The organism is Streptomyces sp. NPDC026301, assembly GCF_055567935.1.
On the sequence record NZ_JBVHPN010000009.1, the window covers coordinates 114,310 to 170,552 of the forward strand.

Below are 56,243 nucleotides of genomic sequence, written 5' to 3' on the forward strand. Positions count from 1 at the left end.
CTGCACCTCCCCGAGGTCGCCGATCTGGTCGCCGTCTGCGAGGTCCTCCAGGACCCCACCGCCAACGCCGCCCTGGTCCGCCTCCTGATCGGGCCGCGCTGGCGCGTCGGCCCCCGGGACCTCGCCCTGCTCGGCCGCCTGGCCCGTACGCTCGTGCACCACGAAGGGCCCTCCGACGACCCCGAGCGGCGCCTCGTCGAAGCCGTCGAGGGCACCGACCCCGCCGAGGTGATCTCCCTCGCCGACGCGCTGGACACGTTCCTCGGGACGGACGGCGCTTCTCACGAGGGCGACGGGCCGGGAGCCGGGCTGCCCTTCTCGGCCGACGCCAGGGTCCGCTTCGCCCACCTCGCCGCCGAACTGCGCGACCTGCGCCGCTCCCTCGGCGACCCCCTGATGGACGTCCTGCACCGCGTCCTGGCCACTACGGGGCTCGACGTCGAGCTGTCCGCCTCGCCGCACGCCTTGGCCGCCCGCCGCCGCGAGACCCTGAGCTCCTTCCTCGACGTCGCCGCCGGCTTCGCGGCCCTGGACGGCGAGGCCACGCTGCTCGCCTTCCTCGGCTTCCTCCGCACGGCCGTGCAGCACGAAAAGGGCCTGGACAGCTCCCTCCCGGGCGGCGAGAACACCGTCAAGGTCCTGACCGCGCACAAGTCCAAGGGCCTGGAGTGGGACGTGGTCGCGGTCCCCGGGCTGGTCGACAAGCAGTTCCCCAGCAGCCGGTCCCGCGAGTCCTGGACCAGCCAGGCCAAGGTGCTGCCGCACGGCCTGCGCGGCGACGCCGACACCCTGCCCGACGTGCAGCAGTGGGACAGCCGCGGCATGAAGGCGTTCAAGGAGGCGATGAAGGACCACCAGTCCACCGAAGAGCTGCGCCTCGGGTACGTCACGTTCACCCGCCCCCGCTCCCTGCTGCTCGGCTCCGGCCACTGGTGGGGCCCCGACCAGAAGAAGCCGCGCGGCCCGTCGGACTTCCTGGAAGCGCTGCGCGCGCACTGCGAGGCGGGCCACGGCGAGGTCGAGGAGTGGGCCGATCCCCCCGAGGAGGACGCGGAGAACCCGGCCCTCGTGGCGGCTGCCGACGACGGCACGGGGGAGTGGCCACTCCCGCTGGACCCGAAGGCGATGGCCCGGCGCCGGGGAGCGGCGGAAGCGGTACTGGAGCGCCTGCGGCACCTCGAAGCGGGCGCCCCCGCCGACGCCGCCTCCGAAGGAATCGGGGCCCCCGAGGCCGAGGTCCCCGCGCCCGCGCCCGACCCCGCGCACCCGGGCTCTCCCGAGTACTCCGGTGGAGCCGCCCCCACCGTCCCCGCGGCCCGGGACGGCGACGCGGCCGACGCGGCGACCACGCTCGTCCCCGAGGAGCGGCGGGCGATCGCTTCCTGGGACCGGGACCTCGACGCGCTGGCGGGCGAGCTGCGCAGGTCCAGGGCGCGCGTCCAGGACGTGCCGCTGCCGGTCTCGCTCAGCGCCTCGCAGCTGATGCGGCTGGCCGCCGACCCGGACGGCTTCGCGCGGGAGCTGGCCCGCCCGATGCCGCGCCCCCCGCAGCCCGCCGCGCGCCGCGGCACCCGCTTCCACGCCTGGGTCGAGTCCCGCTTCGAGGAGCTGACGCTGCCGATGCTCGGCCCCGAGGAGCTGCCCGGCGCGGCCGACGACGAGCCGTACGAGGACGGCATCGCCGACGAGCGGGACCTCGCCGTCCTCAAGGAGGCGTTCGCGCGCACCCCGTATGCGCGGCGCACCCCGCACCGAGTGGAGGCGCCGGTCCAGCTCACCCTCGCGGGCCGGCTCATCCGCGGCCGCATCGACGCCGTTTACCGCCAGGACCCCGATCCGGAGGCGGCGGACGGCTATGCAGGCCCCACCTACGAGATCGTCGACTGGAAGACCGGCCGCGGCCAGGACGCCGACCCGCTCCAGCTGGCCCTGTACCGCCTCGGGTGGGCCGAGCAGCGCGGCGTTCCGCTGTCCGCCGTGCGCGCCGCCTTCGTGTACGTACGCAGCGGTGAGGTCGTGCGCCCCGACCGCCTCCCGGGCCGCCGCGAGCTGGAACGCATCCTGCTCGGCGAGGCGCCGGACGGCGCGGCGGAGGCGTACGACGGCGACCGGGCGTCCCCAGCCGGTCACGGAGGTGAGACCGACGACCGTGCGACCCACACGGGCCGATAGGCTCAGGGGTATGAGCAGCACCCCGGACAGCGCTGTCCGCACGTACATCAGCAGCCGACGTGACGCCTTCCTCGACGACCTCGGCGCCTGGCTGCGCATCCCCTCCGTGTCGGCCGACCCCAGCCACGCCCCCGATGTACGCCGCAGCGCCGAATGGCTCGCCGCGAAGCTCACCGAGACCGGCTTCCCGACCGCCGAGGTCTGGGAGACCGAGGGCCTGCCCGCGGTGTTCGCCGAGTGGCCGTCCGGCGACCCGGAGGCCCCGACCGTGCTGGTCTACGGCCACCACGACGTGCAGCCCGCCGCCCGTGAGGACGGCTGGCACACGGAGCCCTTCGAGCCGCACACCGCCGACGGCAAGCTGTACGCGCGCGGTGCCGCCGACGACAAGGGCCAGGTGTTCTTCCACACCCTCGGGGTGCGGGCGCACCTCGAAGCGACCGGCCGCACCGCCCCCGCCGTCAACCTCAAGCTGCTCATCGAGGGCGAGGAGGAGTCCGGCTCGCCGAACTTCCCCGCGCTGATCACGAAGCACGCGCACCGCCTCGCGTGCGACGCGGTGATCGTCTCCGACACCGGCATGTGGGCGAAGGACACCCCGACGGTGTGCACGGGGATGCGCGGCCTCACCGACTGCCAGATCGACCTGTACGGCCCCGACCAGGACATCCACTCCGGTTCCTTCGGGGGCGCCGTGCCGAACCCGGCGACCGAGGCGGCCCGGCTGGCCGCCGCGCTGCACGACGCGGACCGCAGGGTCGCGATCCCCGGCTTCTACGACGGCGTGATCGAGCTCACGGAGCGGGAGCGGGAGCTCTTCGCCGAGCTGCCCTTCGACGAGGACGCGTGGCTGCGCACGGCGCACTCGCACGCGGCCCTCGGCGAGGCGGGCTACTCGGTACTGGAGCGCATCTGGGCCCGCCCCACCGCCGAGGTCAACGGCATCGGCGGCGGCTACCAAGGCCCCGGCGGCAAGACCATCGTCCCGTCCTCCGCCCAGCTGAAGCTGTCGTTCCGGCTGGTCGTGGGCCAGGACGCGGACGCCGTCCAGAAGGCCGTGCGTGCCTGGGTCGCCGAGCGGCTGCCGGCCGGCATCCGGCACGACATCACCTTCTGGGGCGCCACCCGGCCCTGTCTGACCCCACTGGACCACCCCGCCCTGCAGTCGGTCGCCCGCGCGATGGGCCGGGCCTTCGGACAGCAGGTCCGCTTCACCCGGGAGGGCGGCTCGGGGCCCGCCGCCGACCTCCAGGACGCGCTCGGCGCCCCGGTGCTCTTCCTGGGCATCTCCGTCCCGTCCGACGGCTGGCACGCGCCCAACGAGAAGGTCGAGCTGGACCTGCTCATGAAGGGCGTCGAGACCGCGGCGTATCTGTGGGGCGACCTGGCGGAGAACTGGCGCCCGGCATGACCCGTTCTCCGCGGTCGGGCCCCTCGTAGTGCCGCCGCCCCATATCCGTACGCAGCCCGCACCTCTCGCATAGGGGGAGTTGGAAACACCAGTGACCACCCGGATCGATCACGACGCACACCGGCCCATCACCTTCAGCGCCGACAGTGGCATCGACCGCAGCGCGCATCACCGACTCGACGAGGCATGGCTCGCCGCGGCGTGGAGCCACCCGACGACGCGCGTCTTCGTGGTCTCGGGCGGCCAGGCGCTGGTGGACGACACCCCGGACGGCCGCACCGAACTGGTCATGACGCCCTCCTTCGAGGCGCCGATGACCGAGACCCACCGTTACTACCTGGGCCAGGACGAGGACGGCGTCCGGTACTTCGCGCTGCAGAAGGACTCGCTGCCGGGGCGCATGGACCAGTCCGCGCGCCCGGCCGGGCTGCGCGAGGCCGGCCTGCTGCTGTCCGAGCGCGACGCCGGGCTGCTCGTGCACGCCGTCGCCCTGGAGAACTGGCAGCGGCTGCACCGCTTCTGCTCGCGCTGCGGCGAGCGCACGGTCATCGCGGCCGCCGGCCACATCCGCCGCTGCCAGGCCTGCGGGGCCGAGCACTACCCGCGTACCGACCCGGCCGTGATCATGCTCGTGACCGACGAGGAGGACCGCGCGCTGCTCGGCCGCCAGGTGCACTGGCCCGAGGGCCGGTTCTCCACGCTCGCCGGCTTCGTCGAGCCCGGCGAGTCCATCGAGCAGTCGGTGCGGCGCGAGGTCTACGAAGAGGCCGGCGTGGTCGTCGGGGACGTCGAGTACGTCGCCAGCCAGCCCTGGCCCTTCCCCTCCAGCCTGATGCTCGGCTTCATGGCCCGCGCCACCTCGCCCGAGATCCAGGTGGACGGCGAGGAGATCGAGGAGGCCCGCTGGTTCTCCCGCGAGGACCTGCGCGAGGCGTTCGAATCGGGCGAGGTGCTGCCGCCGTACGGCATCTCCATCGCGGCCCGCCTGATCGAGCTCTGGTACGGCAAGCCGCTGCCGAAGCCGTAGCGGCCGCGGACATGCGTGAGGGCCGGAACCGTCGGGTTCCGGCCCTCACGTGTCCGGCCTCACAGCATGCGCGCCGCGCGAGCGTCAGGCGGCGAGCTTCTCCTTGATCCACGCGAGCGGCGGGTTGCCCATGGCGTGCTGCTCGCCGCCGCTCTCGGGAACCACGACGACCGTCGGCACGAGCTGGTTGCCGCCGTTCACGGTCTCCACGTACTTCGCCGACTCCGGGTCGTGCTCGATGTTGACCTCGGTGTACGCGATGCCCTCGCGGTCCATCTGGCCCTTGAGCCGACGGCAGTAACCGCACCACGTGGTGCTGTACATCGTGACAGTGCCCGCCATGAGTCCCGTACTCCTTTGTGCTGGTCAGCTGTGCGCTGCTGGGGACCGCGGCATCTGCCGCGGCCGGAACGGTTCAACGCGCGACCACTCCCGGCCATTCCCGGCCGCCTACGGGGCGCGCGTATTCGTATGACCGCCGAGCCCGGCTGTGGACAACATTCTCGGCTGCCGCCGTGGACCTGGCAGCATGGCGGGGTGACAGCAGCAACGGATCCCACCCTCTTCCCGCAGGCACCGCAGGCGACGAACTTCCCCGTCGCCCCGGCGGACGCCGACGCGGTGCTGGAAGGGCTCGACCCCGAGCAGCGCGAGGTCGCCACCGCGCTGCACGGCCCCGTCTGCGTGCTGGCCGGTGCGGGCACGGGCAAGACCCGCGCGATCACCCACCGCATCGCCTACGGCGTCCGCGCGGGCATCCTCCAGCCGAGCACCGTCCTGGCCGTCACGTTCACCGCGCGTGCGGCGGGCGAGATGCGCGGCCGGCTGCGCCAGCTCGGCGCCGGCGGCGTCCAGGCCCGTACGTTCCACTCCGCCGCGCTGCGCCAGCTCCAGTACTTCTGGCCCAAGGCCGTCGGCGGCGAGGTCCCCCGGCTGCTGGACCGCAAGGTCCAGCTGGTCGCCGAGGCCGGGGCCCGCTCCGGCATCCGCCTGGACCGCACGGAGCTGCGCGACGTCACGGGCGAGATCGAGTGGTCCAAGGTCACCCAGACCGTGCCGGCCGACTATCCCGCCGCCGTGGCCAAGACGACCCGCGAGGCCCCCCGCGACCCCGCCGAGATCGCCCAGATCTACCGCACCTACGAGGACCTCAAGCGGGACCGCGGCGTCATCGACTTCGAGGACGTGCTGCTGCTCACGGTCGGCGTGCTTCAGGAGCGCCCGGACATCGCCGAGCAGGTCCGCGCCCAGTACCAGCACTTCGTCGTCGACGAGTATCAGGACGTGAGCCCGCTCCAGCAGCGCCTCCTGGAGCTGTGGCTCGGCGACCGCGACAGTCTCTGCGTGGTCGGCGACGCCAGCCAGACGATCTACAGCTTCACCGGCGCCACCCCCGATCACCTGCTGAACTTCCGCACCCGCCACCCCGGCGCGACCGTCGTGAAGCTGGTCCGCGACTATCGCTCCAGCCCCCAGATCGTCCACCTCGCCAACGGCCTCCTCGCCCAGGCCCGCGGCCGCGCCGCCGAGCACCGCCTGGAGCTGATCTCCCAGCGCGAGGCGGGCCCGGAGCCGGTGCACACCGAGTACGGCGACGAGCCCGCCGAGGCGGAGGGCACCGCCCGCCGCATCAGGGACCTCATCGCCTCCGGCGTGCCCGCGGGCGAAATAGCCGTCCTGTTCCGCATCAACGCCCAGTCCGAGGTGTACGAACAGGCGCTGGCCGACGCGGGCGTGCCGTACCAGCTGCGCGGGGCCGAGCGGTTCTTCGAGCGTCCGGAGGTCCGCGAGGCCGGGCACAAGCTGCGCGCCGCCGCCCGCTTCGGTGGGAACGACGCCCTGCTGGACGACGCCATGGACCTGCCCTCCGAGGTCCGGGCCGTGCTCAGCGAGATGGGCTGGGGCGACCGGCCGCCGGCCGGCTCCGGCGCCGTGCGGGACCGCTGGGAGTCGCTGGCCGCCCTGGTCCGGCTCGCCGAGGACTTCGCGCGGGCCCGCTCCGGGGCCACCCTCGCCGACCTGGTCGCCGAGCTCGACGAGCGGGCCAATGCCCAGCACGCCCCGACCGTCGACGGTGTGACGCTCGCCTCGCTGCACGCCGCCAAGGGCCTGGAGTGGGATGCGGTCTTCCTGGTCGGCCTCACCGACGGCATGCTCCCGATCACGTACGCCAAGACGGACGAGCAGCAGGAGGAGGAGCGCCGCCTGCTGTACGTCGGCATCACGCGCGCCCGGCGCCACCTGAGCCTCTCGTGGGCTCTCTCGCGGTCTCCCGGCGGCCGGGCCCACCGGAGTCCCAGCCGGTTCCTGAAAGGGCTGCGACCGGGCTCCGGGGCCGCCGGACAGCGGTCGCCCGGTGGCGCCGGCGGTATCGAGCGCGGCGCCGGCGGAGCGGCCGGCCGCGGCGAGGAGCGGGACGCGGTCCCCCGCAAGCGCCGCGGGCCGATCCGCTGCCGGGTGTGCGGCCGGGTGCTCAGCGACGGCGGCGAGATGAAGCTGATGCGCTGCGAGGACTGCCCCTCCGACCTCGACGAGGGGCTGTACGAGCGGCTGCGGGACTGGCGCGCGGCGCAGGCCGAGGCGTTGGGGCAGCCGGCATTCTGCGTCTTCACCGACAAGACACTCATGGCGATAGCCGAGGCGGTTCCGGGAACCGAACAGGAGCTGGCGAGCATCCCTGGAGTAGTAAGGCGCAAGCTCGGCAGATTCGGCGCCGACGTCCTGGCCCTGTGCGCGGGAGAGGAACTCCCCGGTGGAGAACTCGCGACGGACCGGGCCGGAGGTGACGAGGACGCTACGGAATGAAGGCTTCCGGGGAACGGTTCCTGCGACGCGGAAAAGTCGTCGGAAAAATAGTTTGCGCGCGCGGAGCGCATCCCCATAGCCTTCGGAAGCACGGAGACAACGGGCCTTCCGAGAACCGTTGGATTCGTGCTGTACTGAACAACCCGGACCGGTTCGCATCGGTCCCCGAAGACGCCGAAAGGAGGCGAGACCAGTGATCAGCTTCATCGAGACCCAGAAAATGACCGATCTCTCGGTCGCCGCCACCTGCCCGCTCGGCTCTTCGCTCCATGGCACCGGTCTGTCCGGAGCCGGCCTGTCCGGTTCCGTCCGTCCGTCCGGCGTCGAGGCAGCGCGTCCCGCGACCCTCGCGATTCTTCCGATTCGCGAGCGCAGCGAGCGACCGACCAAGGCACCTGAGGTAGCAGCAGCGGCAAACGGGCACGCCTTTGCCTTTGCGGCGGCCAATGGTGCCGAATCCCGGACTCAGTACGCCACGACTCAGTACGCCACGCAGCAGCAGAACATGTGGGCCTTCCGCGGGCTCGAACCCTGGAGTGATCCAGCCTGATCGGCGAGATCAGGTCGGCACCTTCCAGGGCCGCGGAACCCACACCGGGATCCGCGGCCCTTTTGTTTGTCCTTCTGCAGCCGGCAGAGGGCGCTACACGACAGCCCAGCCACCAGCCGGGCCGAACAGACGAGGAACACACCACCGTGCAACTCCAGACGCACACCCCGTCCGTCGCCACCGACCTGATTCCCCCGCCCGACTCCCAGGAGAACTCCTTGCTGCCCCTCACCGAGCTCGACGACGAGATCGACCGCCTCGGCGCCGCCGTCCCGTGCCGCACCTACGACCCGGAGGTCTTCTTCGCCGAGTCGCCGGCCGACGTCGAGTACGCCAAGTCGCTGTGTCAGACCTGCCCCGTACGCGAGGCATGCCTGGCCGGTGCCAAGGACCGCCGCGAGCCCTGGGGGGTCTGGGGCGGTGAGCTCTTCGTCCAGGGGGTCGTCGTCGCCCGGAAGCGCCCGCGTGGCCGTCCGCGCAAGAACCCGGTCGCGGCATGAACACCACAGGCACAGGCACAGGAACGATCGACCGTCCCGCCACCAGGGACCCCCAGAAGCAGGACCCCACGATGAACCCGTCCTTCACCGACACCCCCGCCCCCGCGAACTCCGGCGCGAACGAGCGTCGTCAGAACAGGACCCGTGAAATGCAACTCATCCCAGAAGCCCTGGCGAGGGCCCATATCCATCAGCGCTTGCGCGAGGCCGAGACCGAACGCAGAGCTCTCCGGCTCGCCACGGCCCGGCGCATGCAGCGCCGCGCCGAACGCGTCTCCCTCCGCGCCCGCCGCGCCCTGGCCATGGCCGTCATGCAGTGACACCCGCCCCTCACCTGCCCACCCCGTAGCGCGCCCCACGCCCCTCCCGGGCAGTGCGGCGCGCTACGCGCTGTGGGAGGAAGGGACAGGGGGTAGAGGTAGGGCCAGAGATAAGAGATAGGGGCAGAGGCAGGGAGTGCTTGGTACTTGGTACTTGGCAGATCAGCGGCTCGGGGGGGCCGTACGTCGCGACCTCTGGATCGGATAGTGCGCCGCGACTCCTGGACCGGGTCGGACCGGATCGGATCTGATCGCGCCTTGCGATATCTCGATCAGATCGTGCGCCGTCGTGGTGGAACGTGCACCCGGTGCGTGGACCGTGCGCCGGGGCGGCTGGGCCGTGCGCCGGGATGCCGGAGTCGTGCTCCGACACGCACCGCCTTACTGGTGCGTTGTGCACGTATTGTCGGCCTTGGTGGAGATATCGTCGGGCAGTGGACCATGAGACGCATGAACGGGCGGAGTTGACCGACGAAACCGACCGGACCGACCGGTCCTCCCGGACGGGCGGGCCCGTCGGGGCGGGCGAGGGCATGGTGTGTGCCCGGTGTGGCGCGGTGGCCGATGGTACGCCCGCGACCTGGACCTGTTCCGTCGAGAACGGCACCCGCCGCTACTTCTGCGAAACCTGCGCCCGCACCCATCTCCGCGCCATCGAATCCCGCCTGGACTCGGCCTGGTGGTGATCACCCATGCCCGCCGTCGAGGCCGTCAGCGGGCATCAAACGGGGGAGAAGCGTAACGGAAGTCCGTGGCCGTTTCCCCGCGTCCCAGCACCACCCGGGCGCTCACCCCGCCCTCTGCCTCGCCGATCCCCGTCTCGCCGATCCCCGCCACGCCGAGATCGGCGAGCGTCATCCGCGCCGTGATCGTCATGCAGGTGGCGAGCGCGGCCTCCAGGAGTTCGTGCGGCCGCATGCCTGCCGAACCGCCCACGTCCGCCTTGCAGGTGTCCGCGACACCCTCGTTCTTCCCGGCCCGGTAAGCCACTTGGTAGGGAATCGCCGGCATCCGCGCCTCGACAGCCATCCGTTTCCCCTGCCCTTCCCTGTCCCGCTTCTCGCCCGCCTCTTTTCGCGGAGGCTAGCGACGGCCACCACATGCCGAGAAGAGCGGTCCGCATGGTGGTCGCAGCGGTGTCGCTGTGGTCGCGGCAAAGGCAATGGTTGCGGCGAAGACGAGGTGGCGGTTGCGGCGAAGGCGGTCCGGGATCGGGTCAGGCGGAGGTTTCTTCCGCGTCCTCCTCGTCCGCGGTCGTATCGCTCCGGGAACCCCTGCCGGCGCCGGCGTCCGTCTCCATGTCGGAGCAGGTGTCGCGAGTGGACTGGGTGGGGAACGGAGCGGGCTCGGGCGTGGTCACGGGCGCAACGAAGCCCGGTAGCCACGTGGTGAGTTCGTCGCGGAGCCGGACCGTCGCGCCCAGCTGGCACAGCACGCCGATCGTGCTCAGCGTCACGCGGTGTATCAGGAGATACGCCGGCGGCAGGTTCAGCTGCTTGCCCAGCTGGTGGGCGGGGGAACGGGGATCCGCGATGCGGGTGGCCTGGGTGCGCATCCAGCCCCGGGTGAAGGTGAACTCCTCGGCCTGCGCCGGCTCGATGATCGGCAGGAGGTAGTCCATGACGGCGTCCGGCTCCAGGTCGACGGAGTCCTTGACGAATCCCTCCTCGCACAGCAACTCGTAAACCGCATCCGCCCGGCCGTCCAGCGTCATCCGCAGCGACGTGCCGATCGTGGGCGGCAGCCCGTCCGGCAGCCGGTCGACCGTGCCGAAGTCCAGTACCCCCAGCCGCCATTCCTCCGGCAGCCCGTCGGGCGCGTCCCCGGTCAGCAGGCGGAAGTTGCCCGGGTGCGGGTCGGCGTGCAGCAGGCCCGTACGCGCGGTGCCGGAGAAGAGGAAGCGGGCCAGCAGTTGTCCGGCGCGGTCCCGCTCCTCCGGGCTGCCGCCCGAGATCACTTCGGAGAGCGGTACTCCGTCCATCCATTCCGTGACCAGCACCTGGTCGCCCTGGTGGACGACGGCCGGCACCACGACGTCCGGATCGTCGGCGAACTCCGCGGCGTACGTGCGCTGAGCCGCTGCCTCCAGGCCGTAGTCCAGCTCCTCCGAGACCCGGTCGCGCAGCTCGGTGATCAGCGGTTTGACGTCCATCCCGGGGATGAGCGGGCCCAGCAGACGGGCGAACCGCCCCAGTTGGGCGAGGTCGGAGAGCAGTGCCTCGCCCGCCCCGGGGTACTGCACCTTCACCGCGACCTCGCGGCCGTCGTGCCACACCGCCCGGTGCACCTGCCCGATCGACGCCGCGGCCGACGGCTTGTCGTCGAACTCCGCGAACAGCTCCCGCCAGTCCTCGCCCAGCCGCTGGGCGAGCACCGCGTGGACGGTGGCGGAGGGCAGCGGCGGCGCCGCCTCCTGCAACTTGGTCAGCGCGGCGCGGTAAGGCCCGGCGATCTCCTCCGGCAGCGCCGACTCGAAGACGGACAGCGCCTGCCCGAACTTCATGGCCCCGCCCTTGAGCTGGCCCAGCGTCGCGAACAGTTGCTCGGCCGTGCGCTGCTGGAGCTCCGTGGCGATCATCTCCGCCGGCCGCCCGCCGATGCGCTTGCCCAATCCGAGTGCGGTGCGTCCGGCGAAGCCCAGGGGGAGGGCGGCGAGCTTGGCGGTACGGACGACGGCCTTGCGCGGCAGATCAGACATGTGCACGTCCTCCCAAGGTCCCGACTCGGCCGGGAGCGTTGTTCCCACAGGTCAGGTGAGTCAGAGCGGTCGGATCGGTCAGAGCGGACGGATCAGTTGGCACGACCGGTTCGGTGGGAGTGGCCGGTCGAGTATCAGCAAGATCGATGACATCGGTGATGCCGGTGAAGCCGATGGAGTCGGAGCGGCGTTCGGTGGAGTCCGAGCGTTCGGTGGAGTCGGAACGGTCGGCGGGGTGGGTGGAGGCGGCCGGGACGGCGCGGTCGGCGTCCGCGGGATCGGTGACCGCTGGGTGAGGTTGTGCCGGCATGCGCCCCTCCAACTCGCGCTGGCCCCGGGTGGGGTTACTCCGTCATTGTGGCGTGTCGGGGACGAGGATCCGAGGCGGCTGCCGTGGCAGGGGAGCGCGCCGCGCCACAAGGGCACTCGGGATGAGCCTCGATCTGATCGATGTCCCAGCTCATACAAGGGAGCGCAAGCTCCGTCCGTGCGCCCGTACAGGGTGGCAGATGCCCGTCGAGGAACGTCAGGACCTGTGTCGCGGCGAGTCCCGCCACGGTCGTGGCCAGCGCCGCGTCGCACGCGGGCACAACCGGCGCGGCGCGGCCCGAACGCCACTGGGCCAGCAGCCGGGGCCAGGCCGGCTCGGCGTCCGTCCGGCGCAGCTCCCAGCAGCCGGCGCAGGCCGAGTCGCCGGGGAGCACCAGCGGCCCCACCACTGCCGTGGCCTCGATCACGCCCGCGTACAGATGGGGCATGCCGGTGGCGAGGTAGGACTCGGCGAGCCGGGGATCGGGGGCGTAGGCGGCCAGGCCGTCCCGTGGGGCGAGCACCGTCAGGGCGAGGGGCGCCTCATCAGGCGGGGCGGACGCGCCATCGGCGGGCCGGGCGGATCGGCCCGTTCGCCCTGTGCGTGGGCCGGTTCGTCGTGTCCATGGAGAGGAGGCGCTGACCAGGCGGCGGGCGGACACGTCCCGCCGCTCGCCGACACGGTCGGCGGGGAATCCGGCGGGCAGTACGTCCCAGGGCTCGACCCGGCCGCCGTCCTGCACGTCCACCTGCCCGACGCCCGCAGCGGAGAGCAGCGCCGCGATCGACGCGCCCACCCGGCCCGTGCCGCGCACCCGTACCCGTGCGGAGTGGCGCGCCCACAGCCGTTCGTCCGCGCCCGCCGAGTCGCGATGGCGTACCGACAGGGCGGCAAGGTCGGGGCGCAGCCGGTCGAAGGCGGGGAGGTCGGCCTGGAGCGCTTCGGTCGCCGGTGTGCCGCGGGCGGGCGTCTCCAGCAGCCCGGCGGCGTCCAGGCGGCCGACGATTTCGCGGGCATGACCCGGCGGCAGCTGCAGCGCCTTGGCCTCGCGCTCCAGTTGCTCCACGCTGCGGGTGCCGTCGATCAGGCTCAGCAGACTGCCGGTCGCGCTGTCCAGCGGGCCCACCACCACGGCGTGGGCCGGGGCGACGCCGAAGCGCACGGTGGCCCTGTCCCGCCAGCCGCGCCGCAGAGCCGGCTTGAGCATCGGGTGCGGGGAAGGGAGAGGAGAAGGGAGAGGAGTCGAGGGGCTGGGGGAGAGAGGGGCAGGGCGGGGGCGGGAGGCGGATTTCGGCGATTCGGGTGCTGAGGGCGGTGTGGGTGGTGAGATGGTCGGGTGTGGGTGCGGCATGTCGTCCCCCGTTGGTGCGGTGCCGGTCAGTGGTGCCGTCGGGCGGGCAGATGGTCACGGACTTCTGGACGGTGATCACGGACTTCGCGGTGGTCTTCGGGCCTTCGGGCCTTCCGGTCTTCCGGCCTTCCGGTCGTCCGCGGAGGTCCGGATCTGGCGTACGGCTCGATCATGCGGCAAAGGCTGGATCGGTGCCGGAAGTTATCCACAGAAGGCGCGATTAGTCGTACAAGCGCCGAGCGTCTCTGTACCCGTCATGGAGGGTTTCGCCCGCGACCCGGCTCGGGGACGGGACTTCGCCCGGCGCCAGAAGGTAACGTCGGGGCGTGCCCGCCGACCCACCGCACCGTGCCGCCGACCCGCAGCGCAGGACCGTAGCGAGCCCGCAGAGCCGCGCGTCCGCGACCAGCGCGGTCGAGGTGCGCAGAAGCTCGCGGCGGCGGCGGACGGTCTCCGCGTACAGAGAGGGCGACCGGACCGTCGTCCTGATCCCGGCCCGGATGTCCGAGGCCGAGGAGCGTCGCTGGGTGACGGTCATGCTGGACAAGCTGGCCGCCCAGGAGAGCAAGCGGATGCTGGGCGACGACGAGCTGGCCGAGCGCGCCGAGCGGCTGTCGGCGCAGTACTTGGGCGGCCGGGCCCGCCCCGCGTCCGTGCGCTGGGTCACCAACCAGAACACCCGCTGGGGATCGTGCACTCCGGCCGAGGGCAGCATCCGGCTCTCGCACCGGCTGCAGGGGATGCCGGAGTACGTCATCGACTACGTGCTCGTGCACGAGCTGGCCCATCTGCTCGTGCCCGGACACGGTCCCAGCTTCTGGGAGCTGTTGACGGCGTACCCACGTACGGAGCGGGCGCGCGGCTACCTCGAAGGAGTGGTCGCCGCCGATCGGCTGCCGCACCTGCCCGCAGCGCGCAGCGAGTGACGGCGGGGCCGTCCCGACCGTCACTTTCGTGACAGAACCGTCGAGCCCCGGCATCGTGCCGCGTCCGGGCCGACGGTTAGCCTGACGTGCAAGGCAATCAAGCTCGGATGGGGGACGGTCGTTACGTATGGCCAGGGAATTCCAACGGGGCCACAAGGCCAGGATCAGTGACCTGACCGCAGGGACGGATCTGTACGTGGGCGTACGGATCGCCGGTCCCGGTCTGACCTTCGACATCAGCTGTTTCGGCCTCGACGCCGACGAAAAGCTGTCCGACGACCGGTACTTCATCTTCTTCAACCAGCCGAAGTCACCCGAGGAGTCCCTCCAGCAGCTCGGTGCGCAGGCCGGTGACACCGAGTCCTTCCGGGTCACGCTCGACCGGATCCCGCAGCACGTGCAGAAGCTGTCCTTCACCGCGGCGATCGATGGTGCGGGGCAGATGTCGCAGATCGGTCCGGGGTACATCCGGATCGTCGCCGGGGGAGAGGAAGTCGCGCGGTACTCCTTCACGGGGACCGAGTTCAGTACCGAGCGCGCCGTCATGCTCGGCGACTTCTACATGAAGGACGTGTGGCGCTTCGCGGCTGTCGGACAAGGGTTCGACGGCGGTCTGGAGGCGCTGCTGAAGAACTTCGGCGGTGAGGTCGCCGAGGAGGCGGAGGCCGCGCCGCAGCCGGACGCCGTTCCGGGCTTCGCGCCGCCCGCCGCCGCGGAGGCCGCGCCCGGTTTCGCGCCGCCCGCGGCCGCCGAGCCGGCCCCGGCTCCCGCCCCGGCCCCGGCACCCGGCTTCGGTGCCCCGCAGCCCACGGTCCCGGAGCCCGCGCAGCCGTACGCCACGCAGCCCGAGCCCGCCCTCGCCCAGCAGCCGGACGCGCCGCAGCAGCCCCATGCTCCCCAGCAGCCGGTGGCTCCGCAGCAGGACCGGCAGGCGCAGCTGCACGCGGCGCCGACCATCGCCGCTCCCCTGGCGCCGCCGGCCGGCGCACCGCCGCAGGCGCCGTACGGTACGCCGCAGGACGGCTCGCAGCAGGGGCAGGCCGCTCCCTACGGGGCCCCCGCCCCGGCGGCCCCCTATGGAGCGCCCGCGCCCTATCCGGGCCAGGCCGTGCCGCCGCCCGCCCAGCCCGGTCCGTACGGCCAGCAGCCGCCCGCCTACGGGCAGCCGGCGCCGCAGGGCAGCGGGCAGTACGCCGTGCCGCAGCAGGGCGGCCCCGGGCTGGAGGCCTCGCTGCAGAAGTACCGGGAGGCCGCCACGGGGCAGCGCTGGACGCCCCAGAGCGAGAAGCTGATCCGGGTCGACCTCGGCGTTGACGGGCAGCCGGTACTGGCCCGCCAGGGAAGCATGGTGCTCTACCAGGGCAAGGTCGACTTCAGCTACAAGGGCGCCGGCTTCCGCGGCCGCATCGTGGGCAACGCCACCGGCCAGGAGATGCAGCTGATGCGCTGCTCCGGCCAGGGCCAGGTCTTCTTCGCGGAGGACAGCGCCCATGTGCACCCCATCGAGCTGCAGGGCGACGCGATCTGCGTCAACGCCGAGAGCGTGCTGGCCTTCGACGAGTCGCTGCAGCACGAGGTGCGCCGTATCGAAGGGCACGGCATCCCCGGGGGCGCGCTGTTCACCATGCAGTTCCAGGGCACCGGCACGGTGGTCGTGAAGACCGCCGGCACGCCCGTCGTACTGCCCGTCACGCCGACCACCTTCGCGGACGCCAACGCCATCGTCGCGTGGTCCGCCGCCTCCCAGGTGATCATCTCCAGCCAGGTGCGGCTGCGCCGCAGCGCGTACCCCGGTCACTCGGGCGAGTCCGTGAACCTCCAGTTCCGGGGTGCTCCCGGCAACTTCATCGTCGTCCAGCCCTACGAGGTCTGAGGGAGCCCGTCATGACTCAGCAGCAGCTTTCGGGCTATGCCCCGACCGCACCCGTGGCCCGCATGGAGAACCACGGCAGTGCGATGGTGAAGATCGCCATGCAGAGCGGCCAGGACGTCTTCTGCCGCACCGGCTCGATGGTCGCCTACGAAGGCTTCGTCCAGTACGAGCCGAACCCGCCGGCCGTGCGCCAGGTGGCCTCCCAGTGGCTGACCGGCGAGGGCGCGCCCCTGATGAAGGCCAGCGGCGACGGCCTGCTCTACCTCGCCGACTACGGGGCGGACGTCGTGTGCCTCAATCTCAACGACGACGCCATCTCCGTGAACGGCACCAACCTGCTCGCGTTCGACGCGCACCTCCAGTGGGGCGTGCAGCGCGTCAAGGGGATGGCGAAGTTCGCGGGACAGGGATTGTTCAACGTGGGGATCGCGGGCACCGGATGGGTCGCGCTGACCTCGCGCGGCACGCCGATCGTCGTCGACTGCGGCCGCGGTGAGGACGAGACCTACGTGGACCCGGACGCGCTCGTGGCCTGGTCGACGAACCTGAACGTGAAGGGCAAGCGCAGCTTCAAGGCGTCCTCGATGATCGGGCGCGGCAGCGGCGAGGCGTACCAGCTCGGCTTCTCCGGCCAGGGCTTCGTGGTCGTACAGCCCAGCGAGGACAGCGCCGACCGGCTCCGGGCCCGGGGCTGAGGGGGAGGACTTCCGTAACCATGCAGAGCCCGCTTTTCGCCTACACAGAGGCGCAGACCCAGGACCGGTACGCGCTGCAGAACCCGCAGTTGCTGCGGGTCGCGCTGACCGGTCACGAGGACCTGCTCGCCCGTAAGGGCACGATGGTCGCCTATCAGGGGCTGCTCGAATTCGACGGGGAGTACCAGACCCCGAACCAGCAGCGGCGGCGCGCCCGGGCCGGCGAGGGCCTGGACCTGATGCGCGTCTCCGGACAGGGCACGGTCTACCTGGCCAACCTCGCCCAGCACGTCCACCTCGTGGACGTCGACCACGACGGGCTGACCGTCGACAGCAACTACGTGCTCGCGCTGGACTCCACGCTCCACTGGGAGGTCATCTCCGTGGACAGCCAGTACGGCATCTCCGGCACCGGCAAGTACCAGCTCAACATCTCGGGGCGGGGCAAGGTCGCGCTGATGACCTCGGGCCAGCCCTTGATGATGCAGGTGACGCCCGACAAGTACGTCAACGCCGACGCGGACGCGGTGGTCGCCTGGTCGACCTCGCTGCGCGTCCAGATGCAGGCGCAGACGCATTCCTCGGGCGTGTGGCGGCGCCGCGGCAGCACGGGCGAGGGCTGGGAGCTCAGCTTCCTCGGACAGGGCTACGCGCTCGTCCAGCCCAGCGAGCTGCTGCCGCCGCAGAACGCCGTCATCGGGCAGGGTCTCGCCGCCCAGTACGGGATGGGGCAGCGCGGCGCCCACGGGCAGAACCAGGGCAACATCTTCACCAACTGAGCAGGGCGCCTTCCGGGCGTCTCAGGGACGCGCGAGCGGGCCCGGCACCAACCGGTGCCGGGCCCGCTCGCCGCGCGTCCTACAGCAGCGTCCTCGTCCGCTCCACGAGCCGTACCACCGACTCGTCGGCCACGTCGGGCACCTCCTCGTAGGCGAACCAGCGCAGGTCCAGCGACTCGTCGCTGATCGCCTCCGTGGCGCCCTCCGGGGCCAGCGCGGCGTACTGCACGTCCAAGTGCCACGCGCAGGGCGTGTGATGGCGGTCCAGGCGCACCGGGCCGCCCTGCAGCAGCGTCAGCCCCCGGGCGATGCCGGACTCCTCGCGCGCCTCGCGCAGCGCCGCGTCCGCCAGCGTGGCGTCCTCGGGCTCGCAGTGGCCGCCCATCTGCAGCCACATCCGCAGCTTCTTGTGCAGCGTGAGCAGCACCCGGCCGCGCGACGGGTCGACCACCAGGGCGCTGGCGGTGATGTGCCCGTCGCCGCAGGGCTTCCACATGCCGTCCGGGTACGCGGCCAGGTGATCCAGATACGCCAGCCGCAGCCGCTCCTGGTCGGGAGCGGGCGCGGGCCACTCCTTCAGGACCCGCGCCGCGTCCTCATGAAGGCCGACGGTCACTTGGCGCCGTCGCCCTCGTCGCCGTCCTTGCGCTCGGAACCGTCGCCCTCGGAGCGCTCGCCCTCGGCGCCCTCGCGCTTGGTCAGGTCCGGAGTGCCGCCCCCGGCCGCGCCGCTCGCCGCCTCGCCGAGCATCTTGTCCAGCTCGGAGAAGTCCAGCTGCTCGCGGTGCACGAAGCCGTCCGGGTCGTCCAGGTCCTGCGCCGTGGGCAGCATGTCCGGGTGCGACCACAGCGCGTCCCGGCCCTCCAGGCCGCGCGCGTCCGTGAGCGAGGCCCACAGCCGCGAGGCGTCCCGCAGGCGCCGCGGGCGCAGCTCCAGGCCGATGAGCGTGGCGAAGGTCTGCTCGGCCGGGCCGCCGGTCGCCCGGCGCCGCCGCAACGTTTCGCGCAGCGCGTCGGCCGACGGCAGGTGCGGGGCCGCCGCGGCGTGCACCACCGCGTCCACCCAGCCCTCCACGAGCGCCAGCGCCGTCTCCAGACGGGCCAGCGCGGCCTTCTGCTCCGGGGTGTCCTCGGGCTGGAACATGCCCTGCTGCAGCGCGTCCTGCAGCTGCTCCGGATGCGCCGGGTCGAGCTGGCCGACCGCGTCCTCCAGCTTGCTGGTGTCGACCTTGATGCCGCGTGCGTAGCCCTCGACCGCACCGAAGAGGTGCGAGCGCAGCCACGGTACGTGGGCGAAGAGACGCTGGTGGGCGGCCTCGCGCAGGGCCAGGTACAGCCGCACCTCCTCGGGCGGCACACCCAGGCCGGAGCCGAGCGCCTCGGCGTTGCCCGGCAGCAGGGCGGCCTTGCCCGACGGGCCCAGCGGCAGCCCGACGTCCGTGGAACCGACGACCTCGCCGGCCAGCGTGCCGAGCGCCTGCCCGATCTGGGTACCGAACATCGCACCGCCCATGGAGCGCATCATCCCGAGCAGCGGGCCGGCCATGGCCTGCATCTCCTCGGGGAGCACGTCGCCCATCGCGGCGCCGACGCGCTCGGCGACCGGGTCGACCAGCTCCTGCCACACCGGGAGGGTCTCCTCGACCCACTCGGCGCGGCTCCAGGCGACCACGCTGCCCGCGCCCGACGGCAGCGACGTCACGCCGTCCAGCCACAGGTCCGCCAGGCGCACGGCCTCCTCGACCGCGGCCCGGTCACCGGGCGACACGCTGGCGTCCTTGCTGCCGTCCGGGGCGCCCTGCGCCACCGTCTGGCGCGCGATGTCCTTGGCCATCTCCCAGTTCACCGGGCCGCCCTCGTACGAGAGCATCTGGCCGAGCTTCTGGAAGGCGGCTCCGAGGTCGCCAGGGTTCATCTCGCCCCCGGGCCCGCCCATGCCGCCGAAGAGCGCCGCGAACGGATTGTCCGCGCCGCCGCTCCCGCCGCCGAACCCGAACGGATTCGCGGGGCCCTGGTTACCTCCCTGGCCGCCCTTCTGCTTGCCGTTGTCGCCGTCCTCCGGCTCCTCCGGCGGAAGGCCGAATCCGAATGGGTTGTCACTCACGGGTTTCCTCGGCTCGTAGGGCCGCCGGCCCCGGGCCGACGGCGGCTGCCCGACATTCCCTTCCAGCCTAGAGGGTGTCCGGCCGTTCTCCGCGGCCGCGGAGAAGACGGTCCGGCGCCCCCTGTGACACCCGCGCCGCTCCGGGGCTCGGTGCTTGGCTGTCGGGGTGCCTGCGGCAGGATGGACGCACGCTGGTCCGTACGCGCCGGTGCGCATACGTACTGAAGACAACCGCTGGAGACGCCCGGTGAGTTCCCCAGATCCGACCGTTCGCGCAGCGCGAAACAGTGCTGCCAGGCCCGAGAAGACGCCCGATACGACCGTCCCCGCGGCAGCAGCGCCGCAGCACCGCCCCGTCGTGGCGGTCACCGGCGCCGCCTCCGGCATCGGCGCGCTGCTGACCCGCGCCCTGCTGGAGTCCGATGAGGTCAAGCGGGTCGTGGCCATCGATGAGCGGCGCGGGGACGACGAGGACGCCGACTGGCACGTACTGGATGTCCGCGACCCCGCCATCGCCGAGAAGCTCCGGGGCGCCGACGTCGTCGTCCACCTGGCGCTCGACCTCGACCTGGAGACCGACCCCGCAGCGCGCACCGCGTACAACGTGCGCGGCACCCAGACCGTCCTGACCGCGGCCGCCGCGGCCGGCGTGCACCGGGTCGTCCTGTGCACCTCCGCGATGGTCTACGGGGCGCTGCCCGACAACGACGTCCCGCTCTCCGAGGACGCCGAACTGCGCGCGACCGCGGACGCCACCGGGGTCGGCGACCTCATGGAGATCGAACGGCTGGCGCACCGGGCGCCGCGCGCCCACCCCGGACTGAACGTCACCGTGCTGCGCCCCGCCGTCCTCGTGGGCGGCACCGACACCGCGCTGACCCGGTACTTCGAGTCACCGCGCCTCTTGGTCGTCGCGGGCTCCCGCCCCACCTGGCAGTTCTGCCACGTGGAGGACCTGGTGAGCGCCCTGGAGTACGCCGCGCTGGAGAAGGTCGAGGGCGAGCTGGCCGTGGGCTGCGACGGCTGGCTGGAGCAGGAGGAGGTCGAGGAGCTCACCGGCATCCGCAGGATGGAGCTGCCCTCCTCGGTGGCCCTCGGCGCCGCCGCCCGGCTGCACCGGATCGGGCTCACGCCCTCGCCCGCCGGCGACCTGGCGTACACGATGCACCCGTGGGTGGTCAGCGGCAGCCGGCTGCACGAAGCGGGCTGGCGGCCCGGCTGGACCAATGAAGAGGTGCTCGCCGAGCTCCTGGAGGAGGTCGCGGGGCGGCACACGGTGGCCGGGCGCCGGCTGGGCCGGAAGGACGCCACCGCCGCCGGTGCTGCGGGGGCGACCGTCGCGCTGCTGGGTACCGCCGCGCTCGTACGCCGCGCCCGTAAGGCCCGGCGGCGCCTCTGAGCCAGCGCGGCGGCGCCTCTCGGGGCACGCGCGCCACAGGAGTGCCGGGAACCGTACGGAAGCGGCGGCTCCCTCCGGACGGCGGGAATGCGTCGTCCGTACACGGCAGCAGTCCCCCTACGGTCTGGTAGGACCCTCCATAAGGCGGTCGGTACACCAGGTGAAACAGCCATTCCCCCGCGCCGCGTCCGTGGGGCACGATGGGCCCATGTCTGGTACGAACCACCACCCGTCGCCGCACCCCGATCACCCCGGTGAGCAGGGGACGGCGGATCCGATCCGGCTGCTGGGCATCCGGGACACGCCGCTGTCCGTGGACGAGGTGTTCACGGCCGTCGGGGACGCCGCGTCCGGCGGGACCGCCCTGTTCGTCGGCACCGTCCGCTCGCACGACGGCGGCTCGGACGTCGACGGGCTCGGCTACTCCGCACACCCGACGGCCGAGGCGGAGCTCCGCCGGGTCGCGGAGAAGGTGGCCGCGGAATTCCCCGTCCGGGCGCTGGCCGCGGTCCACCGAGTGGGGGATCTGCGCATCGGTGACCTCGCGGTCGTCGTGGCGGTGTCCTGCCCGCACCGGGGGGAAGCGTTCGAGGCGTGCAGACGGCTCATCGACGACCTCAAGCACGAGGTCCCGATCTGGAAGCACCAGACGTTTTCGGACGGGACAGAGGAGTGGGTGGGGGCCTAGCGCAGCCCTCTCGGGGCGCGCGACGTGGTCGGTTCGCTCCCATGGCGTAAAGAAAGCGTGTAGGACGCATTCATGGGGCGCACGGGAGCGGTGAGCTGCCCGTAAGTGGGTACGCGCCCTCTACGGGCGCCCCGCCGCAGACGCCCGGTGATCAGCCGGACAGCCGACATCGTCCTCCGGTTGCGTAACCCGCCCCCGGGCCTGAGCGTTGAGCTGTCGGATGGTTAATCTGCTTATTCGTCGTTGCGGTTGTGTACAAGGGGTCGGGAGGCCGCTATGGGTGCGCTTCTCTGGTTGGTGATTCCGGTTCTCGCCGCACTGGCCGCCGTCGTGTGGAGTACCTGGACCATGAGGTACCGCAAGGCCGGGGACGTCGCGGAGCTCGCCGGGTACGCCCGTTTCCGGGAGGCCATGGAGCGCGAGGACGTGCCGCCCGTGGAGGTCCGTTCCGACGCGGCCTGAGCCCCGTACGGACGGCCCCGCGGGCCGCTTGTCATACCCGTCCCGTACTGTCGTTCCATGCCACGCCGGACCGCGACGCTCCTCGCTTCGACCCTCATGCTGATCGCGCTGCTGTGCGCCGGGGTGCTGATTCCCGTGCCGTACGCGCAGATGACGCCGGGGCCCACGGTCAACACCCTCGGCGATCACGCGGGCGAGCCGGTGCTGCAGATCGACGGCCGCAAGACGTACCCGACGTCCGGTCATCTCAACATGACGACGGTCCGCGTCACCGGCCCGGACTACCGCATGAACCTCTTCGAGGCGGCGTACGGCTGGCTGGCGCACGACAGCGCCGTGGTGCCGCACAAGACGCTCTACCCGGACAACCAGACGGCCGAGCAGGCCGACCAGGAGAACGCCGAGGAGTTCAGCCAGTCCCAGGAGAGCGCCAAGGTGGCGGCCCTGGACGAGCTGCACATCCCGGTGAACTCACAGGTCGTGGTCGCCTCGGTCATGAAGGACACCCCGGCCGACGGCACGCTGCACGCCGGTGACGTCATCAAGGCGGTGGACGGTACGGCGGTGAAGCGGCCGGCGGACGTCGCCGGGCTGGTCACGAAGCGCAAGGCGGGCGAGAAGGTCAGCTTCACGCTGGTCCCGGCCAAGGAAGCGGCCGCGGCGGAGAAGAAGGGCGAGAAGCCCTCCGGCGGCCGCCAGGTCTCGCTGACGACCAAGAAGGCCACGGACGGCCGGGCCATCGTCGGCATCCAGGCCGGCCTCGATCACACGTTCCCGTTCGACATCGACATCAAGCTCGCCGATGTCGGCGGTCCGAGCGCGGGCCTGATGTTCGCCCTCGGGATCGTCGACAAGCTCACGCCCACCGACCTGACCGGCGGCAACTTCGTGGCGGGCACGGGCACGATCGACGACAAGGGCAGGGTCGGGCCGATCGGCGGCATCTCCATGAAGATCGTCGCGGCCCGCGACAAGGGCGCCGCGTACTTCCTCACCCCGAAGGACAACTGCGCCACCGCGGCCAAGGACACCCCGGACGGGCTCCGGCTCGTCAAGGTGAACACCATTCACGACGCGATGCAGGCGCTGACGAAGATCCGCAAGGGCGACACGGCGCACTTGCCCAGCTGCACGCCTGCCGCGCACTCCTGACGGCAGCTCGGGGCCGTACGGGCGCTCCTGCCGAGCGCCCCGAGCCCCCCGTAAGCGCCCCGAGCCCCCCGTAAGCGCCCCGAGCCCCCGTAAGCGCCCCGAGCCCCCCGCGAGCGCGCCCCTGAGCCGCCGAGCCCCCCGGGGCGCTGGACCGGCTACTCCTCGAACGTCGCCGTCAGGGCCTCCGCCAGGCCCGGTACGAGATCGGCTCCGGTGAGCACCTCGGCGGTGGAGTCCTTCTCGCGCAGCCGCAGCGCCGACTCGCGCCGGCCGTCGCGCAGCACCGCCACGGTCATCCGGACCTCCTGGCGTTCGGGGTGTTCGGCGACCCACTTGGCGAGCGCGTCCTCGTCCATGCCGGCCGGCACGGACTCCTCGGCGGACGGCGGCAGCATCAGCCGCTCCACGGTCATGGCGCAGCCGGCCACCGCGTCGGGCCAGGCGATGGTGCCGAGGAATTCGTCGAGCGGGACGGTCGGGGGGACCTCGTCCTGCTCCACGGGGGTCAGGGAGGCGTCGGCGTTCTCGTCGATGCCCAGCTGGGCGGCGAGCGCGGGCTCTTCGTCGCGCAGGCGCGCGGTGTCTACGAGGGCGAACAGTCGGGCGGGCTGGTCCCAGCCGATCCCGGCGGCGTACTCGTCGATTTCGAGCACGGCGCGGGTCAGTGGGTCGGCGGCGAGAGGGGTGCCGTCAACGGGGAGGTTGGTCATGTGGAATATCGTGCCCTGAACTTCCCGGAAAACGGGAACCGGGTAAAGCCTTAGTAAGTTGCAAGAGTGGGTCCTACTATCACCGGGCCCGCTTCATACGACAGCGAACTTCGAGGTGCGCACCTTGGCTTTCCAGATGCCGGACCGCGGCTCAGGCCCCGCCGGGCCACGGACGAGAGTGGGCCGCCCGTCCCGGCGGATGCGGACCGGGCTCCTGACCCTGGGCGTGCTGGCTGTGCTGGCCATGCTCTTCGTGATGTTCTCCGGGTTCTGGACCGACTGGCTGTGGTACCGCTCGGTGAAGTACTCCTCGGTCTTCACCACGACCCTGTGGACCAAGATCGGTCTGTTCTTCTTCTTCGGCGTGCTGATGGCGGCCGCCATCGGGGTCAACGTCTGGCTGGCCCACCGGCTCCGCCCGCCGCTCAGCGCCATGTCGCTGGAGCAGCAGAGCCTGGACCGCTACCGCATGAGCATCGCGCCCTACAAGAAGTGGGTGCTGGTCGCGGTCACCGCGCTGGTCGGCCTGATCGCCGGCGCGTCCGCCTCCAGCCAGTGGCGCACCTGGCTGCAGTGGGTCAACGGCGTGCCGTTCGGCCAGAAGGACCCGCAGTTCCACGAGGACATCTCCTTCTACTCCTTCGACCTGCCGTGGTTCCGCTTCCTGCTGAGCTTCGGCTTCGCCTGTGTGGTGCTGTGCCTGATCGCCGCGGCGCTCACGCACTACCTGTACGGCGGCCTGCGCGTCACGAGCCCCGGTTCCCGCGCCACCGCCGCGGCCACGGGCCACCTGTCGGTGCTGCTGGGCATCTTCGTGTCGCTCAAGGCGATGGCGTACTGGCTCGACCGGTACGGCCTCGCGGTGAAGTCCAGCGGCCTGAAGTCCGCCGAGGGCTGGACGGGCCTGCGGTACGTCGACGCGCACGCCTACCTGCCGGCGAAGACGATCCTGTTCTTCATCGCCGCCATCTGTGCCGTGCTCTTCTTCGCCACCCTGTGGCGGCGGACCTGGCAGCTGCCGGTCATCGGCTTCGGCCTGATGGTGCTCTCGGCGGTCCTCATCGGCGGGCTGTACCCGGCGATCGTGCAGAAGTTCCAGGTCCAGCCCAACGAGCAGGCCAAGGAAGCGCCGTTCATCAAGGAGAACATCAAGGCCACGCGGGACGCGTACGGCATCGACGGCTCCCACGTCACGGGCTACAAGGGCGACTACAAGCCCAAGGACAAGACGGACAACGAGCGGCTGCGGGACGCGGCGGACACCACGGCGAGCATGCGCCTGCTGGATCCGAACGTCGTCTCGCCCACCTTCCAGCAGCAGCAACAGGTCCGCGGGTACTACCAGTTCCCCGCCACGCTCGACGTCGACCGGTACAAGGACGGCGCCGGCAAGGAGCAGGACACCGTCATCGGCCTGCGCGAGCTGAACATCGCCGGCATCCCCGAGCGCAACTGGATCAACGACCACTTCAAGTACACCCACGGGTACGGCGCGGTCACCGCCAAGGGGACCGGCACGGTCAATGAGGGCGAGCCGGACTACACCGAGAAGAACCTCCCCGCCAAGGGCCACCTCCCCAAGCACGAGCAGCGCGTCTACTACGGCGAGAAGACCACGCAGTACTCCATCGTCGGCGGGCCGCAGCAGGAGCTGGACTACTCCGACGACAGCGGCGAGAAGAGCTACAGCTACAAGGGCAAGAGCGGGGTGAACCTCGCCAACCCGGTCAACCGCGCGGCGTACGCCGTGGCCTTCGGCGAGCCGCAGATCCTGTACTCGGGCGCCATCGGCGAGGGCTCGCGCGTCCTGTACAACCGCACGCCCAAGGAGCGCGTGGAGTCGGTCGCGCCGTGGCTCACCATCGACGGCGACGCGTATCCGGCGGTGGTCGACGGCCGCATCAAGTGGATCGTCGACGCGTACACCACGAGCAACGGCTATCCGTACTCCTCGCGGACCACGCTCGGGGACACCACGGCGGATTCGCTGACCGACGGCCAGCGCGCGGTGGTCGCCCAGCAGAACCAGGTCAACTACATCCGCAACTCCGTCAAGGCGACGGTCGACGCGTACGACGGCTCGGTCAAGCTCTACCAGTGGGACAAGAAGGACCCGGTCCTGAAGACCTGGATGAAGGCGTTCCCCGGCACGGTCGAGCCCAAGTCGAAGATCAGCAACCAGCTGATGGAGCACCTGCGGTACCCGCAGGACCTCTTCAAGGTGCAGCGCCAGCTGCTGACCACGTACCACGTCACCGACGCGAACACCTTCTACACCGGCAGCGAGCGCTGGCAGATCCCGAACGACCCGACGACCAAGTCGGCGACCGCGGTTCCGCCGTACTACCTCAGTATGAAGATGCCGGACCAGAAGAACCAGACGTTCTCGCTGACGACGACGTTCACGCCCAACAAGCGGGACAACCTCGGGGCGTTCATGGCGGTCGACGCCAACGCCAAGAGTCCGGACTACGGGAAGATCAGAATCCTCAAACTCCCGTCCGAGACCACGGTCCCCGGGCCACAGCAGGTGCAGTCGAAGTTCAACTCCGACGACACGGTCGCCAAGACGCTCAACATCCTCAAGAAGGGCGACTCGGAGATCGAGTACGGCAATCTGCTCACCGTCCCCCTGGACGGCGGCCTGCTGTACGTCGAGCCGGTCTATCTGCGCGGCGCGGGCACCAACTACCCGCTGCTGAAGAAGGTGCTCGTCAGCTACGGCAACAAGGCCGCCTTCGAGAACAGCCTCGGTGAGGCGCTGGACGTGGTGTTCGGGAAGAAGGCACCGAACGTCGGCGACGGCGACGAGGAGACCACGCCGCCGGACACGGGCAGTACGACACCGCCCTCGGACCAGACGGTGCAGGGCGCCCTGGACGACGCCCAGCAGGCGTACGAGGACGGCGAGAAGGCCCGCGAGTCGGGCGACTGGGCCGGCTACGGCGAGGCGCAGAAGAAGCTGAAGGCCGCGCTGGACCGGGCCGCCGCCGCGGAGAAGAAGGCGGGGGAGAAGGCCGGTTCGTCGGACAAGGGCGGTGCGGACAAGGGGGACAAGCAGGGCGGCTGACCGCGGATTATGGCTCCACCTCCGCGCCGTGGTACCTTAAATACACAACGGCGCGGGGTGGAGCAGCTCGGTAGCTCGCTGGGCTCATAACCCAGAGGTCGCAGGTTCAAATCCTGTCCCCGCTACTGAAAAGATGAAGGCCCGGATTCGCAAGGATCCGGGCCTTCGTCATGCGTGTCGTCAGGTATGTGCGCGTTAAACCACCCGCATTGGGGAGACTGGTGTCCTGAGCGTTTGGCATGTCGTCGTGTCGGGAAGTCGACAAAACGCTGAAGTGACCTCACTGGCTGCGGTATACCAGGTGTACCCGGGCTTCGGGTGGTGCGACGATGGCCCTTATGGGGGACAAGGCAAGGTTGTTGGAGACAGGACCATTTGTGCATGCGCCCGACGACGGGCGCGAATCCGAGCTGCCGCCGCCCGCGAGGGACGCGGCCGATATGGCCGAAACGGCCGACGCCACGGAGTCGCCCGAGGCGACCGAGGCCATGGACGAGGTGGGCCACCGGCAGGCCGCCGCCGCGGGCGACCCCGGGGCGGCGAGCATGCTCGGCGCGATGCTGCTGCGCCGCGGTGATCTGGACGGCGCCGAACCGTGCCTGCGCGCCGCCACCGTCGCGGGCGACCGGGCCGCCGCCAACAACCTCGGAGTCCTGCTGCACCAGCGCGGGTACGCCGACGAGGCGGCCGGCTGGTGGCGCATCGCCGCCGTCGCCGGCTCCGCCGCCGCGGCGCACGCGCTCGGCCGGCACTACCGCGAGCGCGGCGACGAGCCCGCCGCCGAGTACTGGCTGCGCCAGGCCGCCGAGTCCGGTCACTGCCTGGGCGCCTACGCCCTCGCCGACCTGCTCGACCACCGCGGTGAGGAGGGCGCCGAGCAGTGGTTCGTGGCCGCCGCCGAGCGCGGCCACCGCGAAGCGGCGTACCGCCTCGCGCGCATTCTGGACGAGCGCGAGGCCGACGGCACCGCGTACGGCGAGCACGCCGAGCCGCGCGCTGCGGCCGAGCAGTGGTACCGCCAGGCCGCGGCCCGCGGGCACCGCAGGGCGGCGCTGCACCTCGGCACGCTCCTGGAGGAGCGCGGCGAGCTCAAGGAGGCCGGGCGCTGGTACCTCATCGCGGCCAAGGACGGCGAGCCGCGCGCCGCGTGCGCGCTCGGCTTCCTCCTGAAGGACGCGGGCGACGAGGAGAGCGCGGCGGAGTGGTGGCGCCGGGCGGCGCAGGACGGCGACGGCAACGCCGCCAACGCCCTGGGCGCACTGCACGCCGACCGCGGCGAGCTGCAGACCGCCGAGCGCTGGTACCGCGCGGCGCTGGAGGCCGGCGACGTCAACGGCGCGTACAACATCGGCCTGCTCTGCGCCCAGCAGGGCCGCGACGGCCGCAGCGAGCAGTGGTACCGCCGGGCCGCCTACGCGGGCCACCGGGAGGCGGCCAACGCGCTCGCCGTACTGCTGCTGCAGCGCGGTGACGCGTCCGGCGCCGAGCCGTGGTTCTCCAAGGCGGCCGAGGCCGGCAGCGTGGACGCCGCGTTCAACCTCGGCATCCTGCACGCGGGCCGGGGCGCCGAGCGCACCTCCCGCAAGTGGTACGAGCAGGCCGCCGAGGCCGGGCACACGGAGGCCGCGCTCCAGGCGGCCCTGTCCCTGCTGCGGGACGGCGAGTGGCAGGACGCCGAGCGCCATCTGCGCGGGGCGGCGGAGGCGGGCAGCGCCGAGGCGGCCTATCGGCTCGCCGCGCTGCTGGACCGCGAGGCCAGCGGCCCGGAGGAGTCCGGCGGCGAGAGCGAGCAGTGGTACGAGCGCGCCGCCGGGCAGGGGCACCGCGGCGCCCAGGTCCGGATGGGCATGCTCGCCGCCTCCCGGGGCGACGCGACCGCGGCCGCCGACTGGTACCGCGCGGCGGCCGAGGCCGGCAGTCGCAACGCCGCGTTCAACCTCGGGCTGCTGCTGGCCCGCGAGGGCAGCCTCCCGGAGGCCGCCCTGTGGTGGACACGGGCGGCCGAGGCGGGGCACGGGCGCGCGGCGCTGCGTCTCGCCCTGCTGGCGGCCCGCCGGGGCGCGCTCGCGGAGAGTGAGCGGTGGTGCACGCGGGCCGTGGAGCTGGGCCCGCCGGAGGTCACCCAGCGTGCCGCCCGGCTGCGGGACGCGCTCAAGGAGGAGCTGAGCGCATGAGATCCGGCCGGTCCTCCGGGGCCGGCCGGACGCCGGGTGCGCGGGGCCGCGGGCACGGATTTGCGCTGGTCGTCGGCTTGGGGTTAGAGTTGTGAACACAACGGCGCGGGGTGGAGCAGCTCGGTAGCTCGCTGGGCTCATAACCCAGAGGTCGCAGGTTCAAATCCTGTCCCCGCTACTGAAAAACGAAGGCCCGGATCCGCAAGGATCCGGGCCTTCGTCATGTGTGCGTGCCGTTCACGGCCGGTGGCCGACCGCCTCGGCGTAGAAGGAGCGGTCCACGAGCCTGTTCTCCGGGATCGGCGGGCCCTTGGTGACCCCCGCGTCCCGGTAGGCGCGCTGCAGGCGGTCGGCGGTGCCCTTCCGGATCTCCCAGTCCATCCGCAGCGACGGCACCGCCGTGAGCACGTCGGCGTCCACCTTCAGCAGCCCCGCCAGCTCCGCGGCGAACGCCCGGTCGGCCTTGTAGTCGCCGCGGAAGTACGTGTTGACCGTACGGATGTACGCGCGCAGGAAGGCGACGCCGGCGTCCGGGTCCCGCTGTAGGAGGTTCGGGCCGTACAGGGCGCCGCCGAGCGGTTCGCCCTGCGGCTGGCCGCCGAGGAACGCGTACTTCTTGTCGCCGTCGACCGTGCGCCAGACCGGGTCCAGCAGCCAGGCGGCGTCCACGCCGCCCCCGGTCAGCGCGGTCAGCACGTCCGAGGAGCCGAGCTGCTGGAAGGTGACGGAGTCCATGCGGGCGCCGTGCCGGGCGAAGGAACGGTCCATCGGGTACATGATCACCGAGCCTTTGCCGATCATGGTCCCGAGGCTCGCGCCCTTCAGGGACACCGACCGCGCCGTCCCTCCCTCGGGGAGCCGGGCCCACAGGCCGCTCTTGGAGCGCGGGTCGGGGGAGAAGTTCCCGGCCACCCAGCGGATGTCGAAGCCGCCGGCGATGCCATTGAGGACGGCGGCCTCCGGCGCCGCCCACAGCACGTCCAGGTCGCCCTTGGCCAGCAGCGGCAGCGCCTCGGGCGTGGGCAGCACCTTGAGGTGGACGTCCAGGCCCTCCTTCGCGAACTCGCCCTTGGCGAGCGCCAGCCGGACGGGCGCGACGTACTCGGCGTTCAGGGTGCCGGTGGCGATCGTGAGCGAACGCTTCTTCTTCAGCGGCCGGGCGGCCGGCGCTCCCTTGTCGCAGCGGGCAGGGCGGCGGTCCTTCGCGAGGTCGGCGGGGTCGGTCCAGGCGTGCGCGCCGCAGCCGGCGACGGGCGTGATCGTACGGGGCTTCGCGGGCCTGCCGCCGGCCTCCTGGGCGGCGCATCCGGTGAGCAGGGCCAGGGCGGCGGCGAGCGCGATGAGAGGACGGCGCATGGGGCCTCCGGGTACCGAGTAGGGGAGGGGCGGGCCGGGTCAGCCTCGGGAGCGGCCGCGGTCGCGCGGTGCCCAGGGGGTGAGGAACCGGCCGGCCAGGCGCACCAGTTCGGAGAAGAGCACGCCCAGGACGGCGACGCAGACGATCCCGACGAACATCACGTCGTTCTGGAACAGCGCCCGTGAGTCGAAGATCAGGTGGCCGAGCCCGTCGGCGGCGGCGATCTGTTCCGACGCGACGATCACCAGGACCGCCACCCCCGCCGCGATCCGGGCCCCGACCAGCACGGCGGGCAGGGAGGCGGGCAGCAGGACATGCCGGAACATCTGCCAGGGGCTCGCGCCGAAGACCCGGCCCGCGTCGCGGTGCCCGGCCGGCACGGCCAGTACCGCCGCCATGGTGGAGATCCACACGAAGAAGAAGACGGTGGCCGCGACCAGCGCGACCTGCGGCCCTTCGCCGAGTCCGAACATGTTCAGGAAGACCGGCAGCAGGGCCAGCTTCGGTACGACGTACAGGGCGTCCAGCAGCGGCTCCAGGGCGGCGCGCACCAGGGCGAGGGAGCCCATGAGGAGGCCCAGCGCGTAGCCCGCCACGGCGCCGACGGCATAGCCCGCGAGGACCCGTCGCAGGGTGGCCCACACGTCCGGCCACAGGGCACCGGCCAGCGCCCGGTCCCAGCCGTCGGCCAGGATGGTGCCGGGCGCCGGATAGATACGGGCGTCGATCCAGCCCTGTACGGCGGCGAGCTGCCACAGCAGCACCAGGGCGGCCGGGACGGCGAGGGCGAGCGCCGCTTCAAGGGTGCGGCGGCGCCTGTACGTGCGCTGCGGACGCAGCTCCTGAGGGCCGGGGCGGCGCACGAGGACGGTCTCGCGCGGTACGGAGCGGTCGGTGAGCGTCATGCGGGCACCGCCTCCGTGCCGGTACCGGGGCGCGGATCCGTGCCCGTACCGGAGCGCGTGCCCGTACCGGAGTACGCGCCCGTACCGGAGCGGGCGTCGACCTCGCCGCGCAGCAGCTCCCACAGCTCGGCCTTGAGCGCGGTGAACTCCGGAGCGCTGCGCACCGCTCCGCTACGGGGGCGGCCGAACGGTGGGCGGCGCTCGGCGATGACGCGGCCGGGACGGGCGGACATCACCAGAACCCGGTCGCCGAGGACGAGCGCCTCTTCGAGGCTGTGCGTGATGAAGAGCGTGGTGGTACGGGTGTGCTGGGTGAGGTCCAGCAGCTCGTCCTGCAGGATCGTGCGCAGCTGGGCGTCCAGGGCGGCGAACGGCTCGTCCATGAGCAGCAGCTCGGGCTCCACGGCGAGGGCGCGGGCGATGGCCACGCGCTGGCGCATGCCGCCGGAGAGCGCCGCCGGGTAGGCGTCGGCGAACTCCGCGAGGCCCATGCGGGCCAGCCAGGAGCGGGCGCGGGCATCGGCCTCCTTGCGGGGCACGCGCTGCACGTCCAGGCCGAAGCGGACGTTGGCCAGTACGGACTTCCAGTCGTAGATGCCGTAGTCCTGGAAGATCATCGCGGCCGGGCGCGCACTCGTGGCGTGGATCTCCAGCTCGCCCGTGCCGGGCCGGAGCAGTCCGGCGGCGATCCGCAGCAGCGTGGACTTGCCGCAGCCCGAGGGGCCGACCAGGCAGACGAACTCGCCCGCGGCGATGTCGAGGTCGAGCGGGCCGAGCGCGGTCAGCGCCTTGCGGCCGCGGCCGAAGGAGCGGCCGAGCGCACGGGCGCGCAGGGCCGGAGCGGCGGGCGGGGCTGGGGAGGGGGACGGGGGCGGCGGGTGCGGCGGGTGCGGCTCTCCCACGGTGTGCTCCTCGCGGAGTGCGGACCGGCTGCCGCGGCGGTCCCGGGCAGCCGTGGGGCGTGGCGCGAGGCACGATATGACGGCCCGTCAGAAACTGGAAGAGGCGTGCGCCGCGCACCGCCGTGTGCCGCGCGCCGATGCGCGTCGTCCGCGGATGCGCCCGGCATACCGAAAAGCCCGCCGCGAAAGGCGGCGGGCTGCAATGATCGGCGGAGCGGAGAGGAGGTGCCGTGGCGGCGTACGGGTCAGGCGCGAGCGCAGTTCGGGCATGTGCCGCGATAGGTGACCGAGACCTCCGAGACCTCGAAGCCGAATCGTTCCGGCTCGGGCAGGGCGCTGATCGGGTCGCTCGCGATGTGGACGTCACGGATCGTGCCGCACTGCGAGCAGACCAGGTGGTGATGGTCGTGGTGGGCGTTGGGGTCGTACCGCTTCGCCCGGCCGTCCGTGCTGACCTCCAGCACCTCGCCGAGCAGCACGAGCTCGCCGAGCGTGTTGTAGACGGTGGCGCGGGAGATCTCCGGCAGCAGCTCGGTCGCCCGCGCGTGCACCTCGTCGGCGGTGTAGTGGACGTGGTCCCCGTCCAGGACCTCGGCGACGACGCGACGCTGTGCGGTCAGCCGCCAGCCGCGTCCCCGGAGTCGTTCGAGCAGGTCACTCATGCCAATCACCCATCAGTCAGATATGAGCCAGGGTACCAGTGGTGGTCCATGACCGGATCGGGTACGGATTTCTCATCCTTCTTGACTTAGACATTGTCCAATGTAAGATCGGTTGCGGCGCAAGCCAAGGGCAGGTATTTACACAGGAGGCGCACGTGTCGGTAGAAAGCAGCACCGGACCGCTGACCACGGAGACCGGTGCTCCGGTCGCGGACAACCAGAACAGCGAGACGGCCGGCATCGGCGGCCCCGGCCTGATTCAGGACCAGCAGCTGATCGAGAAGCTCGCGCACTTCAACCGTGAGCGCATCCCGGAGCGGATCGTGCACGCCCGCGGCGCCGGTGCGTACGGCACGTTCACCGTGACCGCGGACGTGACGAAGTACACCCGCGCGAAGTTCCTCTCCCAGGTCGGCAAGCAGACCGAGACGTTCCTCCGCTTCTCGACCGTCGCGGGCAACCTCGGCGCGGCGGACGCGGTGCGTGACCCCCGCGGCTTCGCGCTGAAGTTCTACACCGAAGAGGGCAACTACGACCTCGTCGGCAACAACACCCCGGTGTTCTTCATCAAGGACGCCATCAAGTTCCCGGACTTCATCCACACCCAGAAGCGCGACCCGTACACCGGCTCGCAGGAGGCGGACAACGTCTGGGACTTCTGGGGTCTGAGCCCGGAGTCCACCCACCAGGTGACCTGGCTCTTCGGTGACCGCGGCATCCCCGCGTCCTACCGCCACATGGACGGCTTCGGCTCGCACACGTTCCAGTGGAACAACGAGGCCGGCGAGGTCTTCTGGGTCAAGTACCACTTCAAGACCGACCAGGGCATCAAGTGCCTCACCCAGGACGAGGCCAACAAGCTCGCCGGTGAGGACCCCGACAGCCACCAGCGGGACCTGCGTGAGTCGATCGAGCGCGGCGACTTCCCGAGCTGGACCGTCGGCGTGCAGATCATGCCTGCCTCGGAGGCGGCGAACTACCGCTTCAACCCGTTCGACCTGACCAAGGTCTGGCCGAAGGCGGACTACCCGGTCATCGAGATCGGCAAGCTGGAGCTGAACCGCAACCCGCAGAACATCTTCGCCGAGGTCGAGCAGTCGATCTTCTCCCCGCACCACTTCGTGCCGGGCATCGGCCCTTCGCCGGACAAGATGCTGCAGGGCCGCCTCTTCGCGTACGGCGACGCCCACCGCTACCGCGTCGGCATCAACGCCGACCACCTGCCGGTGAACCGCCCGCACGCCGCCGAGGCGCGCACCCACGGCCGGGACGGCGCGCTGTACGACGGCCGCCACGCGGGCCAGAAGAACTACGAGCCGAACAGCTTCGGCGGTCCGGTCGAGACCGGCCGTCCGCTGTGGGAGCCGCTGCCGGTCAGCGGTGACTCCGGCAAGACCGCGGCGCCCTCGCACGCCGAGGACGACGACTTCGTGCAGGCGGGCAACCTCTACCGCCTGATGTCGGAGGACGAGAAGGAGCGCCTGGTCAGCAACCTCGCGGGGTTCATCTCGAAGGTCTCGCGCGACGACATCGCGCAGCGCGCCATCGAGAACTTCCGCAAGGCGGACGCGGACTACGGCAAGCGACTGGAGGCCGCGGTCCAGGCCCTGCGCGGCTGACCCGTCACCACTGCGCGGACCGCGTCTTCCGGGGCCCCTTCACCCCGGACAGAGGAGGCCGGCTGCCCTCGGGCGGCCGGCCTCCTCGGCTTTTCCGACGCGCGCCGGCCCGCGCCCGCCCGCGCCGGCCCATGCCGGGCCGCCGTGGGCCAGGCCGCGCCGGCCCGCGTCAGGCCGCAGGGGTCCGCGTCAGGCCAGTATCGCCGTCGCCCGTTCCCGGGCGGTCGAGCGGCAGCGCATGATGTCGCGTACGGACACCACGCCCACCGGCTCCCGGTCGTCCAGGACGATCAAGTGGCGGAAGCCGCCGTGCACCATCGCGGTGGCGGCCTCGTCCAGGGTCCACTCCGGAGCGGCGAAGACCACGTCCGTGGTGGTGTGGGTCCCTGCGGCTTCGTAGTCGGGGTTCTCCCCGGCGCCGAGGGAATTGAGGATGTCGCGCTCGGTGAGAATGCCGAGTCCACCGGCGTCGGCGTCCAGGACGACGGCCGCGCCGACGCGCCGTGCCGCCATCAAGTGTGCTGCCTGCCGGAGAGTGTGTGCGGGCCCGATGGTGAGGACCACCGTGCTCATGGCGTCGCGGACGTACATGGGCATGGAGTGGAGCCACCTCCTTGGTGAGACCCCGCAAAGGACATTCCGGCGCCGGAAGCGCCTGGAGAAAGTTTTCACAAATGCACAAGCGGGGGGATTCTCATGTTCACATGCTCCACGGCGGGCGACAAGGGGCGCGTGAGGACCGGTCTGCCGGTCACGCGCCCCAAAGCGCCGTTTGAAGATCTGCGGGAGTGGCCGCGAGAGGGCGGTCAGTCCCGCAGGTAGGTCAGCAGGTCCTCGTGCAGCAGCCCGTTGGAGGCCGCCGCGTTGCCGCTGTGCGGGCCCGGGGCCCCGTCCAGGCCCGTGAAGCGCCCGCCGGCCTCCTGCACGACCACGGCGCAGGCCGCCATGTCCCAGAGCGACAGCTCCGGCTCGGCGCAGATGTCCACGGAACCTTCGGCCACCATCATGTAGGGCCAGAAGTCGCCGTACGCGCGGGTCCGCCACACCTCCCGCGAGAGGTCCAGGAAGCCGCCCAGCGTGCCGCGCTCCTCCCAGCCGGTGAGCGAGGAGTAGGCGAACGACGCGTCCTGGATGCGCCCGACGCTCGACACCTGGAGACGCTGGGCTGAGGTCAGGCTGCGGCCGGTGTAGGCGCCCAGCCCCTCGGCGGCCCACCAGCGGCGGTGCAGCGCGGGCGCGGAGACCACGCCGACGACCGGACGGTCGCCGCCCTCGCCGCGCTCCATCAGGGCGATCAGGGTGGCCCACACGGGCACCCCGCGCACGTAGTTCTTCGTGCCGTCGATCGGGTCGATGATCCAGCGACGCGGCCCGGACCCCTCGGAGCCGAACTCCTCGCCGAGCACCGCGTCGCGCGGCCGGGCACGTGCGAGGTGGCCGCGGATGAGCTCTTCGGCCGCCTTGTCCGCCTCGCTCACGGGCGTCATGTCCGGTTTCGTCTCGACCTTCAGGTCGAGCGCCTTGAACCGTTCCATGGTCGCGGCGTCCGCGGCGTCCGCGAGGACGTGGGCGAGACGGAGATCATCGTGGTAGTCGGCCATGTGCGAACACTATCTTTCCCGGTACCTGAGCACGGAAAATCCCGCACTCGTCGCGGAACGTGGCGACTTCCGGAAACCCCCTCCGCACCCGTCGGCAGACCTTTGGTCCGGACCCTTGACACCATCTGGTGGGGCGTCAATTCTGTGCGCACACCGGCCATATGGGCGCGACGGCCTGGGAGGCAACGATGCCCGCAGCGCGTGATTCCTTACTGGACGCCGCCTACGCGGCGCTCGAAGTACGGCCCTGGGCAGGCGTCCGGATGGTCGATGTCGCCGCCGCGGCGGGAGTCTCCCGGCAGACCCTCTACAACGAGTTCGGCAGCAAACAGGGGCTCGCCCGCGCCCTGGTGCGCCGCGAGACCGAGGGGTATCTGGCGGGCGTGGAGCGCATCCTGTCCCGGCCCGCGGCGGGCGAGCCGCCCGCCGGCCCCGGACCGGCCGCCGACGCGACGGGCCGGGCGCCGGCGCTGCCCGAAGAAGCCCAGGCCAGGCTGGCCGCGGCGGCCGACTGGACGCTGCGTACCGCCCGCGCCAACCCCCTCGTACGGGCCGTGCTGACCGGCTGCTGGAACGAGCGGCTGCCCTCGCCCGCCGACCAGTCGCTCCCGCTGCCCGTGCCCGGACCCCGCACGGGCTTCCCCGTGGTGCCGCCGCCCGTCGAGGCGCCGCTGCCCGGGCCGAGCGAGCTGGTCGGCCGGTTCAGCGACCGGGCGGTGGCGGCGCTGGAGGCGGACTGGCCCAAGGAGGAGCTGACCGAGCTGGGGACTGCCTGCACAACGGCGGTCCGGCTCACCCTGTCCTGCGTGGTCGCGCCCGCCGATCCCGAGGAGGTCGGGCGGCTGGTCCGCAGCGCGTTCGCGGGCCTGCCGCGCCACCCGGCCGCGCGCTGACCGGTACGTACTGACCGGGAGTACGGGTCAGTGCGCCGAGCCCGAGAACTGCAGCCCGATCGCGCCGGCGATGACCAGCGTGATCGAGATGATCTTCAAGGTCGACACCACGTCGCCGAGGAAGACCATGCCGTACACCGCCGTGCCGGCAGCGCCGAGCCCGGTCCACACCGCGTACGCCGGACCCACGTCCAGCTTCTTCAGGGAGAGGGTCAGCAGGCCGAAGCTGCCGAGCGCGAAGGCGCAGAAGGCGATCGTGGGCCACAGCCGCGTGAAGCCGTGCGAGAGCTTCAGACACACCGCGAAGCCCGTCTCCAGAAGTCCCGCCACCACGACGAGCAGCCACGCCATCAGTTTGCCTCCGTCGGTTCGGTGACCGCTTCGCCCTGTCCTGATGTGATTATGCAGTTACCAAGGGCTCGCGGCAGCCACCTTTTCGCATCGGCCGCCCCGCTCCCGCGGTCCGTCAGTCGCCCTCGCGCCGCTCCCGGGTGGCCAGCAGCCGGCGCAGCGAGTAGAGCCGGGCCGGGTCGGCGTGTCCGTCGGCCACCCACTGATCCAGCGCACAGTCCGGCTCGTCGTGGCTGCAGGCGCGCGGGCACTCCGCGGTGCCCGGTACCAGGTCGGGGAAGGCGTTGATGACCCGCGAGGGGTCGATGTGGTGCAGCCCGAAGGACCGCACGCCGGGCGTGTCGATCACCCAGCCCCGGTCGTCCGGCAGCGGCAGCGCCAGCGCCGAGGTGGTCGTGTGCCGGCCGCGCCCGGTGACCGCGTTGACGTGTCCGGTGGCCCGCTTCCGCGCCGGTACCAGGGAGTTGACCAGCGTGGTCTTGCCCACCCCCGAGTGGCCGACGAAGGCCGTGATCCGGTCGGTCAGCCGCTCGCGCACCCGGTCGGCCGCGGCGCCGTCGGTCAGCTCGTCGCGGTTGGTGACGACGTACGGGACGCCCAGCGCGCCGTAGGACTCCAGCAGCGTGTCCGGTGACGCCAGGTCGGACTTGGTGAGTACGAGCAGCGGTGCCAGCCCCGCGTCGTACGCAGCGACCAGGCAGCGGTCGATCAGCCGGGGCCGCGGCTCGGGGTCGGCGAGCGCGGTGACGATCGCCAGCTGGTCGGCGTTGGCGACCACCACCCGCTCGAACGGATCGTCGTCATCGGCCGTGCGCCGCAGCACGGACGTGCGCGGCTGGACCCGCACGATGCGGGCGAGGGTGTCCTTGGCGCCGGTGAGGTCGCCGACGACCATGACCCGGTCGCCGACCACCACGCTCTTGCGGCCCAGCTCACGCGCCTTCATCGCGGTGACCGCGCGGTCCTCGATCAGGACCGTGATGCGGCCGCGGTCGACCGTGAGGACCAGGCCCTCACTGGCGTCCTCGTGCTTGGGGCGGATGCTCGTACGGGGACGGTTGCCCTTGGGGTTGGGACGTACCCGGATGTCGTCCTCGTCGGGGTGCTTGCCGTAGCGGCGCATGGCGGCGGACTCTCAAGCTCTCCGGGCGGGGACCGCCGGGCTGAGCATGTCCGTCCACATCTCCGGGAAGTCGGGCAGGGTCTTCGCCGTGGTCGCGACGTTCTCCACCTCGACGCCCTTGACGGCCAGGCCGAGCAGCGCGCCGGCGGTGGCCATGCGGTGGTCGTCGTACGTGTGGAAGACGCCGCCGTGCAGCGGGCGCGGCCGGATGTGCAGGCCGTCGGCGGTCTCGGTGACGTCGCCGCCGAGGCCGTTGATCTCCTTGGTGAGCGCCGCGAGCCGGTCGGTCTCGTGCAGCCGCAGGTGGGCGACGCCGCGCAGCACGGACTCGGAGTCCGCGAGGGCCGCGACCGCCGCGATGCCCGGGGTCAGCTCGCCGACCTCGCTCAGGTCGATGTCGATGCCGTGGACGCGACCGCTGCCCTTGAAAGTCAGCCCCTGCTCGGTCAGCTCGCAGGAACCGCCCATTTCGGTGAAGATCTCGCGCAGCGCGTCGCCCGGCTGAGTGGTGTGCTCGGGCCAGTCCGGGATGGTGACCCGGCCGCCGGTGATCAGCGCGGCGGCCAGGAACGGCTGCGCGTTGGACAGGTCCGGCTCGACGATCAGGTCGCGGCCCAGCAGGGCGCCCGGGGTGACCCGCCAGACGTTCGGCTCGCCGCCGGACTCGGGCGTGTCCACCTGCGCGCCGGCGATCCGCAGCATGTCCACGGTCATCCGGATGTGCGGCATGGACGGCAGCGTGTCGCCCACGTGCCGTACCTCCACGCCCTGGTTGAAGCGCGGCGCGGACAGCAGCAGGGCGCTGACGAACTGCGAGGAGGAGGACGCGTCGATCTCGACCCGGCCGCCGTCCAGACCGCCGGTGCCGTGCACCGTCATCGGGAGGGCGCCGCGGTTGTCGTCGTCGATGCGGGCGCCGAGGGCGCGCAGTCCCTCGATGACGCCGCCCAGCGGACGCTCGTACGAACGGGGGTCGCCGTCGAACCGGACCGGGCCGTCGGCCAGCGCCGCGACCGGCGGCAGGAAGCGCATGACCGTACCGGCGTTGCCGACGTCGACGGTGGTGGGGCCGTGCAGGCCCGCGGGGATCACGCGCCATGCCTCGCCGGTGCCGTCGGGCTCGCCGGCGGGGGAGGAGTTGGAGGAGATGGTCTCCTCGATGCCCACGCCCATGGTGCGCAGCGCCTGGGCCATCAGGAGGGTGTCGCGGGAGCGCAGCGGGCGGCGCAGCCAGCCGGGCTCGGAGGAGAGCGCGGCCAGGACCAGGCCACGGTTGGTGACCGACTTGGAACCGGGCACGGTGACGGTCGCGTCGACCGCCCCGGGAGCGGTGGGGGCCGGCCAGAGGGCGGAGTGTGCGGGGCTCTCGGTCATGTAGCTCACTTTAATGGCTCACCAGAGGTGCGGATCTTGATCAAATGGGGTGCAACCTGTACGAAACATGGCACTGGTAAAGCGGCGCCGCGTATGTCTCACCTGCGGCAGCCACCGGCTCACAGCTGCAGCAGCCACCGGCCGCCGCCGATCAGCGAGCAGAGCGCCACCACGTGGAAGAGGCCGAGCCAGACCGCGGCCGGCACGTTCGTCAGGCGGGCGAGCTGATCCGGGTCGGAGTCCACGCGGCCTCCGGAGCGTCTGCGCTTCCCCTGGATCTCGAACGGCGGCCGCACCCCGCCCAGCAGCAGGAACCACACCACCGCGTACGCGAACGCCGCCTGCACCTCCGCGGTGGTCAGCCAGGAGACCAGGAAGAACGCGGCGCCGGCGAGCACCACCGTGAGGACGCCGTACGCGTTCCGCGTCATCACCAGCATCGCCAGCAGCAGGGCCGTCGCGCCCCACAGCAGGGCCGTGATGTGGCCGGCGGCGAGCAGCGCGGCACCGGCCAGGCCGAGCAGCGAGGGGGCCGTGTAGCCGGCCGCTGCGGTCAGGATCATGCCGAGGCCGTGCGGCTTGCCACGGCTGACGGTCAGCCCGGAGGTGTCCGAGTGCAGCCGGATGCCGTCCAGCTTCCGGCCGCTCAGCAGGGCCACGAGGCCGTGCCCGCCCTCGTGCGCGATCGTGATGGCGTTACGGGATATCCGCCAGGCGCTGTAGGGGAGCACCACCGCCAGTGCGACCACGGCCGTGGCCAGGACCAGCCAGAACGACGGATCGGGCTGTGTGGCGAAAACCCGGTCCCATACGTCGGTGATGTGGTCGGTGTCCATCTCTCCCCTTGCTGTGCCATGGCACTGTGGCATACATGTGCGGACGGTATGCGGCGAGCAGGCGGCCCGAGGATCTGGTGGGGATCTTCGAGGTCGAGAAGTGGGAGCCCGAGGAAACCCTGGCACCCGACTGGAATGTCGCCCCCACCAAGAACGTCTACGCGGTGCTCGAACGCCCCGTCAAAGACGCCGAGGAGCGGCGACCGGTTCGCCAGCTGCGGCCTTTGAAGTGGGGCCTGGTGCCGTCGTGGGCGAAATCACCCGACGTCGGCGTGAAGATGATCAACGCCAGGGCGGAGACGGTCCACGAGAAGCCGTCCTTCAGGCGGCCCTTCGCGGCCCGCCGCTGCCTGCTCCCCGGCGACGGCTATTTCGAGTGGGTGACGGGTTCCGGGGAGCGGCAGCTGGAGGAGCAGGGGCGCAAGAAGCGCGCCCGCAAGCAGCCGTACTTCGTCACGCCGGCCGACGGCGCCGTGATGGCGATGGCCGGGCTGTACGAGTTCTGGCGCGACCCGACGCTGCCGCCGGACCACCCGCAGGCGTGGTGGGCGACCTGCACGGTGGTCACCACGGCCGCCGAGACCACGCCGCTGGCCGGCGCGTCCGGTGCCGCGGGCCCGCGGTCGCTCGCCGACATCCACCCCCGGATGCCGCTGGTCCTGCCGCCGGACCGCTGGGACGCCTGGCTGGACCCGGCCACCACGGACATCGAGGAGCTGCGCGAGCTGCTCGCGCCGCCGCCCGCCGGGATGATGCGCGCCTACCCCGTCTCCACGGAGGTCAGCAACGTCCGCAACAACAGCCCCGAACTGGTGAAGGAGCTGGCGGCGCCCGAGGAGGAAACGCTCTTCTGACCGTGCCGTGCGGGCGCCGCCGCCGGGGCAGGATGGCCCCATGAGTGAGAGCGAGACGGTCGGCACACCGGCGGGCGAGGCCCGGATCACCTGGCACCACGCCCAGGACGCACGCACGGTGCTCGCCGTGAGCCACGGCGCGGGCGGCGGCATCGAGGCGCGGGACCTGGCGGCGCTAGCCGCGGCGCTGCCGGAGCGCGGCGTCACGGTCGCGCTCGTCGAGCAGCCCTGGCGGGTGGCGGGCAAGAAGCTGGCGCCCGCGCCGAAGACCCTGGACGCGGCCTGGACGGCGCTGTGGCCCGCGCTGCGGAAGCCCGGGCTGCCGGTCGTCGCGGGCGGGCGCAGTGCCGGGGCGCGGGTGGCCTGCCGTACGGCGCACGAACTCGGCGCGCACGCCGTCCTCGCCCTGAGCTTCCCGCTGCACCCGCCGGGCAAGCCCGAGAAGTCCCGTGCCGACGAGCTCACCGGCGCCGGCGTGCCCACCCTGGTCGTCCAGGGCGGCCGCGACCCCTTCGGGCGCCCCGAGGAGTTCCCCGAGGGCACCGAGATCGTCGAGGTGCCGCACGCCGATCACGGCTTCGCCGTGCCCAAGAAGGCCCCCATCGGCCAGGACGAGGCCCTCATGCTGATCGTGGAGGCGGCCGCCGAGTGGCTCGTCGGGCTGCCCGACTGACCGGCGCGGCCTTCCGGAGGGACACGGGAATGCACGGCGCCCCCGCCCTGTTGTCGGTGGCGTAGGCAGGTACGCACGAGGAATGGGAGTCCACCGCATGGGGATCGCATGCCCGGCCCGACCGCAGGGCTCCAGCTGGACTGTGCCGGAGCCGGCGCAGCTCCACGCGGGACACCACGTCACGGCTGGAGCGGCGGTGGTACGGGATCGTCGTCTATTCTCCGATTCGAGCGGATCCGCATCCGGATCCGGCACGGTGTTGGAGGAGGTGGGTCCGGTCACCGGTACCGACGCAGGGACCGACGGCACGGCACAAGGACGTAACGAGGGCCGAGCGGAGGCTGCCCGTACGGAGACGAAGGGCGAGTCGGAGACCGAGCGCAATGCGCGTTTCGAGCGCGACGCACTCACTTTCCTGGACCAGATGTACTCCGCCGCGCTGCGCATGACGCGCAATCCCGCGGACGCCGAGGACCTGGTACAGGAGACGTATGCCAAGGCGTACGCGTCCTTCCACCAGTTCCGTGAGGGCACCAACCTCAAGGCGTGGCTGTACCGCATCCTGACCAACACCTTCATCAACTCCTACCGCAAGAAGCAGCGGGAGCCGCAGCGCAGCGCGGCCGAGGAGATCGAGGACTGGCAGCTGGCGCGCGCCGAGTCGCACATGTCGACCGGACTGCGCTCCGCCGAGTCGCAGGCGCTGGACCACCTGCCGGACTCCGACGTGAAGGAAGCCCTGCAGGCGATTCCCGAGGAATTCCGCATAGCGGTGTACCTCGCGGACGTGGAGGGGTTTGCCTACAAGGAGATCGCCGACATCATGGGAACTCCCATCGGCACGGTGATGTCCCGCCTGCACCGTGGCCGCCGACAGCTGCGCGGCATGCTCGAGGACTACGCCCGGGACCGCGGGCTGGTCCCGGCCGGAGCGGGCGCTGCGACGACGGAGTCGCACGATCGGAAAGGCTCCACATCATGAGCTGCGGAGACCCGCACGAGACGGACTGCTCCCAGGTCCTTGACCACCTGTACGAGTATCTCGACCGCGAGATGCCGGACGGGGAGTGCACGAAGTTCGAGGAGCACTTCGACGAGTGCTCGCCCTGCCTGGAGAAGTACGGCCTCGAACAGGCGGTCAAGAAGCTCGTCAAGCGCTGCTGCGGCCACGACGACGTCCCCACCGACCTGCGCTCGAAGGTCATGGGACGGATCGAGCTGATCCGGTCCGGCGAGGCCGTGCCCGAGAAGAGCGTGCTGGAACAGGCGCAGGAATCGGCGGCCGCCGAGGGACCCGGGCACCAGGCCGGACCGACCGAAACCGATGCACGCACCGAGGCGGCGCGCGCCGAATAACGCGCCGGGTCACTCCATCGGGTGAGGGCGGGCGGACGAGCCCCACCCAATCCCCGGATGCGCCCGCACGCGCCGCCCACGCCTTCTAAGCTCACCGGACCTGAAGCGACACGCTCGGTGCGGGGAGGAGGGCGCCATGCGGCAGCTGCCCGTGGGCGCGTACGCGTACATCGGATGTGCTGTCCTGGCGGCGGCCGGCTGTGCCGCCCCCGCCGCCCTGCCCGCCGCGGGCACGCCTTGGCCCACCGTGGCCCTGCTCGCCGTGCTCTACGCCGCCTGCGAGCGGATGCGCAACTGCCCGCTGACCGGTGGCCGCACCTCGGCCGGCGGCGCGCCGGGGCACGGCGACGGCATGCCGCCCCGGTGGGGCTGCCCCGTGCTGCTCGCCGGGGTCTTCCTGCTGCCGCCCGCCGCTGCCGCCCTGGTGGTCCTCCCCGGCGCGCTCCTCTCCGGTACCGCGGAGCGCTCCGCCGCCGCCCGCCGCGTCTGGCACGCCGCCGAACTGGCCCTGGCCGCCTGGGCCGCGGCGCAGGTCTTCGGCGCGGGCGGCAGCCGCGCCGTCCTCACCCCCGAATTCCCCTACGCGCTGCTGCCCGCCGCGGCCGCCACGACGGCCTTCTGCGCCGTCCTGGCGGTCCTGGACGGCGGCGTCCTCGTCGCCGCCGAGCGGCACTCGCCGCGCACCGCCTGGCGCGGCCTGCTGCTCCGCTCGCTCGCCCCGCACCTGGTGCACGGCCTGGCCGGGCTGATGATGGCCGTCCTCTGGCGCAGCTCCTACGGGCCCGCCGCCGCGCTCCTGGTCCTGCTGCCCATGTACATCTCCTGCTGGGTCTTCGCGCAGTACCACCGCGAGCGCGCGGCGCACCAGGCCACCATCCGCGCCCTCGTGCAGGCCGTCGACCTCAAGGACCGCTACACCCGCGGCCACAGCGAACGCGTCGGCCGCGCCTCGGTGATGATCGCCCGCGAGCTGGGCATGGCCGAGGACCGCCTCGAAGTACTGCGCTTCGCCGGCATCCTGCACGACGTCGGCAAGCTCGGCGTGCCCACCCGACTGCTCCAGAAGGACGGCCCGCTCACCTCCGAAGAGCGCCGCGTCATCGAACTGCACCCGGAGTACGGCCACGAGATCGTCCGCGGCATCGGATTCCTCGGCGAGGCCAGGGCCGCGATCCTGCACCACCACGAACGCATGGACGGCAAGGGCTACCCGTACGGCCTCCGGGGGCGCGAGATCCCCGAATTCGCCCGGGTGGTCGCGGTCGCCGACGCCTTCGACGCGATGACCTCCACCCGCTCCTACCGCCGCGCCCGCCCGGTCGCCGCCGCCGTCGCCGAGCTGCGCCGCAGCGCGGGCGCCCAGCTCGACCCGCGCATGGTCCGCGCCCTGGTCGCCGCGCTCGCCCGGCACGGCTGGCAGCCCGAGGTCGTCACCGCCGGCGCCGACGGGCCCGCCCTGCCGCCGCCCCGGCGCGCGGGCGTCCCGCTCCGCAGGCGCTCGGCCCCGGCGGCCGTACCCGCGCCCGGTACCGCCGCCGCGGCGCCGCACCCCCGCGCCGCCAAGGGCGAGCGGTGAGCGGCGCCGCGCCGCGGACCGCAGCGGCGGGCCACGCCGACCCGCCCGCCGTCCCGCACCGCACCGGCGCCCCCCGTGCCGTCGCCCTCGTCCACACCGCGGCCGGCGCCCTCGCCTGCCTCGCGCTGGGCCACACCCTCTGGCACGGCCTCGCCGACCCCGGTATCGCCCTCGCCTTCGGCGCCCTGATAGCGGTCGGTGAGCTGGCCCGCTGGGGCGCGGGGCCGCCCGCGCGCGGCGGCGCGGGCGCGCTGCCCGGCGACCGCGAGAGCGCCCCGCTCGGCGTCGCCGGAGCCCTGGCCTACGCCCTGCTCGGTGAGGTCGGCGGGCGGCCCACCTCGCACGGCGTCCTGCAGACCGTCGCCGTCGTCGTCGCGGCAGGGCTCATCGGCCTCGTCCCCCATGTGGCGCTCGGCCGGGGCCCGGCCCTGGACCACATCGCCCGCCGCGTCCTCACCGTCGGCTTCGCCGCGACCTGCTTCCAGCCCCTGTACACCACCGGCCGGCTGGCCGCCTGGATCGGCGACGGCACGTACTACACCTGCTACCTCCTCGGCATCCTCGTGCTCACCGCCCTGTGCGACGCCGTGCTCGCCGCGGCCCTGGCCAGGGCCCGTACCGGCTGGCCGTACGGCCCCCTGCTCCGCGACGAGCTGCGCGCCCTCCTCGGCATCGGCTCCGCGATCTGCGCGACGGGCCTGGTCATCGCCCTGGCCACCGCCGTCGCCGGCCTGTGGGCGCTGCCCGTCTTCTGCCTGCCGCTTCTCCTCACCCAGTTCTCCTTCCGCCGCTACGCCGCCGTCCGCGCCACGTACCGGCAGACCATCGCCTCCCTCGCCCGCGCCACCGAGATCGCCGGCTACACCCCGCAGGGCCACGCCCGCCGGGTCGCCGTCCTCAGCCGCGCCGTCGGCCGGGAACTGGGCCTCGGCGAGGCCGACTTGAGCGTCCTGGAGTACGCGGCGCTGATGCACGACATCGGGCAGCTGTCCCTGGTGGACCCGGTGACCGGCGGCGCCACCGCCGGCCTGCCGTCCGCCGAGCAGCGCAGGATCGCCCTGCTCGGCGGGGCCGTCGTCCGCCAGACCGGGGTGCCCGCCGAGGTGGCGGTGATCGTCGAGCGGCAGGCCGATCCCTTCCGGGAGCAGCCGCTGCCCGCCCGTATCGTGCGCACCGTGAACGCCTACGACGACCTCGCGGGCGGGGACGGCGGCCCCGGGGGCACGCTGCGTGCCCTGGAACGGCTCCGCCTGTCGACCGCACAGGACTTCGAACCCCGTGTGGTGGAGGCCCTCGCCCGAGTGCTCTCCCGGCCCCTCGGGCCCGCCTGACCGGCCCTTCCCGCCGTGCGCGCGGTGCCCACAGGGGTAGCCGTCACGTATCGGGGTACCGGTTCAAGGTCACAGAACCGATGGGTAATGAGCGGCCTCGGATATGGGCATGGTTGGATGCGAAGGAGGCCCCGGGGAGCGGGGCCGAGGGGGCTGCGCGAGGCAAGGAGCAGCAGGGGGCGCCGGTCATCGGGCTGAGCCCGGCGGCAAACTGTGGCAGGTTGTCGAGTGAGCCCTCGGCCGTCCACCGGACGGCACCAAGGAAGCAATCGGCAGGCGGGAATCGTGAAGATCTTCGGCAAGGTACGGCACCGGCCCTCCGCCTCGTGGCGGCAGGCGACCGACCGCGCTTTCACGCTGATCGGCGACGGCCGTTACGAGGACGCGGGCGCGCTGCTCACCCGCGCCGCCGACATGGAGCCGTGGCTGTCGGAGTCCTGGTTCAACCTCGCCCTGCTGCACAAGTTCCGGCACGACTGGGAGCAGGCGCGCACGGCCGGACTGCGCGCCGTCGCCCTCCTGGAGCGCGAGGCCGGAGCCCCCGACTGGTGGAACGTGGGCATCGCGGCCACCGCCCTGCAGGACTGGCCGCTGGCCCGGCGCGCCTGGCAGGCGTACGGCCTGCACGTCCCCGGCGAGGGCGCGCCCTCCGGAGAGCCGCGCGGCATGCAGCTGGGCAGCGCCGCGGTCCGCCTCTCGCCCGAGGGCGAGGCCGAGGTCGTCTGGGGCCGCCGGCTGGACCCCGCCCGCATCGAGGTGCTCTCCATCCCGCTGCCGTCCTCCGGGCGCCGCTGGGGCGAGGTGGTGCTGCACGACGGCGTACCGCACGGCGAGCGCACGACCACGGCCGGGCCCTCCTACCCCGTCTTCGACGAGATCGAGCTGTGGGCGCCCTCGCCGGTGCCCACCTGGGTCGTCCTCCTCGAGGCCGCCGGCGAGGCCGACCGGGACGCCCTCGAGCGGCTGGCCGCGGACGCCGGGTACGCCGCCGAGGACTGGTCCTCCTCCGTCCGCCTGCTGTGCCGCACGTGCTCCGAGAGCCGGATGCCCAGCGACGAGGGCGAGGGCGAGCACCTGGACCCGCACGACCACAGCGAGCCCGGCCATCCGGGCCCGCTCGGGCACCGCACGGCCGGCTCCGGCTCCCTGTGGGTGCCCGAGCGTGAGTGCGGCATCGCCGCGCCCGCCGGGCTGGTGCGCGGCCTGCTGGACGGCTGGGTGGCCGACAGCCCGGACACCCGCGAGTGGCGGGACCTCGAAGAGGTCTGCTGAGCCGCCACGAGCTGTGTCGGCGGGCGCACGGCGGGCCCCCGTACCCTGTACGGGCAGCTAAGAAGAATCTTTGCGGAACATCGCGGAAGGCGTGCGGCGGACATGGCGCAGCAAACTGGGTTTGATCAGGACGGCGATCAGCAGGTGGACACCGAGTTCATCGACGACGTGACCGACGCGGACGCGCGCGAGAAGGCGTACCGCGAGCGCGGCACCTCCCGCCCGATCACCGTGGTCGGCAATCCGGTGCTCCACAAGGAGTGCAAGGACGTCACCGCGTTCGACGACGAGCTCGCGCGGCTCGTCGACGACATGTTCGCCTCCCAGCGCACCGCCGAGGGCGTGGGCCTGGCCGCCAACCAGATCGGCGTCGACCTGAAGGTCTTCGTCTACGACTGCATGGACGACCAGGGCGTACGCCACGTCGGCGCGGTCTGCAACCCGGTCCTGGACGAGCTGCCGGCCGACCGCCGGGTGCTGGACGACTCCAACGAGGGCTGCCTGTCGGTCCCCGGCGCCTACGCCGAGCTCCCGCGGCCCGACTACGCGGTGGTGCGCGGCCAGGACATCGAGGGCAACGCCATCGCCGTCGAGGGCACCGGCTACTTCGCGCGCTGCCTGCAGCACGAGACGGACCACCTGTACGGATACCTCTACATCGACCGCCTCTCCAAGCGCGACCGCAAGGACGTCCTGAAGCAGATGGCAGAGGGCGAACCGCGCTACCCGGTCGTCGCCAACGACTGACGCCCCGCGTACATCCGGCGCCGCCCCCGAACGGAACACCCGTTCGGGGGCAGCGCGGTTTCCGGCAGCCGTGCCAGAAGTCCGGCAGCCGTTCTAGAACTCGTCGTCGAAGGAGACCGAGCCCTCGACCGCCACCTGGTACGCCGAGGCGCGGCGCTCGAAGAAGTTGGTCAGCTCCTGGACGTTCTGCAGCTCCATGAAGGAGAACGGGTTCTCCGAGCCGTACACCGGTGCGAAGCCGAGCCGCTGCAGCCGCTGGTCGGCCACGCACTGCAGGTACTCCCGCATCGACGCCGTGTTCATGCCCGGCAGGCCGTCGCCGCACAGGTCCTCGGCGAACTGCAGCTCGGCCTCCACGGCCTCCTTCAGCATGTCGGTGACCTGCTGCTCCAGCTCCGCGTCGAACAGCTCCGGCTCCTCCTCGCGGACGGTGTCCACGACGGAGAACGCGAAGTTCATGTGCATGGTCTCGTCGCGGAAGACCCAGTTCGTCCCCGTCGCCAGGCCGTGCAGCAGGCCCCGCGAGCGGAACCAGTACACGTAGGCGAACGCACCGTAGAAGAACAGCCCCTCGATGCAGGCCGCGAAGCAGATCAGGTTCAGCAGGAAGCGGCGGCGGTGGGCCTTGGTCTCCAGCCGGTCGATCTTCTCGACGGAGTCCATCCAGCGGAAGCAGAACTGCGCCTTCTCGCGGATGGACGGGATGCTCTCGACGGCGGCGAACGCGTCGGCGCGGTCGTCCGGGTCGGGCAGGTACGTGTCCAGCAGCGTCAGATAGAACTGGACGTGCACGGCCTCCTCGAAGAGCTGCCGGCTCAGGTAGAGCCGCGCCTCGGGGGAGTTGATGTGCTTGTAGAGAGTGAGGACCAGGTTGTTCGACACGATCGAGTCGCCGGTCGCGAAGAAGGCGACCAGCCGGCCGATCAGGTGCTGCTCGCCCGGCGACAGCTTGGCGAGGTCGGCCACGTCGGAGTGGAGGTCGACCTCCTCCACGGTCCAGGTGTTCTTGATCGCGTCGCGGTAGCGGTCGTAGAAGTCCGGGTACCGCATCGGACGCAGCGTCAGCTCGAAGCCCGGGTCGAGGAGGTTCTTGTGCGTCGCGCCGACGGTGTGGGTGGCGGCGGCGCTCTCGGGTGCGGTGGTCATTACTGGCATGCCTCGCAGGACTCGGGGTTCTCCAGGGAGCAGGCGATCGCCTCGGGGTCGGTCGCCTGCTGGGGTACGGGGGCGGCGGCGGCCGTGCCGCGCGCGGACTGCGCGATCCGGGTCGCCGGGCGGGACCGCAGGTAGTACGTGGTCTTGATGCCGCGCTTCCACGCGTAGGCGTACATCGAGCTGAGCTTGCCGATGGTGGGCGCCGCCATGAAGAGGTTCAGGGACTGGCTCTGGTCCAGGTAGGGAGTGCGGTCGGCGGCCATGTCGATCAGCGCGCGCTGCGGGACCTCCCAGGCCGTGCGGTACAGCGCGCGGACGTCCTCCGGCACCCATTCCAGGTCCTGGACCGAGCCGTTGGCCTCGCGCAGCGCGTCACGGGTCCGCGCGTCCCACAGGCCCAGCGCCTTGAGCTCCTCGATCAGGTACGCGTTGACCTGCAGGAACTCCCCGCTCAGCGTCTCGCGCTTGAAAAGGTTGGAGACCTGCGGCTCGATGCACTCGTACACGCCCGCGATGGAGGCGATGGTCGCGGTGGGGGCGATCGCCAGAAGGAGTGAGTTTCGCATGCCGGTCGCCGCGATACGGGTGCGCAGCGCGGCCCAGCGGTCGGCCCAGCGGGGCTCGGCATTGGGGTAGTGGTCGGGGTGCAGCACGCCGCGGGCGGTGCGGGTCGCCGCCCAGTTCGGGTGCGGGCCGTGCCGCTCGGCGAGGTCGGCGGACGCCTCGTACGCGGCGAGCATGATCCGCTCGGAGATACGGGTGGACAGCTCGCGCGCCTCGGGGGAGTCGAACGGCAAGCGCAGCCGGAAGAACACGTCCTGGAGGCCCATCAGGCCCAGTCCCACCGGTCGCCAGCGGGAGTTGGACGCGCCGGCCTGCTCGGTCGGGTAGAAGTTGATGTCCACGACGCGGTCGAGGAAGGTGACGGCCGTCCGGACCGTGGCGTCCAGCTTGGCCCAGTCCAGCTCGCCGTCCGCGCCCAGGTGCGCGGCGAGGTTGACGGAGCCGAGGTTGCAGACGGCCGTCTCGCCGTCGTCCGTGACCTCCAGGATCTCCGTGCACAGGTTCGAGGAGTGCACGACCCGGCCCGGCTCGGCGGTCTGGTTCGCGGTGCGGTTGGCGGCGTCCTTGAAGGTCATCCAGCCATTGCCGGTCTGCGCCAGGGTCCGCATCATGCGGGCGTACAGCGTCCGCGCGGGGACGGCCTTGATCGCTTTTCCGTCGGCCTCCGCCTGCCGGTACGCGGCGTCGAACTCCGCGCCCCACAGGTCCACCAGCTCCGGCGCGTCCGCCGGCGAGAACAGCGACCAGTCCTGGTCCGCCTCGACCCGGCGCATGAACTCGTCCGGGATCCAGTGCGCGATGTTCAGGTTGTGCGTACGCCGCGCCTCCTCACCGGTGTTGTCGCGCAGCTCCAGGAACTCCTCGATGTCCGCGTGCCAGGTCTCCAGATACACGCAGGCGGCGCCCTTGCGGCGGCCGCCCTGGTTCACCGCGGCGACACTCGCGTCGAGGGTCCGCAGGAACGGCACGATGCCGTTGGAGTGCCCGTTGGTGCCGCGGATCAGCGAACCGCGGGCGCGCACCCGGGAGTACGAGAGGCCGATGCCGCCCGCGTGCTTCGAGAGGCGCGCGACCTGGTGGTAGCGGTCGTAGATCGAGTCCAGCTCGTCCAGCGGCGAGTCCAGCAGATAGCAGGAGGACATCTGCGGGTGGCGGGTGCCGGAGTTGAAGAGCGTGGGGGAGGAGGGCAGGTAGGAGAGCGTGCTGGTCAGCGCGTACAGCGCGGCGACGTCCTGGACGGCGCGGTCCGAGTGGTCCTCGGCCAGGCCGCAGGCCACGCGCAGCAGGAAGTGCTGCGGGGTCTCGATGACCTTGCGGGTGATCGGGTGCCGGAGGAGGTAGCGGGAGTAGACCGTGCGCAGGCCGAAGTAGCCGAAGCGGTCGTCGGCGCCGTCCTGGAGGGCCGCCTCGACCAGCGCGTCCAGCGTGGCGGCGTGCGTCCGGACGAACTCCGCCGTGCCGTCGGCGATCAGACCCTCGCGGTGCCCCGTGGCGACCGAGGCGGCGAAGCCCGTCGCGCCCTGGCTCGCGGCCTCCTCGGCGACCGCGGCGGTCAGCAGCCGGGCGGCCAGCTTGGAGTACTGCGGCTCATCGCCGATCAGCCCGGCCGCGGCCTCCATCGCCAGCTCGCGCAGCTCCGCCGCGTCCGAGCCGGCGTGCCGGCCGCGCAGCGCGGCCGCGGCGACCTTGCCCGGGTCGGTGGCCGGCAGGTCGGCGGTGAGGTCGGTCAGGGTGCGCAGCAGGGCCGTACCGGGGCCGTCGTCGGGCCGCGCGGTCGTCGCCCGCGCCTCCTGTGCCGCCCGCTTCTCCTGTGCCGCCTGCGCCTCTTGTGCTGACTCCGCTGGCGCGATGGTCACCTTGTGCTCTCCTCACTCGGCTGGGGCCGGGGGAGGGCGGTCGGAGGCGTACGGGCAGCCGCGCCGGAGCCCTGCCGGGCACGCGGGCACACCACGCAGCGTCCACCGGCCCATCCCACGGAGCCCGGACGTCTCGACGCCCGCACCGGAACGGATACGGACGTACCGTCGGCAGGTCCTCGGACTCGGCGAGCGCGGCACAAATGCCCACTCAGCACACCGTTGCGGGACAGTTCCGGATTCGCACCGGATTCCCCTGCGGCGACAGCGAGCACGAGCATACATCTTGTGTCGCCCCGCGCGAGCGTTCCCATATCTTGTGTCGCGACGCTGCTGTCCGTGCAGCCGTACGCACGGATGGTCACCCCTGCGAAGGCGTCAGCTCCCGGGCGAACGTCAGCAGCGGGCCGGCGTCCGGTATCGGATGCCAGTCGCGGTCCGGGGTCCGCGTGAACCCCAGGCGACGGTAGATGCGGTGCGCGCTGAGCATCGAGCGCTGGGAGGACAGCACGAGACGTGCGCAGCCCTCGGTCTCCCGCGCACGTTCCAGACACGCGCGCACCAGCGCCTCGCCCGCGCCTCTGCCGCGTGCCTCCTTCGCGACCGCCAGCATCCGGAACTCCGCCTCGCCCGGCCGCGCGATGTCCGCCCACGGACCGCCCGCCGGCACGAACGTCACCCCGCCCAGCACCTCGCCGTCCGCCACGGCCACCAGCACCTCCGCCTCGGCGGCCCGCCGCGCCACGTCCCGCAGCAGGGGCAGATAGCCGTCGTCCTCCCCGAAGTCGAGCAGCCCGTCACCGAGATACGCCTGGGCCGTGATCTCGCCCAGCCACGCGTGCTCCTCCGTACGTATCCGCCTGACCACGATGTCCATGGGATCCATGCGCTCAGTGTGCACCGGGGGTACGACAACGGGCCGCCGGTTTCCACCGGCGGCCCGTCGGCCGTCATGAGCTCAGGCGGGACTCTGCGGTCACGACCTAGTGGGCGGCGCCCGCCGTGGCCGGCGGCAGGTCCACCTGGACGCCCTTGTCACCGGCGTCCGCCGTGTAGTCCTCGGGCGAGGTCTCGTCGATGCCGGCAGGGGCCTTCACGGCCCGCAGGACGACCGTCAGGACCACCGTCACCAGGACGTTGAGCACGAACGCGGTCAGGCCGATGTAGCCGATCTCGCCGATCCCGGGGATCTCCGCGTTCGAGCCGCCGAAGTGCTTCTGCGTGGGGCTCGCCACGCCGTACGCCGCGACCGTGCCGTACACCATGCCGACCGCCCAGCCGGCGAGCAGCGCCCAGCGGTGGAACCAGCGGGTGAACAGGCCGCCCACCAGCGCCGGCATGGTCTGCAGGATCCAGATGCCGCCCAGCAGCTGGAAGTTGATCGCCACCGTCTTGTCCATCGTCAGGACGAACGCCAGCGCGCCGACCTTCACCAGCAGCGACACCAGCTTGGCGACCTTGTGCTCCTGCGCGGGCGTGGCGCCCGGCTTGAGGAAGTCCTTGTAGATGTTGCGGGTGAAGAGGTTCGCCGCGGCGATCGACATGATCGCGGCGGGCACCAGCGCGCCGATGCCGATCGCGGCGAACGCCACGCCCGTGAACCAGTCGGGGAACATGTTCTCGAACAGCTGCGGGATCGCCAGCTGCCCGTTCTGCACCTTGATCCCGGCCGCGATCGCCATGAAGCCCAGCAGCGCGAGCAGGCCGAGCATCAGCGAGTACAGCGGCAGGATGGTGGTGTTGCGGCGGATCACGTTACGGCTGCGCGAGGAGAGCGTGGCCGTGATCGAGTGCGGGTACATGAACAGCGCCAGCGCCGAGCCGAGCGCCAGCGTCCCGTACGCCCACTGCGCGTTGGGGCCGCTCGCCAGCTCGCCGCGCGGCTTGCCGGTGGCCGGGTTCGTCTGCGCGAAGGCGTCGCCCGCCGTGTGGAAGATGTGCTCGAAGCCGCCCAGCTTGATCGGGATGTAGATGATCGCCACCGCGATGACGAGGTAGATCAGGCCGTCCTTGACGAACGCGATCAGCGCGGGCGCGCGCAGCCCGGAGGAGTAGGTGTACGCGGCCAGCACGCCGAAGGCGATCAGCAGCGGCAGGTCCTTGATGAACCAGTTCGTGCTCTCGCCGCCGCCGACGCCCATCACGTCCAGGACCGCCTGGATGCCCACGAGTTGCAGCGCGATGTACGGCATCGTGGCGAGGATGCCGGTGAGCGCGACGGCCAGCGACAGGGCCTTGGAGCCGAAGCGGCCGCGCACGAAGTCCGAGGTGGTGACGTACCCGTGCTTGTGCGACACCGACCACAGCCGCGGCAGGAACGTGAAGATCAACGGGTAGACGAGGATCGTGTACGGCACGGCGAAGAAGCCGGCCGCCCCCGCCGCGTAGATCGCCGCGGGCACGGCGACGAAGGTGTACGCGGTGTAGAGGTCGCCGCCCAGCAGGAACCACGTCACCCACGTACCGAAGCTGCGGCCGCCCAGGCCCCACTCGTCGAGGTTGTCGGACTGGTCGGCCCTGCGCCAGCGGGCGGCCAGGAAGCCCATGACCGTCACGGCGATGAAGAAGAAGATGAAGACGGCCAGCGCGATGCCGTTCACGCCGCCGGTCGCGTCCGCCGCGAGCGCGCTTCCGGCCGGGATGGTCGGGGTGGCCGGGGCGACCGAGGTGGCCAGGAAGTTCGTTGCCGTGGTCATCACTTCGACGCACCGTCCTTACGGGCGCGAAGCCCGCGCTGCTCACGCTGCACGAGCTTGTACGCGGTCATCGTCAGCGCCGTCGAGATCAGCACCCACAGCATCTGGTACCAGTAGAAGAACGGGATGCCGATCAGCGTCGGTTCGACCTTCGCGTACGAACTCACCCAGAGCATCGCCACGAACGGAGCGAGCAGGCAGAGGCCGGCCACCACGCGCGTGGGCGTGACGATCGGCCCGGAACGGGGTGTTTCGGCTGGCTCTGACATATCCGCTGCTCCATCCCTGGCGATCACATATGTAAGGCCAGGAAATCTAAGCGCCCAAAGCTCCCGCCGTCACCAGCTGTCCGCATATCGGTACGGAAACGGTTTGGGTGGCGGGGGCGGGAGGGGGCGGGGCGGCGTGGGGGCTGCGCTTCGGGGGGGCTCCCCCCCGCCCCCACCCCACCCCCACCGCCTCCTCCTCAGCCGCCCCCCCGCTCAGCAGCAGCGGAAGCCCGAGCGGGGGTCGGCCTCCTGCGCGTCCGTCCTGCGGCGCTCGAACTCGGCGCGGGTGGGCACCGGGGCGTCCGGGGCGTGCCGGCGGAGATGCTCGACGTACCGGTCGTACGCCGACTCGCCGGTCAACTCCCGTACGTACCACCGGACCCCGCGCCCCCACCGGGCCACCGTGGCCACCCACCGGACCCCGCGCCCCCACCCAGCCGCCGTGCCCGCCCACCGGGCCATCCCGGCCGCCCACCGGGGCGTTCCGTGTGCCGTCCGTGCCGGGCCGCTCACCTCCTCGCCTCCGCGTTCCCGGCCGCCGCCAGCTCCGCCTTCTCCTCCGGTGTGGCCATCAGGCCGGCCGGGGCGACGAGGCGCGAGGCGACGTACGGGGCTTCGTGCAGCGGGGTCGCGTCCGGCGTGCGGAGGTGGCGTATGCACATGCGGGCCGCGTCGGCGATCACCACCACGATCAGCAGGGCCAGTACCGCCGACAGCACCCCGTCCACCGTGGAGTTGGTGACGACCGTGTGCATGTCGTCCATCGTCTTCGCGGGCGGCAGCACCTTCCCGGCGTCGATCGCGTCCTGATAGACCCCGCGCTGCGTGAAGAACCCCACCTTCGGGTCGCCGGAGAACACCTTCTGCCAGCTCGCGGTCAGCGTGACCACCGCGTCCCAGGCCAGCGGTATGCCCGTGATCCAGGCCCACTTGACCCGGCCGGACTTCACCAGCAGCGTCGTGCACACGGCCAGCGCCACCGCCGCCAGCAGCTGGTTGGAGATGCCGAAGATCGGGAAGAGCTGGTTGATGCCGCCCAGCGGCTCGTGGACGCCCACCCACAGGAAGTACCCCCACAGGCCGACCACGGCCGCAC

At 72.0% G+C, this 56,243-nt stretch carries 52 protein-coding genes, 2 tRNA genes and 1 riboswitch (2 of these 55 only partly in view); of the genes, 30 read left to right on the forward strand and 24 right to left on the reverse strand.

The genetic code is table 11. From position 1 onward, the window contains the following. The 3 genes from ACZ4MH_RS17650 to nudC all read left to right on the forward strand — a co-directional run. Positions 1-2,172, forward strand: partial view of an ATP-dependent helicase gene (locus ACZ4MH_RS17650; RefSeq protein ID WP_351594912.1) — the 3' portion only. It extends 1,347 nt beyond the left edge of the window; 2,172 of the gene's 3,519 nt are visible here — the last part of the coding sequence; its start codon lies beyond the left edge, outside the window; its stop codon occupies positions 2,170-2,172. A gap of 10 nt (positions 2,173-2,182) precedes the next feature. Then, positions 2,183-3,583 (forward strand): dipeptidase, encoded by a 1,401-nt coding sequence (locus ACZ4MH_RS17655; protein ID WP_351594909.1) that lies wholly within the window; start codon positions 2,183-2,185, stop codon positions 3,581-3,583. Between the two features lie 91 nt (positions 3,584-3,674). Further along, positions 3,675-4,610 carry an NAD(+) diphosphatase gene (gene nudC / locus ACZ4MH_RS17660; protein ID WP_351594906.1) on the forward strand — a complete coding sequence of 312 codons (936 nt, stop codon included), beginning with the start codon at positions 3,675-3,677 and terminating at the stop codon, positions 4,608-4,610. Positions 4,611-4,694: 84 nt separating this feature from the next. Here the strand turns inward: nudC and ACZ4MH_RS17665 are convergent, their stop codons facing one another. Continuing rightward, complete coding sequence (locus ACZ4MH_RS17665; RefSeq protein ID WP_351594903.1) at positions 4,695-4,952, reverse strand: glutaredoxin domain-containing protein; 258 nt, start codon at positions 4,950-4,952, stop codon at positions 4,695-4,697. Between the two features lie 129 nt (positions 4,953-5,081). Between ACZ4MH_RS17665 and ACZ4MH_RS17670 the strand changes: the two genes are divergently transcribed. From ACZ4MH_RS17670 to ACZ4MH_RS17690, 5 genes are all read left to right on the forward strand, one after another. Next, on the forward strand, positions 5,082-7,415 hold the full coding sequence (locus ACZ4MH_RS17670; protein WP_351594900.1) for an ATP-dependent DNA helicase UvrD2: 2,334 nt from the start codon (positions 5,082-5,084) through the stop codon (positions 7,413-7,415). A gap of 193 nt (positions 7,416-7,608) precedes the next feature. After that, entirely contained in the window at positions 7,609-7,965 is a 357-nt protein-coding gene (locus tag ACZ4MH_RS17675) for a hypothetical protein (protein WP_351594897.1), read from the forward strand. A 146-nt stretch (positions 7,966-8,111) separates the two neighbouring features. Beyond that, the gene (locus tag ACZ4MH_RS17680) at positions 8,112-8,465 is read left to right on the forward strand and encodes a WhiB family transcriptional regulator (protein ID WP_351594894.1); all 354 of its coding nucleotides are present in this window, start codon (positions 8,112-8,114) and stop codon (positions 8,463-8,465) included. Beyond that, a complete protein-coding gene (locus ACZ4MH_RS17685; RefSeq protein ID WP_351594892.1) occupies positions 8,462-8,785 on the forward strand; it encodes a hypothetical protein in 324 nt (107 codons plus the stop codon). Before ACZ4MH_RS17680 ends, ACZ4MH_RS17685 begins: the two co-directional genes overlap by 4 nt. Before the next feature lie 434 nt (positions 8,786-9,219). Then, positions 9,220-9,471 (forward strand): hypothetical protein, encoded by a 252-nt coding sequence (locus ACZ4MH_RS17690; RefSeq protein WP_351594938.1) that lies wholly within the window; start codon positions 9,220-9,222, stop codon positions 9,469-9,471. Between the two features lie 25 nt (positions 9,472-9,496). Here ACZ4MH_RS17690 and ACZ4MH_RS17695 read toward each other — a convergent pair whose 3' ends face one another. The 3 genes from ACZ4MH_RS17695 to ACZ4MH_RS17705 all read right to left on the reverse strand — a co-directional run bounded on the left by ACZ4MH_RS17695 (position 9,497) and on the right by ACZ4MH_RS17705 (position 13,000). After that, the gene (locus ACZ4MH_RS17695; protein ID WP_351594889.1) at positions 9,497-9,814 is read right to left on the reverse strand and encodes an OsmC family protein; all 318 of its coding nucleotides are present in this window, start codon (positions 9,812-9,814) and stop codon (positions 9,497-9,499) included. Positions 9,815-10,001: 187 nt separating this feature from the next. Next, positions 10,002-11,483, reverse strand: coding sequence for an ABC1 kinase family protein (locus tag ACZ4MH_RS17700; protein ID WP_351594886.1), 1,482 nt, complete (start codon positions 11,481-11,483; stop codon positions 10,002-10,004). A gap of 344 nt (positions 11,484-11,827) precedes the next feature. Further along, complete coding sequence (locus tag ACZ4MH_RS17705) at positions 11,828-13,000, reverse strand: ThiF family adenylyltransferase (protein WP_351594883.1); 1,173 nt, start codon at positions 12,998-13,000, stop codon at positions 11,828-11,830. Between the two features lie 470 nt (positions 13,001-13,470). Between ACZ4MH_RS17705 and ACZ4MH_RS17710 the strand changes: the two genes are divergently transcribed. The 4 genes from ACZ4MH_RS17710 (at position 13,471) to ACZ4MH_RS17725 (ending at position 17,417) form a co-directional block, all read left to right on the forward strand. Next, positions 13,471-14,070: a M48 metallopeptidase family protein gene (locus ACZ4MH_RS17710; protein ID WP_031067354.1), complete on the forward strand. Its 600-nt coding sequence runs from the start codon at positions 13,471-13,473 to the stop codon at positions 14,068-14,070. A 127-nt stretch (positions 14,071-14,197) separates the two neighbouring features. After that, positions 14,198-15,943, forward strand: coding sequence for a TerD family protein (locus ACZ4MH_RS17715; protein ID WP_351594880.1), 1,746 nt, complete (start codon positions 14,198-14,200; stop codon positions 15,941-15,943). 11 nt (positions 15,944-15,954) lie between these two features. Continuing rightward, entirely contained in the window at positions 15,955-16,638 is a 684-nt protein-coding gene (locus ACZ4MH_RS17720; RefSeq protein WP_351594877.1) for an AIM24 family protein, read from the forward strand. A 20-nt stretch (positions 16,639-16,658) separates the two neighbouring features. Next, positions 16,659-17,417, forward strand: a complete 759-nt coding sequence (locus ACZ4MH_RS17725) for an AIM24 family protein (protein ID WP_031067362.1) — start codon at positions 16,659-16,661, stop codon at positions 17,415-17,417. A gap of 79 nt (positions 17,418-17,496) precedes the next feature. Here ACZ4MH_RS17725 and ACZ4MH_RS17730 read toward each other — a convergent pair whose 3' ends face one another. After that, positions 17,497-18,033: an NUDIX hydrolase gene (locus ACZ4MH_RS17730; protein ID WP_351594873.1), complete on the reverse strand. Its 537-nt coding sequence runs from the start codon at positions 18,031-18,033 to the stop codon at positions 17,497-17,499. Then, positions 18,030-19,520: a zinc-dependent metalloprotease gene (locus ACZ4MH_RS17735; RefSeq protein WP_351594870.1), complete on the reverse strand. Its 1,491-nt coding sequence runs from the start codon at positions 19,518-19,520 to the stop codon at positions 18,030-18,032. The genes ACZ4MH_RS17730 and ACZ4MH_RS17735 overlap by 4 nt, the downstream gene beginning before the upstream one ends. A 247-nt stretch (positions 19,521-19,767) precedes the next feature. Here ACZ4MH_RS17735 and ACZ4MH_RS17740 point away from each other — a divergent pair, with 247 nt between their 5' ends. The 4 genes from ACZ4MH_RS17740 (at position 19,768) to ACZ4MH_RS17755 (ending at position 23,221) form a co-directional block, all read left to right on the forward strand. Beyond that, on the forward strand, positions 19,768-20,919 hold the full coding sequence (locus ACZ4MH_RS17740; protein WP_351594867.1) for an SDR family oxidoreductase: 1,152 nt from the start codon (positions 19,768-19,770) through the stop codon (positions 20,917-20,919). Between the two features lie 208 nt (positions 20,920-21,127). Then, entirely contained in the window at positions 21,128-21,607 is a 480-nt protein-coding gene (locus tag ACZ4MH_RS17745; RefSeq protein WP_351594864.1) for a molybdenum cofactor biosynthesis protein MoaE, read from the forward strand. Between the two features lie 276 nt (positions 21,608-21,883). Beyond that, positions 21,884-22,069: a hypothetical protein gene (locus ACZ4MH_RS17750; protein ID WP_351594861.1), complete on the forward strand. Its 186-nt coding sequence runs from the start codon at positions 21,884-21,886 to the stop codon at positions 22,067-22,069. Between the two features lie 57 nt (positions 22,070-22,126). Then, entirely contained in the window at positions 22,127-23,221 is a 1,095-nt protein-coding gene (locus ACZ4MH_RS17755; RefSeq protein ID WP_351594858.1) for a YlbL family protein, read from the forward strand. 155 nt (positions 23,222-23,376) lie between these two features. On the opposite strand, the gene ACZ4MH_RS17760 is transcribed toward ACZ4MH_RS17755, so the two are convergent. Continuing rightward, entirely contained in the window at positions 23,377-23,931 is a 555-nt protein-coding gene (locus tag ACZ4MH_RS17760) for a PPA1309 family protein (protein ID WP_351594855.1), read from the reverse strand. Between the two features lie 136 nt (positions 23,932-24,067). On the opposite strand from ACZ4MH_RS17760, the gene ACZ4MH_RS17765 reads away from it, so the two are divergent. The 4 genes from ACZ4MH_RS17765 to ACZ4MH_RS17780 all read left to right on the forward strand — a co-directional run bounded on the left by ACZ4MH_RS17765 (position 24,068) and on the right by ACZ4MH_RS17780 (position 29,353). After that, on the forward strand, positions 24,068-27,001 hold the full coding sequence (locus ACZ4MH_RS17765; protein ID WP_351594933.1) for a UPF0182 family membrane protein: 2,934 nt from the start codon (positions 24,068-24,070) through the stop codon (positions 26,999-27,001). Between the two features lie 51 nt (positions 27,002-27,052). Further along, a tRNA-Met gene (locus ACZ4MH_RS17770) sits at positions 27,053-27,126 on the forward strand. Between the two features lie 204 nt (positions 27,127-27,330). Beyond that, complete coding sequence (locus ACZ4MH_RS17775) at positions 27,331-29,175, forward strand: tetratricopeptide repeat protein (RefSeq protein WP_467754558.1); 1,845 nt, start codon at positions 27,331-27,333, stop codon at positions 29,173-29,175. A 104-nt stretch (positions 29,176-29,279) separates the two neighbouring features. Continuing rightward, positions 29,280-29,353, forward strand: a tRNA-Met gene (locus ACZ4MH_RS17780). 59 nt (positions 29,354-29,412) lie between these two features. Here the strand turns inward: ACZ4MH_RS17780 and ACZ4MH_RS17785 are convergent. The 4 genes from ACZ4MH_RS17785 to ACZ4MH_RS17800 all read right to left on the reverse strand — a co-directional run bounded on the left by ACZ4MH_RS17785 (position 29,413) and on the right by ACZ4MH_RS17800 (position 33,001). Continuing rightward, complete coding sequence (locus ACZ4MH_RS17785) at positions 29,413-30,531, reverse strand: ABC transporter substrate-binding protein (RefSeq protein WP_351599726.1); 1,119 nt, start codon at positions 30,529-30,531, stop codon at positions 29,413-29,415. A gap of 39 nt (positions 30,532-30,570) precedes the next feature. Further along, a complete protein-coding gene (locus ACZ4MH_RS17790; RefSeq protein WP_351599725.1) occupies positions 30,571-31,437 on the reverse strand; it encodes an ABC transporter permease in 867 nt (288 codons plus the stop codon). Then, entirely contained in the window at positions 31,434-32,270 is an 837-nt protein-coding gene (locus tag ACZ4MH_RS17795) for an ABC transporter ATP-binding protein (RefSeq protein ID WP_351599730.1), read from the reverse strand. The genes ACZ4MH_RS17790 and ACZ4MH_RS17795 overlap by 4 nt, the downstream gene beginning before the upstream one ends. A 314-nt stretch (positions 32,271-32,584) precedes the next feature. Further along, positions 32,585-33,001: a Fur family transcriptional regulator gene (locus tag ACZ4MH_RS17800; RefSeq protein WP_351599724.1), complete on the reverse strand. Its 417-nt coding sequence runs from the start codon at positions 32,999-33,001 to the stop codon at positions 32,585-32,587. A gap of 155 nt (positions 33,002-33,156) precedes the next feature. On the opposite strand from ACZ4MH_RS17800, the gene ACZ4MH_RS17805 reads away from it, so the two are divergent. After that, positions 33,157-34,620 (forward strand): catalase, encoded by a 1,464-nt coding sequence (locus ACZ4MH_RS17805; RefSeq protein ID WP_351599723.1) that lies wholly within the window; start codon positions 33,157-33,159, stop codon positions 34,618-34,620. A 189-nt stretch (positions 34,621-34,809) separates the two neighbouring features. On the opposite strand, the gene ACZ4MH_RS17810 is transcribed toward ACZ4MH_RS17805, so the two are convergent. Both ACZ4MH_RS17810 and hisN read right to left on the reverse strand, forming a co-directional pair. Next, entirely contained in the window at positions 34,810-35,211 is a 402-nt protein-coding gene (locus ACZ4MH_RS17810) for a CBS domain-containing protein (protein ID WP_351599729.1), read from the reverse strand. Positions 35,212-35,426: 215 nt separating this feature from the next. Beyond that, entirely contained in the window at positions 35,427-36,221 is a 795-nt protein-coding gene (hisN, locus tag ACZ4MH_RS17815) for a histidinol-phosphatase (RefSeq protein ID WP_351599722.1), read from the reverse strand. Between the two features lie 188 nt (positions 36,222-36,409). On the opposite strand from hisN, the gene ACZ4MH_RS17820 reads away from it, so the two are divergent. After that, positions 36,410-37,114 carry a TetR/AcrR family transcriptional regulator gene (locus ACZ4MH_RS17820; protein ID WP_351599721.1) on the forward strand — a complete coding sequence of 235 codons (705 nt, stop codon included), beginning with the start codon at positions 36,410-36,412 and terminating at the stop codon, positions 37,112-37,114. Between the two features lie 27 nt (positions 37,115-37,141). Here the strand turns inward: ACZ4MH_RS17820 and ACZ4MH_RS17825 are convergent, their stop codons facing one another. The 4 genes from ACZ4MH_RS17825 to ACZ4MH_RS17840 form a co-directional block, all read right to left on the reverse strand. Beyond that, the gene (locus ACZ4MH_RS17825; protein ID WP_351599720.1) at positions 37,142-37,465 is read right to left on the reverse strand and encodes a DMT family transporter; all 324 of its coding nucleotides are present in this window, start codon (positions 37,463-37,465) and stop codon (positions 37,142-37,144) included. Between the two features lie 115 nt (positions 37,466-37,580). Next, positions 37,581-38,588, reverse strand: coding sequence for a ribosome small subunit-dependent GTPase A (rsgA, locus tag ACZ4MH_RS17830; protein ID WP_351599719.1), 1,008 nt, complete (start codon positions 38,586-38,588; stop codon positions 37,581-37,583). A 12-nt stretch (positions 38,589-38,600) separates the two neighbouring features. Then, positions 38,601-39,962, reverse strand: a complete 1,362-nt coding sequence (aroA, locus tag ACZ4MH_RS17835; protein ID WP_351599718.1) for a 3-phosphoshikimate 1-carboxyvinyltransferase — start codon at positions 39,960-39,962, stop codon at positions 38,601-38,603. Positions 39,963-40,081: 119 nt separating this feature from the next. Next, the gene (locus tag ACZ4MH_RS17840; RefSeq protein ID WP_351599717.1) at positions 40,082-40,798 is read right to left on the reverse strand and encodes a M50 family metallopeptidase; all 717 of its coding nucleotides are present in this window, start codon (positions 40,796-40,798) and stop codon (positions 40,082-40,084) included. Positions 40,799-40,833: 35 nt separating this feature from the next. Here ACZ4MH_RS17840 and ACZ4MH_RS17845 point away from each other — a divergent pair, with 35 nt between their 5' ends. From ACZ4MH_RS17845 to def, 8 genes are all read left to right on the forward strand, one after another. Next, positions 40,834-41,652, forward strand: coding sequence for an SOS response-associated peptidase (locus ACZ4MH_RS17845; protein WP_351599716.1), 819 nt, complete (start codon positions 40,834-40,836; stop codon positions 41,650-41,652). A 40-nt stretch (positions 41,653-41,692) separates the two neighbouring features. Then, entirely contained in the window at positions 41,693-42,325 is a 633-nt protein-coding gene (locus ACZ4MH_RS17850) for an alpha/beta hydrolase family protein (protein WP_351599715.1), read from the forward strand. Positions 42,326-42,593: 268 nt separating this feature from the next. After that, entirely contained in the window at positions 42,594-43,307 is a 714-nt protein-coding gene (locus tag ACZ4MH_RS17855; protein ID WP_351599728.1) for a sigma-70 family RNA polymerase sigma factor, read from the forward strand. Next, on the forward strand, positions 43,304-43,681 hold the full coding sequence (gene rsrA, locus ACZ4MH_RS17860) for a mycothiol system anti-sigma-R factor (RefSeq protein ID WP_351599714.1): 378 nt from the start codon (positions 43,304-43,306) through the stop codon (positions 43,679-43,681). Before ACZ4MH_RS17855 ends, rsrA begins: the two co-directional genes overlap by 4 nt. Before the next feature lie 136 nt (positions 43,682-43,817). After that, complete coding sequence (locus ACZ4MH_RS17865; RefSeq protein WP_467754559.1) at positions 43,818-45,257, forward strand: HD-GYP domain-containing protein; 1,440 nt, start codon at positions 43,818-43,820, stop codon at positions 45,255-45,257. Continuing rightward, positions 45,254-46,588, forward strand: a complete 1,335-nt coding sequence (locus tag ACZ4MH_RS17870) for an HD-GYP domain-containing protein (protein ID WP_467754560.1) — start codon at positions 45,254-45,256, stop codon at positions 46,586-46,588. The genes ACZ4MH_RS17865 and ACZ4MH_RS17870 overlap by 4 nt, the downstream gene beginning before the upstream one ends. A 285-nt stretch (positions 46,589-46,873) precedes the next feature. Further along, complete coding sequence (locus ACZ4MH_RS17875) at positions 46,874-47,860, forward strand: tetratricopeptide repeat protein (protein WP_031067431.1); 987 nt, start codon at positions 46,874-46,876, stop codon at positions 47,858-47,860. A gap of 102 nt (positions 47,861-47,962) precedes the next feature. Further along, positions 47,963-48,607 carry a peptide deformylase gene (def, locus tag ACZ4MH_RS17880; RefSeq protein ID WP_351591992.1) on the forward strand — a complete coding sequence of 215 codons (645 nt, stop codon included), beginning with the start codon at positions 47,963-47,965 and terminating at the stop codon, positions 48,605-48,607. Positions 48,608-48,700: 93 nt separating this feature from the next. Here def and ACZ4MH_RS17885 read toward each other — a convergent pair whose 3' ends face one another. The 7 genes from ACZ4MH_RS17885 to ACZ4MH_RS17915 all read right to left on the reverse strand — a co-directional run. Beyond that, positions 48,701-49,753, reverse strand: coding sequence for a ribonucleotide-diphosphate reductase subunit beta (locus tag ACZ4MH_RS17885; protein ID WP_351591989.1), 1,053 nt, complete (start codon positions 49,751-49,753; stop codon positions 48,701-48,703). Beyond that, complete coding sequence (locus ACZ4MH_RS17890) at positions 49,753-52,182, reverse strand: ribonucleoside-diphosphate reductase subunit alpha (protein ID WP_351591986.1); 2,430 nt, start codon at positions 52,180-52,182, stop codon at positions 49,753-49,755. Before ACZ4MH_RS17890 ends, ACZ4MH_RS17885 begins: the two co-directional genes overlap by 1 nt. Positions 52,183-52,335: 153 nt before the next feature. Continuing rightward, a riboswitch (cobalamin riboswitch) is annotated at positions 52,336-52,467 on the reverse strand. Positions 52,468-52,543: 76 nt separating this feature from the next. Then, complete coding sequence (locus ACZ4MH_RS17895; RefSeq protein WP_351592019.1) at positions 52,544-53,059, reverse strand: GNAT family N-acetyltransferase; 516 nt, start codon at positions 53,057-53,059, stop codon at positions 52,544-52,546. Positions 53,060-53,165: 106 nt separating this feature from the next. Beyond that, the gene (mctP, locus tag ACZ4MH_RS17900; RefSeq protein ID WP_467754575.1) at positions 53,166-54,782 is read right to left on the reverse strand and encodes a monocarboxylate uptake permease MctP; all 1,617 of its coding nucleotides are present in this window, start codon (positions 54,780-54,782) and stop codon (positions 53,166-53,168) included. 95 nt (positions 54,783-54,877) lie between these two features. Further along, a complete protein-coding gene (locus ACZ4MH_RS17905; protein ID WP_351591983.1) occupies positions 54,878-55,147 on the reverse strand; it encodes a DUF3311 domain-containing protein in 270 nt (89 codons plus the stop codon). Positions 55,148-55,360: 213 nt separating this feature from the next. Next, positions 55,361-55,609 (reverse strand): YbdD/YjiX family protein, encoded by a 249-nt coding sequence (locus tag ACZ4MH_RS17910; RefSeq protein WP_467754576.1) that lies wholly within the window; start codon positions 55,607-55,609, stop codon positions 55,361-55,363. A gap of 47 nt (positions 55,610-55,656) precedes the next feature. Then, positions 55,657-56,243 carry the 3' portion of a carbon starvation CstA family protein gene (locus tag ACZ4MH_RS17915; protein ID WP_351591977.1) on the reverse strand. It continues 1,555 nt past the right edge of the window, so the window shows 587 of its 2,142 coding nt (coding positions 1,556-2,142); its start codon lies off the right edge, out of view; its stop codon occupies positions 55,657-55,659.

Coding starts and splice junctions, on each gene's coding strand:
- ACZ4MH_RS17850 (WP_351599715.1), top strand. CDS start 41,693: ATGAGTGAGAGCGAGACGGTCGGCACACCGGCGGGCGAGGCCCGGATC.
- ACZ4MH_RS17820 (WP_351599721.1), top strand. CDS start 36,410: ATGCCCGCAGCGCGTGATTCCTTACTGGACGCCGCCTACGCGGCGCTC.
- ACZ4MH_RS17905 (WP_351591983.1), bottom strand. CDS start 55,147: ATGTCAGAGCCAGCCGAAACACCCCGTTCCGGGCCGATCGTCACGCCC.
- ACZ4MH_RS17825 (WP_351599720.1), bottom strand. CDS start 37,465: ATGGCGTGGCTGCTCGTCGTGGTGGCGGGACTTCTGGAGACGGGCTTC.
- ACZ4MH_RS17760 (WP_351594855.1), bottom strand. CDS start 23,931: ATGACCAACCTCCCCGTTGACGGCACCCCTCTCGCCGCCGACCCACTG.
- ACZ4MH_RS17765 (WP_351594933.1), top strand. CDS start 24,068: ATGCCGGACCGCGGCTCAGGCCCCGCCGGGCCACGGACGAGAGTGGGC.
- rsrA (WP_351599714.1), top strand. CDS start 43,304: ATGAGCTGCGGAGACCCGCACGAGACGGACTGCTCCCAGGTCCTTGAC.
- ACZ4MH_RS17910 (WP_467754576.1), bottom strand. CDS start 55,609: ATGGCCCGGTGGGCGGGCACGGCGGCTGGGTGGGGGCGCGGGGTCCGG.
- ACZ4MH_RS17715 (WP_351594880.1), top strand. CDS start 14,198: ATGGCCAGGGAATTCCAACGGGGCCACAAGGCCAGGATCAGTGACCTG.
- ACZ4MH_RS17885 (WP_351591989.1), bottom strand. CDS start 49,753: ATGACCACCGCACCCGAGAGCGCCGCCGCCACCCACACCGTCGGCGCG.
- ACZ4MH_RS17840 (WP_351599717.1), bottom strand. CDS start 40,798: ATGGACACCGACCACATCACCGACGTATGGGACCGGGTTTTCGCCACA.
- aroA (WP_351599718.1), bottom strand. CDS start 39,962: ATGACCGAGAGCCCCGCACACTCCGCCCTCTGGCCGGCCCCCACCGCT.
- ACZ4MH_RS17695 (WP_351594889.1), bottom strand. CDS start 9,814: ATGGCTGTCGAGGCGCGGATGCCGGCGATTCCCTACCAAGTGGCTTAC.
- ACZ4MH_RS17705 (WP_351594883.1), bottom strand. CDS start 13,000: ATGCTCAAGCCGGCTCTGCGGCGCGGCTGGCGGGACAGGGCCACCGTG.
- ACZ4MH_RS17700 (WP_351594886.1), bottom strand. CDS start 11,483: ATGTCTGATCTGCCGCGCAAGGCCGTCGTCCGTACCGCCAAGCTCGCC.
- ACZ4MH_RS17655 (WP_351594909.1), top strand. CDS start 2,183: ATGAGCAGCACCCCGGACAGCGCTGTCCGCACGTACATCAGCAGCCGA.
- ACZ4MH_RS17785 (WP_351599726.1), bottom strand. CDS start 30,531: ATGCGCCGTCCTCTCATCGCGCTCGCCGCCGCCCTGGCCCTGCTCACC.
- ACZ4MH_RS17750 (WP_351594861.1), top strand. CDS start 21,884: ATGGGTGCGCTTCTCTGGTTGGTGATTCCGGTTCTCGCCGCACTGGCC.
- ACZ4MH_RS17720 (WP_351594877.1), top strand. CDS start 15,955: ATGACTCAGCAGCAGCTTTCGGGCTATGCCCCGACCGCACCCGTGGCC.
- ACZ4MH_RS17685 (WP_351594892.1), top strand. CDS start 8,462: ATGAACACCACAGGCACAGGCACAGGAACGATCGACCGTCCCGCCACC.
- ACZ4MH_RS17725 (WP_031067362.1), top strand. CDS start 16,659: ATGCAGAGCCCGCTTTTCGCCTACACAGAGGCGCAGACCCAGGACCGG.
- ACZ4MH_RS17800 (WP_351599724.1), bottom strand. CDS start 33,001: ATGAGTGACCTGCTCGAACGACTCCGGGGACGCGGCTGGCGGCTGACC.
- ACZ4MH_RS17790 (WP_351599725.1), bottom strand. CDS start 31,437: ATGACGCTCACCGACCGCTCCGTACCGCGCGAGACCGTCCTCGTGCGC.
- hisN (WP_351599722.1), bottom strand. CDS start 36,221: ATGGCCGACTACCACGATGATCTCCGTCTCGCCCACGTCCTCGCGGAC.
- ACZ4MH_RS17895 (WP_351592019.1), bottom strand. CDS start 53,059: ATGGACATCGTGGTCAGGCGGATACGTACGGAGGAGCACGCGTGGCTG.
- def (WP_351591992.1), top strand. CDS start 47,963: ATGGCGCAGCAAACTGGGTTTGATCAGGACGGCGATCAGCAGGTGGAC.
- ACZ4MH_RS17665 (WP_351594903.1), bottom strand. CDS start 4,952: ATGGCGGGCACTGTCACGATGTACAGCACCACGTGGTGCGGTTACTGC.
- ACZ4MH_RS17810 (WP_351599729.1), bottom strand. CDS start 35,211: ATGTACGTCCGCGACGCCATGAGCACGGTGGTCCTCACCATCGGGCCC.
- ACZ4MH_RS17845 (WP_351599716.1), top strand. CDS start 40,834: ATGTGCGGACGGTATGCGGCGAGCAGGCGGCCCGAGGATCTGGTGGGG.
- ACZ4MH_RS17775 (WP_467754558.1), top strand. CDS start 27,331: ATGGCCCTTATGGGGGACAAGGCAAGGTTGTTGGAGACAGGACCATTT.
- ACZ4MH_RS17670 (WP_351594900.1), top strand. CDS start 5,082: ATGACCGCCGAGCCCGGCTGTGGACAACATTCTCGGCTGCCGCCGTGG.
- rsgA (WP_351599719.1), bottom strand. CDS start 38,588: ATGCGCCGCTACGGCAAGCACCCCGACGAGGACGACATCCGGGTACGT.
- ACZ4MH_RS17755 (WP_351594858.1), top strand. CDS start 22,127: ATGCCACGCCGGACCGCGACGCTCCTCGCTTCGACCCTCATGCTGATC.
- ACZ4MH_RS17745 (WP_351594864.1), top strand. CDS start 21,128: ATGTCTGGTACGAACCACCACCCGTCGCCGCACCCCGATCACCCCGGT.
- ACZ4MH_RS17865 (WP_467754559.1), top strand. CDS start 43,818: ATGCGGCAGCTGCCCGTGGGCGCGTACGCGTACATCGGATGTGCTGTC.